Source organism: Roseibium sp. JB4-4 (assembly GCF_055693425.1).
The window spans coordinates 863370-921040 of record NZ_CM146333.1; the positions used below are offsets into that span (position 1 = coordinate 863370).

A 57671-nucleotide genomic window follows, 5' to 3' on the forward strand; every position below is an offset into this window, starting at 1 on the left:
GGCATTTCCTCAAGATAGCTGTTCCACCTGGATACGGTTTCGGTAAGCGTTTTTCCACGGCGGCTGCCTAGATGATAGGCCTGTGCGTATTGTCCAATTACCAGAACAAGTTCCAACTGAGGCATCGCCGCAAAAAGCTTATCATGCCAGGTTTTCCGGCACTCGCTGCGCGGCGGTAAATCGCCTCCCTTTGCGTCCAATCCTGGAAAACAGAACCCCATAGGAATAATGGCAAGTCGGTCCGCGTCATAAAACACATCCTCCCCGATCCCCATCCAGTTTCTGAGACGGTCTCCGGAGGGATCCGTGAATGGTCTGCCGCTTTTGTGAACCCTGGTTCCAGGTGCCTGACCACAAATACACAGCCTTGCAGAGGACGACACTTGAAGGACCGGACGCGGCGCGTGTGGCAGCGCAGATTTCTCTGGATTTTCAATGCATATACGGCATGCACGAATGTCAGCTGCAATGGACTTCAAGCTTTCAGAAATCTTCTTTTCAGACAATGAGTTGCACCTTGGCACAGCCGGTTAACACTTCTCTTACCACGCTCCTGAGGACGATCTTAAGGAATGGTGAGTCACTTTCAATAAACACGCAGTATCCAAATAACCAAATCAAAACCGTGCGGGCGGCAAATGGGCATCCTTGCGCCAGAAACAGGCGACGAAAAAGTCGCCATCAACCAGCAGCGGGCAAAACGCCGCCGCGAGCTGGCACGCACGATGAACAATGTGCGCAGCAAACTGGGCACACCAACCGGTCTGCACACAACTTTCGATCTTGAGCGGCAGCATCTTTTTGCCGATACCCGTATCAATGCCGCTTATGCGGTTCCGTTACTGGCACTCATTGTTGCCGCCATATCGGTTCTTTGGGTCGAACCTGTTTCGATTGGCGCATGGTTCGCAGTTGTCCTGTGCACCCATCTTTTGATGGTCGTAACCAGCCATTCATATGAAAGAGCACCGTCGGACCAGAAAGTACGGTCCATCTGGCGTCTCCGTTTCACCATCGGTGAACTCATTTATGGCTGCAGCTGGGCCCTGTTTTTCATATTGCCGCTGAAGAACGGTGCCGGCGAAGGTTTTGTCATTTTTCAGTTTGCGGCCCTTTTGATCGTTGTGGCCATGAACACGATGCAGGCCGCTACGCTGCCCAAGTGTCTGTTGGTCAGCACCATGCCAATCACGCTGGTGGTCACGATCAGCTTTCTGCAAAAAGTCGATCCGATCCACTATACGCTGGCTGCGATGGCGATCGGCGCTCAAGGGTTCTTTCTGATCCTCGGCAACCAGCTCCTGAAGAACGCCAATACAATGCTGGAATACCGCGCAGACAAGGATCATCTGATTGCGGAACTTGAAACAGCAAACGCAATGTCGGACGAAGCGCGGCGCCGAGCCGAGGCGGCCAACATGGCCAAGTCACGTTTCCTGGCAACGATGAGCCATGAGCTGCGCACACCGCTCAATGCGATCCTCGGATTTTCTGAAATCATGAAGGATGAAGTGTTGGGCGAGATGCACAACAAGACCTATCGGTCCTATTCAGAGGATATTCACGGGTCCGGTCAGCACCTACTCAACCTGATCAATGAAATTCTGGATCTGTCGCGCATCGAGGCCGGACGGCACGAATTGCACGAGGCTCCTTTGTTGCTCGATGATGTCGTTGAAGAATGCGGCACCATGATGAAGGTGCGGGCCAAAGCGAAATCGATCTCGATCTACCATGCACACGAACCAAACCTGCCAACTGTGTGGGCGGACGAACGTGCCTTGCGCCAGGTGGTTCTGAATCTATTGTCCAACGCCTTGAAGTTTACGCCGGTTGGCGGCGAGGTCAGGATTGTGGTCGGGCCGACTGCAGAAGGCGGCCAGTACGTTTCCATCAAGGACAGCGGCCCCGGTATTCCCGAAGATGAAATCCCCACTGTTCTGGAAGCATTCGGCCAAGGGTCTCATGCAATCAAGAGCGCGGAACCCGGTACAGGCCTGGGACTGTCGATCGTACAAGCTCTTATCGGCATGCATGACGGCAATTTTTCACTGAAATCGAGCCCTGGCAATGGCACCGAGGTGACAGTTACGCTGCCCCGCACACGTATCATGAACTATTCGCCGGAAGTGCAGTGGGGCCCTGGGAACAACAAGGACATTGGCGCCAAATCGGCCTGATCGATGCCGCACTCAAGCGTTTCAGATTTCCTCGTCGTCTGATTTTTCCGAAACGCCTGCATCCGCGAAAGTCGCCATGCCGGAATGCATTTCAGCAGCTGCCTTTGCAATACCTGCAGCCAGCGCTGCACCCGATCCTTCACCAAGCCGCATTCCAAAATCGAACAAGGCTTCCTTGCCCATATGCTCAAGGGTTTTGGCATGTGCCTGTTCTGCGGAAAGATGGGCGAACAGGCAATGGTCAAGCCCATCCGGGTCCATTGCATAAACAACGGCTGCTGCGGCAGTCGTGACAAATCCATCGACAATGACGGGAACCCTTTGCAATCGCGCAGCAATGATCAGCCCGGCCATCGCCGCAATCTCACGCCCACCAACCTTGCGCAGGACCTCCAACGGATCCCTTTCACCACCAAGGCGGGCAACGGCTTTCTCAACTGCGTCACGCTTGCGTTTCAGACCTTCGTCATCGACACCAGTGCCACGTCCGATCCAATCCTCTGCCTTGCCGCCAAAAAGACCATTGATGACCGCGGCAGCAACCGTCGTGTTGCCGATCCCCATTTCGCCAAGACAAATCAGGTCGATACCACCGGCCAGCGCTTCCATGCCGTAGGCCATAGTGGCTGCGCAATTGGCTTCATCGAGGGCATCTTCCTGCGTGATGCTGGGTGTTGGCATGTCGACAGCAAGGTCAAACACCTTCAATCCGACATCATACGCACGGCAGATCTGATTGATCGCGGCACCACCTGCTGCGAAGTTTTCGACCATTTGCCGGTTGACCGCGCTTGGAAACGCAGAAACGCCTTCATCTGCTACGCCATGCGCTGTTGCGAAGATCGCAACAAGTGGCCGCGTGACCTTGGGCGGCGCATTGCCGGACCACGCTGCCAGCCACTCTGCAATCTCTTCCAGCTGACCGAGCGAACCGGCGGGTTTAGTCAATTGCGCGTCCCGCTCCTTCACCTTGCGAACCGCTTCATCATCCGGCCCGGGCATGGATTTTACCAGGTTGCGGATGTCGTCAAAAGGAAGCGCGGTCTCGGAAAGGGACATGGATTTCAGGTTCCGGTTCTTCGGCCGGTACATGCCAGCCACTTGGTCTCGCTAAGGCGCTGATCTATAACGGCGCACACGCAAAACTCAAGCACAGGACCGGCCTGATGAGCCCTGAAACCGACCAACCTGCTGATTCAGGTGCAAAAACCGGAACCGACAAAACCTGGGATCAATTCAATCGGCTCAGAAGAAGTTTCCTGGCACTGATAGCCGACACTGCAGCCTGTGTTCGATTCTTCTCTCGTCTGCCCCTGGAAAAAGTCAACGTTCAAGACGATCCGGCTGCTGTACCGGACTTTGAAAAGATCAGCCGGGCCGCCCCCATTGCCGGTGTGGCCGTTGCCTTGCCGGCCGCCGGACTTGGCATGCTTCTGGGCTATACAGCTCTTCCGGTTCTTGCCATTGCGGCGCTGATTGCCACCATGCTGGCTGTCACAACAGGTGCCCTTCATGAAGACGGTCTCAGCGATGTTGCAGACGGTTTCTTTGGCGGCTCAACCCGCCAAAAACGGCTGGATATCATGAAGGACAGCCGCATCGGAGCCTTCGGGGCTTTGGCACTGGTACTATCAGTGATCTTGAGGATTGCGCTCCTTGCCGCTCTTTGGCAGCGTTTCGATCCGGCCGATGCTGCCCTGCTTTTCCTTGGTGGAGAAGCGGCCAGTCGCGCCTTTATTGTCTGGCAGTGGCAGCAACGCCCCCTCGCCCGCCCAGACGGCCTGGCGGCCCGGTTCGGAAAACCTGACAAAAACTGCGTCCGACAGGCGTTTTTGTTCACGGCTCCGTTCCTCCTGCCTGCAGTCTTCCTGCTCACGTTGCCGGGATTACTGCTTGCCTGCCTGATACCGGCAGCCCTGGCATTTGGCATCGGACACCTCGCCAACCAAAAGATTGGTGGTGTATCAGGCGATGTTCTGGGCGCAATTCAGCAAATTTGCGCACTTGGTTTTTTGCTTGGGATGCTTATGGTGCCCTGAGTTACCGAGTAAAGGCTGCCAAACAGATGACCGCCACTTTCCCGCGCGATCCGTTCTTCAAGCACCAGGCAGCATGCCTCAGGGCTTTCACGATTGTTTTTTTGTGTCTCGGTCTTGCTGCCTGCGGCGAGCGACCTGACCTTGGCGCCCTGGCGTTGAACGACGCACCGGCCCCGGGAGCGCGGGTCACCGACATCATGATTGTCACGACACGTGACAAGGATGCGACCCCCGACACCTATTTCGGCGGTGAACGCGGACAGGCCATCGGCTATGCGGAAGCGTCCATCTCCGTTCCTCCGGACCATGAACCGGGACAAATTGAATGGCCAAACAGTTTCCCGGGGGACCCTGAAAAGAACTTTGTGACACGAAAGGCCGGTTATATCGCCGACAAGGCTTCCTTCACGAACGAGATAAATCGTCGGCTGGCTGCCAAACCGCGCGACGAACGTGAAATATTTGTCTTCATTCACGGCTACAATACCCGCTTTCCCGAAGCCCTTTACCGGTTCACGCAGATCATTCACGATTCAGAGTTTTCAGGCGTTCCGGTTCTCTTCACATGGGCTTCAAGAGGTAAGGTTCAGGACTATGTCTATGACCTGAACAGCGCTGCGATTGCGCGGCAGGCCCTGGAGCAGACGCTTATCCAGCTGTCAAACACACGCGCAGAGAAGATCACAATTCTTGCGCATTCCATGGGCAATTGGCTGTTGATGGAAACGGCGGTGCAGGCATCTCCGAATGACAGGCGCAAAATGACACGCAAGATTGACGAGGTCATACTTGCAGCACCCGATATCGACATCGACCTCTTCAAGGCACAGCTGAAAAAACTCGGCCGCCCACCCAAACCATATATCGTCATTGTTTCTCGTGACGACCGGGCATTGCGCCTGTCACGGGCCATAGCCGGTGGCAAGGAACGTGTTGGTGCTTTTTCCGATGACAAGGAGCTGACCGAGCTTGGTGCCGTCGTCGTGGATCTAACGGAATTGGATGCCCAGGACGGGTCTCATCACTCGAAATTCGCTCAATTGGCTCAGTTTCAACCGCAATTGCGCAAAACTCTCGGGCAATCGAGCTTGACCAGGTCGGTAAACCGGGGAAACGCCGGGACAGTTGGCGATGATCTGGGCAATTTGGTCGGCAACACAATTGCGCTGCCCGTTCGCATCATTGCAGCCCCGTTCAACTATGCAGGCGGTGGAACTTGATGGATCACCGCAATTGAATGAGGCATGACGTCTTGGCAAAGCCATATTCCAGCGCCATATGCGCCACATGAATTCGCCATGTATAAAAATCTGCCAGATCGACCGAAACAGTGGCCTTTGTACGGGATGCTGGCGCTCACTCGACGAAATTGCCGGCTGGTCGAGCTATAGCGCAGAAATCCGATCCCAGATCATGTCCGGGCTGGATAGCCGCAAGGCCGCACACGAAACGCGTGGTGGCGGCATTTCCGGAGCGCGCTGATGGGTGGCCCGAAGCAACTGCGCGGCCTCATCGTCGCCGTCCTGATCGTGGTCGCTGGCATCGCCGTTTTCTACGCCGTATTCGGTGATCCGACGGACCCGGCCAACGCCAACTTCGATGACAGGGGCCCGCGTGTCGTGGCCTTGTCGGCACTGGCGTTTGTTTTCATCGCCAGCTTCATTTTCGGCCAACCGAAGGTGCGGGAAATCATCCAGGGAACACTGTTCTGGGGCGGTCTTTGCGCTCTTCTTGTGATCGGTTACACCTTTCGCACAGATCTTGTGCAGGCGGGCTACCGGGTGCTGGGGGCATTGTCGCCGGGTCTTGCCGTCAGCCAACCTGATGGATCTCTCTTGATTGTGCGTGATGCCGGGGGCCATTTTGTCCTTGATGGCCGTGTCAACGGTACACGGACCAGTTTCCTGCTGGATACTGGCGCCAGCGCAGTTGTTCTGAGCTATCAGGACGCCCTCCGCGCAGGCTTTGAGGATCGGGATCTTTCATTCACAGTCCCGGTTTCAACAGCCAATGGAAGAACTCTGGTCGCGCCCGTGCGGATAGAAAGCCTGACTATCGGCGATCATACCTTGCGCAATGTTCGTGCGTTCGTAGGAAGACAAGGCAATCTTGAAGCAAGCCTTTTTGGAATGACGGCACTGGACCGATTGAGAAGCTGGCGGATCGAAGGCGACCGTCTGATCATGACCCCTTGAACTTGCAGCAACGCTATTCGGCAGCCTCAACGTCATAGTCCGTCGGGCTGACGGCAGCGAGTGCCTTCTCGACAACGTCGAGCCCTGCCCCCGGCTTGATCGCCTCGACCGTCAGAATGCGCCGCCAGGACCGCGCGCCAGGCCGTCCGTGAAAGAGCCCCAACATGTGGCGGGTCATGCGCGCGAGTTTGACGCCCTTGCCGAGCTGGTCTTCAAGATAGGTCATATGCGCCCGCACAGCATCCCAGGGTGAGACATCACCCTCCTGGCTGCCATAGAGCCTGCGGTCGACTTCGCCGAGGAGCTGAGGCGTATGATAGGCAGCGCGCCCGAACATCAGGCCATCAAGATCTTCCAGAAAGGGCTCCGCCTGATCGAGCGATTGCAATCCGCCGTTCAGGCCGATGAACCTGTCCGGCATGCGCTCTTTCAATCGGATAACGCGGTCATAGTCGAGCGGCGGAATGTCCCGGTTTTCCTTGGGACTGAGGCCTTGAAGCCATGCCTTTCGGGCGTGCACCCAGAGTGCATCCGCACCGGCCGCAAAGACTTTGTCGGCCATGTCATCAAGCGCGCTCTCAGTGTCCTGTTCATCAACACCCAGCCGGCACTTGACGGTCACCGGAATATCGACCGCATCTTTCATCGCCGACACGCAACTGGCGACAAGATCCGGCTCCTGCATCAAGCAGGCGCCGAAGCGGCCGGACTGTACCCGGTCGGATGGACAACCGACATTGATATTGACTTCGTCATACCCGAAGTCGGCAACAATTTTCGACGCCTTTGCCATTTCATCCGGATCGGATCCGCCCAGTTGGCAGGCAATTGGGTGTTCAATCTCGGTGAACCCAATCAGGTGTTCCCGATCCCCGTGGATCACCGCACCCGTCGTCACCATTTCGGTATAGAGCAAACCACGCGCTGTCAGCTGCCGGTGAAACGCACGACAGTGCCGATCAGTCCATTCCATCATGGGTGCGACAGCAAACTTATACTCTTGATATTTCGTCATTTGTTCATTTTCTTAAAGCGAATACGCACACCTAAAATTGGACAAAACTGCGCACGTTTACCCCTCTTTGGATCTCTCTGTCCGTACAAAGTGTAAACGCTGGATAGCAAACTTGGCCAACTTTCAAAAGCTTTCATCTGGCAATTGGCAGGCCATAGTTCGTCGCAATGGTGTCTATAATTCAGATGCATATCGACGACGCAAAAATGCCGAACGGTGAGCCTTAGACACCAAGTGTCGCATCGACCGCGGCGAAAGCGTTCTTAGAAAGCATGTCCGCAATGCATCAACCTTCTCAGAACTTACACCTAGTCGTCCCAAGTATCCAAATATGGAGCATGCAATTTGGGTAATGACGAGTATGATTACCACGGCATCTCATTGAAGTTAAAGACATCCTTGGAAACAAATCCTTGCCTAAACGCAAGCCCCAAAACAAAAGAAACAATTCAACCTTTAATTACGTGTAAATCCTTTCTGCATAGTTTGAAGATAGCGATTTAAACGACGTATTTTCAGGTCTTCCCATATGTTGCGTAAAACAAGCTTACCGAGCCTTCTGTTTGATCGTGGGCTGAATAGTCTTGCCGAATTTATGCGCAAACGCGCAGTCCAAAAGCACCGCTTCACTCACATCTGCGTTCCAATGGACGATGTGATCGGCATGCGTCTGTTTAGTACTGGCAGTTTTGAACAGACCCAACTCGACGGTGTTCTGGACTATCTCGATGAGAACCCACCGGAAAAGGATGCCATTTTCCTCGATGTGGGTGGAAATATCGGTGTTTATTCTATTTTGCTGCGCGACTACTTCTCGAAAATCTACACGTTCGAACCCAATCCGGTTACGTATGATATTCTCAACGCCAATATTGTGTTGGCCAATGTTGCCAATGCCAAACCAGTCAACCTCGCCCTTTCCAACCAAAGTGGTGAAGTGCCATTCTATGTTCCTCAAAATGGCAATCTCGGCTGGGCCACCCTCAATGGTGATCACCATACGGTTCCCGTTGATCGAACAACGATCACTTGCATGCAGTTGGATGCATTTGTCGCAGACGAGGGCATCGACCCGCGTCGAATTGGTTTGATCAAGATCGATGTGGAAGGCCACGAGAAAAACGTCATTGATGGAGCAGAAAAAACTCTTGTCAATTCAGGTATTCCGTTGCTGTTTGAGGTATTGAACGATGTCAGCGGAATGCAACTGATCGCAGTTTTGGAAAAGCTGGGTTACCGGCAATTCAACGTGTTCCGGCGCAGTATAAAGTTGCCATTTACTGCAACGGTCGAACGGAAGAAACTGGACCTTTCCCAAACAGCCAAATCAGCTCTCGTCCTGGCGCTCTAGGTGCTTGATCCCCCCTTGTGCCCGAACAGCGGTGCTGTGCGTTGGCTGGCAGGTGATGCGAGCATCACCGAGAGGCGATCATCTAATCAAGGACAGGACCGGCAGCGTGCAACAGCGTATCGAAGACCTGTGTCCAGACTCCTTTCCCGAACCAATGGACAAAGCGATTGTACAAGGATTTCTTTGGTTCAAAGACAACCGGCGCATCGATCCAGCGACCGCTCGACTTCAGGACACGAATGATCCTGCTGATCACTCGCCGATCATCAATACGTGCCTTGCCCCGCGTATCAGTCGGCAAAAGCGGCTGCAACCGTGAAATCTGCTCATCGCTGCGCCAGAATAACCCATTGGACCTCTACAGACTCCTGTTCAGGAATTTGAATCAGATTTCAACTGATTGGCATACCCACTTTAAGGATCCGAAGCCTAGCCTGTCCCCTTAACAGCAGTCCATAATACTTAACTGACATCTCAAGATAATTTATCTACCGAATAATACCATGACTGCTAATTCGATGAGTTGCATGTACCAAGACTTGCGCAGCGCGGAAAGATGCGATCTGAGGTCTATCAGCGATGCAATACTTGGCCACGCCGCCACAAGCATTCCGAAACAGATGGCTAAGTTGTTTGGATTTCAAGCCATGAACCGGGCCTGAATATACAAGCAACAGGTACTGTGTCCTTGATCCGTTACTCCGGCCAAAGCGCCGTGCCGGGATGGAACTGCGACCAGGCGAACCAGAAGGCCTGGTGACTGCCGAGATCGGAGCCATCGGCGTCTTGTGCGCGGATGCCTCCGGCGTCCAGTTTGAGACGCACGTTTTCAAATGCGATTTCTTCTCCGCTTTGAAGCGCGGCCATCGCCTTGCTGCGCTGAAATGCAACCGGTTTGCCTGAAGCAGTCAACGCGCCGATGATGTCCTCATGAACGGGCAAGCGCGGATCAATGTCACCGATGGGGAAAATCGGCCCATTTGCGTCGCGGGTATTGCGGAAATCCGGATCACGGCCGAGGGCATAACGCTCTTTCAGCACTGTGGTCTCGGGATGCTCCTTTTTCCACCGGCCCCAGTCGGTCGTCACCACCGTTGCCTGGTCCAGTTGCAGGTTCTTTTCCGCAAGCGGGCCCGTCACCGCATGACCCAGAAATGTATCAAAGACTGAATAGGTGTTGAGGTCGTACATCACCTTGTTGGACCGGATCAGAAGACCTGAGGTGCGCAGGATCGGACGGTCAATGCCGTCCGGCAAGCGATCGGTGAAGTATGCCTGGGCCGCTCCGCACAAGGTGCAATAGGGAATGCCCAGATCACGGCCGCCGAGTGTGTCGTTGACCATTTCGCGCACTTCCATGATGCGGCGTGGGTAAGCACGGGACTCGCCGTTTACCGTGACTCCGAAAACAATGTCATCGTCCTTGAGCCAGGTTGCCTCTTGAGCACTGATCACTTCCGGGTTGTCGGCCGCCGGTATGCAGTTGCACAGCTCATCGGTTTTGTCGTGTGGCCGATTGTCAATCAGAACACCGCCCCAGGACACCATTCGCCAATCGATATCGCCCTCGATAAAGATCTTGTCCCAGCCCGGGATGACGCTTGTAAAAATCTCGCGCTTGACCTCCAGATACCCGGGAGGTGCAGGAATGTCCCAGGCAATGAGATGATCCGTCAGGACACCCCAGGCGTTTTGTCGGCGCAGATCCTTGCCCAAAAGATCCGAGGCCGCCGTTGAGAGAGCCACATTCAGCTGAGGCGATGTTATGAAACGCATCAGATCGCCAATGATCCAGGCAATGCGCGGGTCCTTCGACGCTGCGATTTCCGACAAGGCAACCACCTGGTCCCTACCCCAGGCTGATTGTGTGACACTGTCGACGAACGCCGATCGGATAGCTTTTTGAAGCTCTTCTGAAAGCGGGCCATCCGGCACCGCCGGGCGTTCGCCATAGGTCTCAATCACATAATCCGGCAGCTTGCCGGCGTCTTGTGCCCGCAAGTCTTCCATACAGAAGAGACACACCAGCACCGCCATGAAGGCTGCGAGTTTCAAACGGGACCGAAAGCTGATCGCCACTGCCATTCTGTCGCCTTTCCCAAGTTACCCACGCCTACAGCGCAACCGCATGCGATGGATCGTTCAACTCTTGAAACACGGTAGAGCTCTGTTGCAGTGACCTGCCAATCACAAACACATTAGGGAGCTGTGAGCTTCAACCGTTCTTCAGGCCTTGTGTTTGACTTCGTTGGAGTTTCAGCGGCCTGATCAAACCGAAGTGATTGGTGGCTGAAGTTTCTTGCGGCTATTCAGTTTCCATGCGCACGGCTCTTCTGATCGCTTTACTGACAATGCTTGTGTTGCCCGCTGGTGCTGGGGAACACGGAAGCTTTTCGGGACCTGGGGAACTGCAAAACAATGCGCGCGTGTGCCGCTAAAGCCTGGTGGAACCGTGCTCTCAGAGCCCTTTGAGATCGGATCTGAGTGGCTCAGGCAGGGCCAGTTGTGGTGCATGCTCAGCTGGGGGCCGGTTGAAAGGCGTGAAAATGGGCTCTTTTCAGCTGCCCATGCGCGTTGCGGAGAAGACAGCGTTCGACAATATTTTCTGGGCTTGAAACTGGATAAGGACGAACTCACACTCCGGTGGGATTTTCCGGTAAAAAATGGTCCATTGAACCGCTGCCCGGCGCCAAATTAAACAGGGTCTTTTCGCTAAGAGAAACGATGACTTGGCGAGCTCACCGCAGGCAGGCTTTCGTTGCTGGACCGGAACTCATATCCATCAAAGACAGGAGGAACGTCATACGTTCCCCTGGCAACAATTCGAAACACCAACTAATCCGTTAAACGCTCCAATGTGATTGAGTTTTCTACACGCAACCCGATGTCTTTCCTGATACTTTCAGAGATCACGTCGCAATCCTCGACGCCTCTGCCATATGAGATGACGACTTCTGCGTTTCCATCATCAGACGTTATCAAGTGTTGTGTCAGCAGGAACGGTAGCCGGAGGTCAAAGCCATTGTCTTTGACAAAATTCGCTTCCGGATTGTCAGCCAATGCCGCTTCCGCTTCTGCGGGAACGCACTGCTCCCTGATTGAAACTGCAACACCATCCATCTTCACCTGATCGAGATGCCCGTAGTCCAGGATGCCGGTTGGCTCCTCGAGCGTTTCAGCGTGGATCAGGACAATGTCCGAACCCTTTGAAAAGGCTGCAAAGGAAACCTTGAACATCCGTCCATTGCTCTCCTGGCGATGATGTAATTCCCCAAGCGGTTCAAAGCTTTCGATGATGCTGACCCGATAGGCTGCCTGATGTGTCGTCGTTACGGTATTGGAGTTGCGATCAATATAGTCGTGGAATGCAGCACTTGGCTGGGTTGAGAAGAAAAAGACGGCAAGGAGTGTCATCCCTCTTGGCAGCATGATTGTTCTCCGATTGCGACTGGGCTTATCATGACAGACAGATCTATTTCCTTGGCCTCACCTCTTGCAGCAACGATGTCCTCAAAGGCACCGAAGAATAGTCTACCAAGCGTCTCAGGCTGCGAGCGCTTCCAGAACTTTGACGTAGCTGTTAGCAAAGGCATGTGCAGTTTCACGCGTCTGCAAAGGTTCCGAGTAGCCGAAGGACAAACATACCCCGGCAGCCGTCGAGACAATGGCAACCAGCACTGGATGAATGCCATGGTTCTGCGATGGCATTAACAGAAGTTCGGAATAGCCCACCGCACGACTGGAAAGCTGTTCAAGGTCGCCCACATCGGTGACGCAAATCCCGCCAACAAAGGCATTGTTTGCTGCCGACATCTGGTCGACCGTTGCCAGAGTGACGGCAAGAGGCACTTCTGCATCCATCAACAGGGACGGTAGACGATGCTCCGTGAACTGGGTCTGCAGTGCACGAGCAATCTCAAGTGTATCTGCTTCACGATATTCCGGTCCCAGGAGCAGATTGATACCGGCTACATATTCCCCGACTGCATCATGCGAAATGGCCGGGAGGCTATCGTCGCGAACGTCCGTTGGGGCAACGATGCCGGTCCAACCCGTCCCCCCAGGCAAAACCGACGCCGCCTTGACTGCAGCTGCGCCAAAAGCCGAAGCAAGATGCAACCCGTTTTGTTTCAAGCGGGCATGAAGTGCACCCAAGGTCCTAGGTTCCAGGACACGTAAAAAGCCATGCGGTATGCGTCGACTGCTGACGGCGGGCTGGTTGACGGGCCAATTGGTTTCTTTCGGCCAGGACGAGAGTATGGACCGATCCCCGGAAAAACCTCTCGCGGCCAGTCCTTTCTCCACGGGCGCAGTCATCGGCAACGTTGCCGATTGCCAGGTTTCCGGTTCGTTCAGCAAGCGATCAAGGTCATTGAGAATGACCAGCGCCGAGCGTCCATCGATCCCCCCGTGATTGGTCACCAAAGCAATCCAGATAACCTCATCGCTTTGACCGGTCACCAGATAGGCACGCCAGGAAACGGTTGAAATGTCCAGGACCGGTTTGGCAATTTCGGAATAGAACGCTTCGACGTCAAACGCTTCTCCTGCGGTGTGGACCGCGATTTCGATTTGTTCAAATGGAACATCCACAACCCAGTCGCGGGAAGCTTTCCCCTCTATTCGAGCACGCATCATGGGGTGACGGTTGTGGATCCGTTTCAGCGCCGATCGAAGCTCCGAAACTGTTGGAGAGACGCCAAACTTCGCCATCGCTACCAGCTGTATTCCGCAATTGCTTCGACGTATCAGTTCAGAAAATAGTGTTTCTTGAGGTCCGAGGGATCGTTTCAATGGATACACCTAGTGTTGCAGGTCTCCACTGAAAGTTAGGTTGTGCTGACCGCTTTCACAATATCGCAGTCAGGTTCATTGCACGCTTGCAGGCCTTCACCAAACGCTCAAGTGGATTTGGCAAGTGGCAGAATTAAAGTCTAGCCTGATGCGCGTTTTTTCAGTCCTGGAACATCTGATGTGACAGAACCCGCTCCCCTAGGAGCGAGTTCTGAAGAAGGTCAGACGATCGCAAAATCGTCAGGTTGCAGAACAGTGCCGTCGGCAAAGACGAACTGCTCGAGATCCGCGCCTGCGTCATTGATGGTGATTTCGCCGGGGCTGCTGTCCCATGACAGGACCATGTTGTTGTCGCTGTCACGCGAAGCTTCGATGTCGGAGCGGTTGAGATCTTTGAAGACCAGCTTGTCCGCGCCATTTCCCGCCATTTCGATGATCTCCATTTTTCCGCCCTTGGATGTGACGACATATGTGTCGTTTCCTGAACCACCCATAAGCTTTTGCAAGCCCCCTGAGGACGCTCCAGGCTCCAATGTGTCGTTGCCCGAGCCACCGTTGAGCGTGTCGTTTCCGGCATTGCCCTTGAGAATATCGTTGCCGCCGCCACCATTCAGGAAATAGGCAACCTTGGCATCATCCCCGACAACGCGGTCATCCTTGTCTGCGCCCTGAAATCTCTCAAATCCGTATTTGGAGAGCGCTGCGGTGTTGAATTTCGATCCGGTCTCCACAACAAGCGTGTCAATTCCAGCGCCACCAATGTCTTTCGGCGCGCCATTGTCCCAGAACTTGTCGCCGCTGCCATAGTAGATGATGTCATTTCCGGCACCACCGGCAACATCGTCACGGCCTGCACCACCCCTGATGTAGTCATTGCCGGAATTTCCGCGAAGTATGTCGTCTCCAGCACCACCGACAAGCCGATAGTCGACATCACTCTCGTTGCCGATGACGCGATCATTCTTCTCTGCGCCAACGAACCTTTCAAAACCATACCAGGACAGGCCCGAAGTGTTGAAGACCGAGCCCTTGTTGACGATCAGCGTGTCGATGCCTGTACCGCCGATGTCCTTTGGAACGCCATTCGTCCAAAAGTCGTCGCCGTTTGAATAGTAGATCGTGTCGTTGCCGTTGGTTCCGACCGGCGGAGGAGTTGTGCCACCGCCTTCAGAGCCATCCTTTACGTCCAGTTTGACGTTCTTGCCCGAAACCGAGACCGTTTTTTCAATTGTTCCATCAATGCCGGTACCGGTAAATTTGGCCGTGTAGGAACCATCTGCCAGCGCAATACTGTATCCGCCGCCGGGATCAGTCGCTCGCGAGGCAACAGTCGCGCCAGAGGAATTGACGATCGTGACTGTAACGGAACCGAGCCCCTCACCCAGATCGTAGGACTTGTCGCTGTCAGCGTCGTCAAAGACAACGCCCGTCACGTAGTTTTTCTCTGTCCCTGCAAAGTTTTGCGTGGCGTAGCTTGTAGAATGGTCTGGCGAGTTCGGGTGGCCACCAATGGCATCACCAACGCCCAGCACTGAATAATTCGCGCTGAGAATGTTGGCTCTGTGGCCGGATGAATTCATCCAGCCTTCATGCATGTCTTCAATGATCTTCTGAGGCACATACTCGCCGGATATTGGCTTGGACTGGTTAAAGGGGTTATAGGCGATGTTTTCGCCCATTGGGTACTCCGTCCAACCCTCTGCCTTCATTCTGTCCCAGGGCTCTGACCCACCAGCGCCCGTATGATCGAGAACGCGGCCGGATGCCATCCAGTCGGAGTGTTTTTGCGCTGCCGAATTGAGCTGTGCTTCGGATGCAAGTGGCTCGAGGCCAGCTGCCAGTCGTTCCTTGTTCACGAGTTCCAAAATAAGCTGTTCGCTTGAACTCAATTTGTTCACCGGATTGTCGGCCATGATCTACCCTTTCCCATTTCACATAACGGGCCGCAGGCTCATGGCGAAATCTGGCAAAAGAACCGCAGGATTACGGAAGCTTTGGGCAATGCTGTGTCAGAAAAAAATCTCGCTCAGCGTGTACCTTGTGTTGTCAACGAAGGCTTGGGAGTGAGTTGGATTGACTGGCAGAGTTCTGCCTTTCAAAGATGTCCCGCTTTCGACAGTCAGATAAAAATATAACATGAAAACCGTTCAAACCAGCAATGAGATAAAACAGGTTGCATGGATCAAAGAAGTTCGATTTTTCTACTAATTCCCAATTATTTACAGGTTTCTTGCTGAATAGAAACAGGTCCGCTGTCTTCTCTGCTTATGATGAACAGACGCTTCAGGTGCAAAGTGGCCTTGTTGAGGTTCGTTGGGGGTGATTAGTTGCCTACTCAGTCTGAGGACAGCCCATGTCAACGGTCACAACACACTCCCAATCGCAGGTCACCACCGGCATCTTGATGATGAGCGTCGGGGTTGCAAGCCTTTGTGTCAGCGACGCAATCGCGAAGGCTCTCACGGCAGACTATTCCCCTATCCAGATCATTTTTATCCGGAATTTCATTGCACTTCCCTTCGCAACGCTCATCGCTTTGCGGCTGGGCGGCCGCTCCGCGCTCGTGTCTCACCGACCGATTGCTCATCTGTTGCGTGGTGTGCTCTGGCTTCTTGCCGCCGGGCTCTTTTTTACCAGTTTCATTTACCTTGGCCTTGCGGAAGCGACGACACTCATATTTGCAATGCCGGTATTTGTGACCGCTATTTCCGCATTGCTGCTCAAGGAGCAAGTTGGATGGCGCCGATGGTCAGCGGTTCTTGCCGGTTTTTTTGGGGTCCTGGTCGTCATCAGGCCGGGTTTCGGAACATTTCAAATGGCCTCGCTGCTGCCGCTCACAACCGCATTCTTCTATGCCTTGCTGATGTTGAGCGCCCGCTGGGTCGATCCGCGCGAAAGCGTCTGGACGCTGATGCTTTATCTGGTCGGTGCCGGTGCGCTGCTGAGTGCACTGCTCCTTCCTTTTGTATGGGTGCCTCCGCGTCTTGAGGATATCTGGCTGTTCCTGGGGATCGCTTTGTTCGGCACTGCCGGTATCACTTTGATGACACAAGCATTCCGGTTCGCACCGGCAGCGGTTGTTGCACCGTTTGACTACACGGCCCTTCTCTGGGCAACGCTGCTTGGATGGTTGCTCTGGGAGGAGATACCTGATGTTGCGACCTATGTTGGTGCTGTCATCATCATTGCCAGCGGCATCTATATCGTCTTGCGCGAGCGGCAAGCGGAAGCATAACCTGAACTGTTGCTGACGGAACTATCCGGGCACAAACAAACAGGGACGATCGATTGACCGTCCCTGTTTGTGTGTTCACTGCCAATATGGATCAGATAAAATCCGTGTCCGGAACTGATACCTGGACCGCGCTTGTGCCATGAGCAAGTGCAGTTGTCAGGTCAGACGCAACAGCATCACCTTCAGCACCCCCGAAGGAACCGAGAGTGTCGGCAGCTCCGTCAAGGAGGTTCATGATGTCTGCAGATGCAAACACATCTGAACCGATGGAAACGCTTTCGGCGCTTACAGAAACACCATCGTCCCAGTCCGGCTGATCGTAGATCGCCTTCAGGTCAAAGGCGAAACTGTCAGCTCCCTGAACAACTTTCAACCACTCAACGGCGGTCGTGTCATCGTCCATGCCATAGACAGTGGCAACCGTCTTGTCCTCAACATGGATTGCCAGTTTGTCGGCCGTTTTCGTGAAGCTGAACGTATCCTCTTCAAATCCCAGGAGTGTGAAGCTGCGCAATTCGATGACGTCATTGCCATCAGGTGCCTGGCTGATTTCATCGATTTGCGGAATGTCGACACCGAAGGATTCCAGGAAGGACTGGACACCATCGGTTGCGCGTTCGGCAATCTTTGCTTCGCCATCTGCCCAAATCGCATAGACATCGTCTCCAGCTTCACCTGAAAGGAAACCCGTGCCGCCAAGAACGTCATCGCCAGCACCGCCCAAGGTGACATTGGCTTTGACTTCATAAGAACCGAAGCCGTTAACACCAAATTCCGGGCTAAAGGCGGCAGCCACGTCGAGCACGCCTGAAACCGGTTCTGTGATGTCCTTTATAGCGCTTACCGTGCTTGTGAGTGCGGACCGGAAATCCTGAACCAGCGGCACATCAGAAAGCATGTCGTGGATCATGATCTTTGTGAAATCGACCACATCGAGAATAACGTCCGATCCAGAACCACCGGAATACAAGTTGCCGGCACTAATGGCTGCAATCTCGACAGGGTCGCCATCATTGACTTCTTCGTTCAACTCCAGGGAGTCAATCAGATCATCGAGGCTCTCGCCTGTGAGGATCAAATCGTCGCCGGCACCTCCCATTACCAGGGAGTTGGTATCGGCTGTCGCAAAGGCGATATCGTTGTCGTCGCCGCCATGGACTATCGTGCCGGGACCACCTGCGATCATCAAATCTGCTCCGTCGCCACCAAGCTGTGCGGTCACGACCAACTCGTCCGGCAAGGCACCGGTCACGCTGGCCTTGCGGTTGCCGTTCGCATCCTTGTCGTTGCTGAACTCGAGTGTCGCCGCAGCTTCGTCACCCAGGGAAACGCCAAGCATTATGTCGGTTCCTGCGCCGCCATACTGGAAGGAGACAGCCCCCTTAAATTGTGGTGCAATAACAGTGGCTGCTGCCACCATGACATCTGACCCGTCGCCACCGAACTGTGCCACGCCCTGACCGCCACCAACGATGATATCATTGCCAGCATCGGCATATTGAAGAACACCAACACCGCCGCCGATCATGACATCATTGCCTTGACCCATGACCTGCGTCGTCAGGGCGCCGGCGCCAAAGGCAAAATCCTTGCCGGATCCGCCGAATTGGAGATTGTTGGTACCACCGCCGATCAGAACGTTGGTGCCGCCACCTTCTGTTTCGAAATGTTCATCGAAATTCTCGATAACTTCAGCGAACTTGCCATCGTCAAATCCGAGATCTGAGGGGATCGCGCTCCACAAATGGTCTCCAAACTGAATGTTGTTCGCGCCGCCAGCCATCAAGAAGTCATGGCCGGAACCGCCGATCTGGATATTCGCACCGCCAACCGCAAACAGAGCATCATCGCCGGCACCCCCGTGTTGCAGGTTCAGGCCTGCTACACCGACAAGGATATCTTCGCCGTCACCGCCAAACTGTCCGACATTTGTTCCAAGACCGAACATCTTGTCATTGCCGCCATCGCCGAACTGCAGATTGCCGGCACCAGCTGCAGCCAAAAGGTCTTCACCTTCGCCACCAAACTGGATGTTCGCCGCACCGAGCGCTTTCAGCTTGTCATCACCGGCTCCACCAAACATTGTGTTGACGCCGCCAAGCGCGAACAAGTCATCTTCACCGGCACCGCCGTGAACGACATTCACACCACCGATCGCGGTAATTGTATCGTTGCCGTCATCACCGTGAAGAACGTTGACACCACCGGCAGCCTTGATTGTGTCGTTCCCGGTGCCGCCATTGGCAACGGTTGCGCCTCCCACGGCTTCGATCAAATCATTGCCGGCATCGCCATGAATGACATTGGAGACACCATATCCATAGATGGCGTCATCATCCGCTCCGCCATACATGACATTCGAAGCACCGCGACCTTCCATATGGTCTTCGCCATCTTCACCGTGCATGACATTGGATGCACCGCGACCATATACTTCATCGTTACCGTCACCGCCGCGCATGACATTGGAAAGGCCTTTGCCCTCCATGACGTCAGCACCGTCGCCGCCATGCATGACATTCGAGGCGCCATGACCTTCCATATGATCATTGCCAGCGTCACCATGCATCACATTGGAGGCGCCATAACCAAACATCTCATCGTCGTGATTGCCTCCGCGCATGATGTTCGATGCGCCTCGGCCTTCCATATGATCTTCGCCGTCATTTCCGTTCATGACATTGGAAGCGCCATAGCCAAACATGTCGTCGTTGCCGGTTCCACCGTGCATCACATTTGAAAGACCGTGGCCTTCAATGTGGTCATCGCCGCTGTCGCCGTGCATGATGTTCGAAGCGCCGTAACCGTACATGTCATCGTCGTGATTGCCTCCGCGCATTTCATTCGATGCACCGCGGCCTTCCATATGGTCTTCACCGTCATTTCCGTTCATGACATTGGAAGCGCCATAGCCAAACATGTCGTCGTTGCCGGTTTCGCCGTGCATCACATTTGAAAGACCATGGCCTTCCATGTGGTCATCGCCGCTGTCGCCGTGCATGACGTTCGAAGCACCGTAACCGTACATCTTGTCATCATGAGCGCCGCCATACATGACATTGGAAGCGCCACGGCCTTCCATATGGTCGTTGCCGTCCTCCCCTTTCATCACGTTGGAGGCTCCGTAACCCTTCATGGTGTCATTGCCGGTTCCGCCATACATCTTGTTAGAAGCGCCGTAACCGTAGAGGCCGTCGTGGCCAGAGCCGCCTTTCATGATGTTGGTTGCGCCATATCCATAAAGACGGTCGTTGTAGCTGCCCCCGTCCATATCGTTCCAGATGCCGCGGCCGTACATATAGTCCGTGCCGGATTCGCCGCGCATGACGTTCTTAGCGCCATAACCGTAGAGATAATCCGTACCGGTTCCGCCATACATGCCATTGTAGCCGCCATAGCCATAAAGCTTGTCGGTGCCGCTTCCGCCATAAAGGTAATTTGTTGCGCCGTAGGCCTTGATCTTGTCGGTTCCGGAACCGCCATAGAGATAATTCAGTGGCGCCCAGCCTTCGATGTAGTCATTGCCGGAACCGCCATAAAGCTTGTTGCGGATAGCTGAGTATCCATAAAGCTTGTCATTGCCGGAGCCGCCGTCCTTGTTGCCGTAAAGACCGTACAATTTGTATGTCTGATGAATGCTTTTTGAAGAAGAGCCCATTTTGAAAGTTCCTTAAAATAGAGAAATGAATGGATCACGCCGCAAAGGCGCGGGCTTTTACAGAACGGCCGTTTTGATCTAGTCCGGGATGCTGGACGATGCGCAGAACGCGGCCTTTTGCATCACGCCGGACCGAACGAAGCGCACGTTCGGGAAATACGGTCCGTTTCAGATCTCGCGCGGTCGCAAAACCGTCGCCAAAGGGCGCGATGAAATCGATCACCACCGGGTTGGAACCGTTGTTCCATTCCTCAGGGGCTGGGACGTGATTTTCGTGAAGAACAGCCCGTTCCGTTTTCTCGTCGAGCCAGGCCCAGGTTGCGAGCGCAACGGGCAATCCGCCGCGCCGCCAGATGCGAACCTGACCAAGCATGAGCGGCGGCAAGATGAGGCCACCGACTTCGGCAATGGTGCGGTCCTTGTGCAAGGCGCTTTCAGCCATTAGGGCTGTCGCCTCGCCAAGCATGGCGAACGTCACTTCCGGGGTAGGTTGCAATTGGGCCATTGTCTCAGCTCCTGACAGCGTTTCCGTTGTCAGAAAGCTAAGATCGGCGGGAACTACCCGGTATGGGGTAGATCCCCCATTCGTGCCCAACGCATTTGGATTTCGCGCCGACAAAGCTCAAGCGCACCACGATCACAAACGCCCCAGATGCTGGCGACTTCTTGTGCAGTTGCTGCACAATTCCACTGTCAGCCTGAGAACGCTGTTGGAATTCTCAGTGAAAAGAGTGTTCCACGCCCCGGTTCGGATGAAACATCAAGCAATAGTCCATTTTGCGAGGCCAGGTCCATGCATATGGCAAGACCCAGGCCATGGCCTTCGCTGTCCTTTCCCGATTTCCAGGCCTTTCTGAATTGTGTCAGTTCGGCCTCGCTCATGCCGGGGCCCGTGTCGATGACCTGCAGCAGTACGTTATCACCCCGACGTCTGACACCGGCAAGCACTTTGCCCTTTTCGGTATACTTGATTGCGTTCGACACCAGGTTCGAGGCAATGCGCATCAACGCCAAAGGCTGAACTGAAATCTGGACGCTGGATTCGACGATTACGAGGTTGAGGTCCTTTGAAGTGGCCTCATCCCGAAACATCTGACCAACGGTCTCAAGGATTAACGAAATTCCGTATGGTTGCGGATCGGACTGATCCCGATCGAGGTCGTTATCCGTGCTCTCATCCGCCATATCCGGGCGAGCGTCTTCAAGATGCTCCAAGGCAAGGTTCTGGATATAGTCGAAAGCCTCGTGCAAGCGCGCGCGCGTTGCACCTGTCTCGTCGCGCGTCATTGCCTCCACGGTCATACGAAGCGCGCTCAAGGGTTGCTTGATATCGTGTGACATTGTCGCCAATTGGAGCTGACGCTTCTCAGCCAACTCGCGAACACGCGAATAATTCTGCTCGGCTCTCAGAAGTTCCCTAGCGACATCCGCCTCCTTGCGCACCGCTTCAATTTCCCTGTTCAGCGCTCTTGCATGTTCGCGCCGCAATTCGACGAGCCCGGTGGAAAGACCCGCCATGACGCCAAATGCCAGTGTCGCGTAAACACCCTTGATGAACCAGGGAATGGAGATTTCCTCGATACCCATGCGGAAAATCGCCAGAACAATCACCAGGGTGAAACCCGTTATTGTAATGGCCGTGACCCAGCGAACCACCCGCTTGCGCGCACCGTTGAATGCATCCCACTGAAAAACGGCATAGACCTGAGCAAGCAGCATGCCGGCAAGGAGAACGTAGCTGAACGGGGCCATGAATTCGGCAGGCAGGAAGAAGACAAAAACAATCGCACCCAGTGCTCCGGCGCTCGCCCAGAACAACTGCATATGAAAACGCTGCCGGCTTGCATACCGCCGCAGAGACAGCCCTGCGCAAAAATAGCCCTGCGCGATCACCAGTAGCAGAAGGACAAGCCCGACCGACAAATGAATGTCAGGCAGATCGGGATAGAGCCAACGGAAAGGAAAATTATCCAGATAGGAGACAAATCCGAGCCCCAGCATCAAGAGCAGCGCATAGGAAAACTCCACGATGCTTTTCATCGCGATGCTGAAGGCGAAAAAGAATATCAGGCAAGAGCCGAGAAAGGCATAAAAGCCGGCTAGTTTCAGTCCACTCGCGAATGCATTTTCCTGATGTACGGCTGGCGGCTCCAAGGCGAAATCGACTTCTTCAATTGCGCCGTGAACCATTCGCGTGGCGACAATCGCTTCTTCGCCAGAACCGAGCACAATCGATGCGCTGCGAAGGCGAGACATGCTGTAATCGTCAGGATTGAACGCGCGGCGTATGTCGTGATTGAGAAGTTGTTCGACTGTACCATCCGACCTGATGAGGAATACGTCGAGTGCAATCAGGCCGTAGATATCGGACGCCAGGAACCATCCGGAATGGGTCTGAGCAGGGATAGGTTCAGGGCCCTTTATGGCAAGCAGTCCCCAGATCCCCTGATAAGGAACGACCTTCGCTGCAACTCCTTCGAAGCTGTCCGACAAACCGCTATCTTTGAATTGGGCTGCAAGCTCAGCAAGCGCCTGCTTCCTGTCTTCCGCAAAGCTCATGGATTCACCGACATTTTCGACAGGCCGGTTGTGTTTGAGTTGTAGTGTTTGCGGTGCAGCTGACGCTGCAACGGTTGCGAAAACAACACTCAAGCAGACAAGGAAATATGCTATGACTGCTCTCACGCCGTCCCCTTCACCTTTTTGGTCGAGCATACATTGTCGCAGTCCCGCTTTCATGCCGTAATTGCTGATGATCATGCAATTGTCCGCGCCGGATTGCGCAGCGCTTTGGAAACCCCGGGTACAGTCGAACCGGACGGCATAGAAGTCGTGGCTGAAGCCAGCGACGGACTGCAGGCAATTGCTGCCCTACGCCAGCACCGTCCTACGTTGCTCATTCTGGACGTCCAGATGCCCCATGCAGGCGGGTTGGAGGTTCTGGTGGAGGCAAGAAGATGGTCGCCGGAGACAAAGGTCGTCGTGTTGACCGGCGTTTCGTCCATCGGCAAGATTGGTGAATTGGTCGCCAGTGGCGTTGATGGTCTTTTCTCAAAAAGCGAAGACCATGATGAGCTGATCCGCAGACTGCCGAATATCTTGCGCGGGCATCGCCACATTGCAGCGCGTTTTGAAACCATGCTCGAAGATGCTTCGGATGTGCCGATACTGTCTGATCGCGAAAGACAGACTCTCAATCTGATTGTCTCCGGCCGGTCCAACAAGGAAATTGCTGAAACACTTGGCATCAGCGCTAAAACAGTCGACCGCCATCGCACCAATCTCATGAAGAAACTTGATGTACATTCTGTCGCGCAGCTGATTGCCTATGCCCTGCGCGAGGGCCTGATTGACCCTTCTGTCGAGCTGTAGTGAATTCAAAAACAAACTGAATTCTGTATCCTGGGTAAGCGATCCCACGCGTCAATATCGCGGGATCGCTGCCTTCAGGAACGAGTTAATCAAACTCTTTGAGTAAAGGTCGCAGCCTTGACTTCGATTGCGTAGTCCTTCGCGAGCGCAAGGAACGCATCATAGCTTTTTTGCACTTCGGCAAATTTCGGGTTGGCCGCGGCATTTTCAGCCATGACTTCCGAAACAGCCGGTTTAAGCGCTGCCATCACATCGTCTGGGAATGCGGCAAAGGTCACACCTTCGTCCTTCAGTTTCTTCATGGCGACAGCGTTGAAATAGTCAAACTGAGCCGTGGTTTCGACCGAGACAGCCTCTGCCGCGTTGGCAATCACTGCCTGCAGATGTGCCGGCAGACCGTCATAGGCATCTTTGTTGACCACGATTTCCAATGCAGCAGAGGGTTCGTGGAAAGCCGGAACGTAACAATACTTTGCAACCTTCTGCAGACCAAAGGCCTGATCGAGCATGGGCCCGACCCATTCTGCCGCATCAATTGCTCCCGACTGGAAAGACGGAAAGATTTCCGGAGGCGGCAAGAGCACCGCATTGACACCAAGCTTGCGCATGGCCTCACCGCCGAGACCGGCGATGCGCATGTTGAGACCTGCGAGATCGTCGAGGCTTTCCACCGGGTTCTTGAACCAGCCTGCGGCCTGTACGCCGGAACTGCCGGAATAGAACGGTTTCAGACCACGCTCAGAGTAGATGCTGTCCCAAAGATCCTGACCGCCGCCGTAACGCAGCCATGCAGTGGTTTCCACTGCGGTCATACCGAAAGGCACCGCGGAGAAGAAGTGCAAGGCGGAGTTTTTGGAGGCCGCATAATAAGGCGTTGAATGGCCGATTTCAGCGGTCCCCTGCTCCACCGCGTCCTCAACACCGAACGGCGGCACCAATTCGCCGCCGGAAAAAACCTTCAAGGTGAGCTGACCATCTGACATTGCAGCGACGCGTTCAGCGAAAGACGTCACATTGGTACCAACACCGGGGGCCTTTGCAGGAAAGGAGGTCGGCAGTTTCCACTCGACCTTGCCCTGCGCAATTGCCGGGGCGGCCAGCATGGTTGCGGGCGCAGCAACTGCGCCGACTTTCAGGAAATCGCGTCTTTTCATTTCAACTTCTCCTCAAAACAAAACAGCGGGCAACCAGGTGGCAAGCACCGGAAACGCAATGACCACGGCAAGCGCCAGCAATTGAATTGCGACAAACGGGATGACCGCAACGTAAATGTCGGACGTCCGGATTTCCGCCGGGGCCACAGATCGAAAGTAAAAGAGCGCAAAACCAAAGGGCGGCGTCAAGAAGGATGTTTGCAAGTTGAGCGCAATCAGCACTGCAAACCAAACCGGACTTATGTCCGATTGCAGGATGATCGGCCCAACGATTGGCACCACAATGAAGATGATTTCGACAAATTCCAGGATAAATCCCAGCAGAAAGATGACCAGAAGCGTCAAAACGAGCATTCCATAAGCGCCGCCAGGCAGCGCCTGCAAAACTTCGGCGACATGCTCATCTCCGTCAAAACCGCGAAAGACAAGCGACAAAATGCTGGCAGCGATCACAATGCCGAAGATCATCCCCGTAATCGACACCGTTTCGCGCAGCGCAGGTATCAGAACGTCTTTTTTCAGCAGCGAATTTGCAGCCGCCAACAAGAAACAGAAAGCCGTCATCGTCAAGGAGACGGAAACGATTGTCGCGCCCGACCAAACGATCTTGCCGCCGGCAAATTCAAGCCCGAAGACCCCTGCCCTGCGCAGAACCAAGAGCAATACAGCCAGTATCGCGCACGCAATCGCCAGACGTGCGCCAGAACCTCCCCGGCCCGAAGCGGCAATCAGGACAGCACCTGCCACCCCGACCGATGCTGCCTCAGTCGGTGTTGCAACACCGAGGAGAATGCTGCCCAGAACAGCGACGATCAATCCGAGGGTCGGAGCAATGCTCCCAATCAGCTCAAGAACCGAGACCTTGTTCTCGTCTGCATCCAACCGGTCCGCCGCAGGAGCACCGCGCAGGCGAAAAAGCACATAGGCGGCATAAAGCAGGACAAGCAGTAGTCCGGGCAACAACGCACCGGCGAACAGATCCCCGACCGTGACCGGATCCGGGGCAAAATTTCCGGCTTCCTGTTGTGCCTCGAAATAGGCGTTGGATATCTGGTCACCCAGCAAAATGAGGACGATTGAGGGTGGAATGATCTGGCCCAACGTGCCGCTGGCGCAGATCAGCCCGGCGCTCATGTGCTTGTTGATGCCTGACGAAAGAAGCGCCGGGAGCGTTATCGTTCCCAGCATGACGATGGTAGCGCCGATGATGCCCGTTGACGCCGCGATCAAGGCGCTCACCAAAATGACAGCAAGGGCAAGCGATCCCTGATTGCCGCCCAAAGCGTCTGTCAGGCTTTTGAGCATCTTCTCGGCCTGCCGCGATTTCTCCAACAAGAGGCCCATAAACACGAAAAGCGGCACGGCCAGCAGCAGAGGATTGGACATGACCCCGAAGACACGCTGCGGCGCAGCTTGAAAAAGACGAGATCGAAGTGGCCAAAACTTGCCGCGAGCAATGCAACAAGGGTGGGTGCTCCGGCGATTGCCAGAAGTACCGGGACACCGGAGAGAATGCAGCCGAAGACGGCCATGGCCATTACCAGCAACCAGACAACATCCATGCTCATTTGAAGGCCTGCCGGACAACACCGATCAGCCGTTGAAGGCAATGGAGGATCACCAGGGCCGGCAAGATCAGCAAACAGGTCTTGACCAGGAACAGTCCCGGGAGTCCACCTGTCTCCGGAGAGCCTTCCAGGATGACCCACGAGCTCTTCACGAGTGGAAATGCCGCCCAAAGCATGATGCCGAAAACCGGAAGCGCAAGAAGAAGATCTCCCAACCAGTCTATGCGTCGATTGATTGTGTCGTTCCATTTTTGACGAAAGACATCGACACGCACGTGATTTCCCCCGTCAAACGCGACGATCACAGACAGGGCCACCAGAGAGGCAAAGGCATAGTTGACAGCATCTTGTATCTCCAAAAAGCCGAAACCCAGGAGATAGCGCATTAGGACGATCAGCAATTGTCCCAGAAAAACAATCGCTGTGAGCACCATGCAAATCCATCGGACGGTATTGAAGATCCCTTGCATCAAAAGTCCGTTCCAACAACTTCCGTCCAACAGCGTACCCAATTGTCGCATCTGAAGCGGCGCCCAGACCGGGTGCAGATTAGTCGGCTGAATTGGTCATGTATAGAAGCATTTGACTTCGCAGCCACGATAACCCCCAGACGAAAATCGGCCCCCTTGCCATAAAGTTAGAGCACGCTGCCAATTCCTATTTTCCATAAACCGGCAGCTCCATAAACCACGCCCGGTTCAGGCTCATGCAGTTTCGTCAGAAACCGACGTCGCAGTTCGTCAATCGCCCGGCTGATTTTGTGTTCGACAATTAGCAGCAAGACCTTTGCACCGCACAAATTGCTTTGTCACTCGAGACCATGCGTGGGCATCCAGGGGATATGAACTCATGCAGTCAGAAAACTTTTCACCAATAATTCATATTCTTACCGGAGTTCATCATACCCAGTTTCCACAGCTTTGACCGCTGCTAATGCACCTTCATGCCTTGTCGCAACGCAGCAATTGCGATACCCGCCTTTGCTAGACGCTGGCAGGACCGCGTTGTCGCTTTCTCCTTCCTCCTCCTGGAGTGAAGTGGCTTCCTCCCTGCGGAAATCCGGCGTCTTCCGGTTTTTGAATTCATTCAGGAGTCCTTCAATGCTCGGCAAAAAAGTTCCCTTCGTTACTTTTCGCACCCGTGTCCGTGACGTTTCAATCGATGGTCCGAACCCCTTCCGTTGGGAAGACAAAACCAGCGATGACTATTTCAAGGGCAAAAGGGTTGTCCTGTTTTCACTGCCGGGAGCGTTCACGCCAACCTGCTCTACATTTCAGCTCCCGGATTTCGAGAAACTCTACGCCGACTTCCAAGCCGAAGGTGTCGACGAAATCTACTGTGTTTCAGTGAACGACGCGTTCGTTATGAATGCCTGGGCCAAGGCGCAGGGCGTGAACAGCGTCAAAGTCATTCCTGATGGATCGGGAGAGTTCACGCGCAAGATGGGCATGCTTGTCGCCAAAGACAATCTCGGCTTTGGAATGCGTTCGTGGCGTTATGGCGCTGTTGTCAATGATGGTGTTGTCGAACAATGGTTTGAAGAAGAAGGTTTCTCCGACAATTGTGAAAGCGACCCCTACGGCCTGTCTTCCCCGCAAAACATTCTTGAATCATTGCGCACTGACAAAGTCAAAGCCGCATAGATCGGAACTGGCTATTGTCTGCTTGTGGAAAGCCCCGGATTGAGAGATCCGGGGCTTTTCTTTGTCTATCGACTTGTGTCTTCCAGCCGCCGACGCTCGTCTTCACTGCGCAGTTCCAGCCACATGGCGTTCAGGATTGCCAGGCAACACGCTAACGGCATCCCAAGGATCCAGGCAAAATACCACATCAGTTCATCTCCTCAGTATGCCGTGTGATTGTCGCGCTCGATGGTTTCCTCATCCACCTTGCCCCACAGGACCTTGTAGACCCAGGCCGTGTAAACGAGAATTATCGGCAGGAAGATCAAGGTCACGACCAACATATTGAACAGCGTTCGATGCGTTGACGATGCGTCCCAGACCGTCAGGCTGGCTTCGGGCTGAACCGAAGACGGCAGAATGAAGGGGAACATGGACACGCCAACGGTGGAAATGATCCCGAAGACCGCGGACTTGGAAAACAAAAAAATCGTCATTTCGAGCCGGGTCTGCAGGAGCAACATTGTGCCCAGCATTCCAACAAACCCGAGCCCTGGTGCAAGCCAGAGGATGGGGTGAGCCGCATAATTGATCATCCATGCGCCACTTTCGGTGACAGCCTGTTTGGCCAGTGGGTTGGCCTGCATATTCGGGTCAACTTCCGAGGTAATCCTGAAGCCTTCGACATAGCCGCTGGCAACTAGATAACCACCGATCGCGAACAGAACGATACCCAGAGCAGATGCAAGCGTGCCGAACCGCCGAGCCCGTGCCGCGATATCGCCCGAGGCACGCATGACAAGCCAAACCGAACCGTGCATCACAAGCATTGCGACAGACAACAAACCACAAAGAAGCGAGAATGGTGAAAACAGGCCAAAGAACGACCCTTCATAAGTCATCCGCAGGTCGGAATCGAGACTGAAGGGAACACCGAGCAACACGTTGCCGACTGCAACGCCGAAGACCAGTGCGGGCACAAAGGAGCCGGTGAATAGTGCCCAATCCCAGGCAGTGCGCCAGGATGGATCCGGCCTTTTCGACCGGTATTTGAAGGCGACAGGCCTGAGGATCATGGCTGCAAGCACGATGAACATCGCCAGGTAAAAACCTGAGAAGCTGATCGCATAGAGTGGCGGCCAGGCCGCAAAGATCGCGCCACCTCCCAGAATGAACCAGACCTGATTGCCTTCCCAGGTCGGGCCGATGGTGTTGATGACAACACGCCGTTCAATGTCGGTTTCAGCTACAAACGGCAGCAGCGCTCCGACACCCATGTCAAAGCCATCAGTGACGGCAAAGCCGATCAGCAGAATACCGAGAAGCAGCCACCAGATCATTTTCAACACTGAGTAATCGATCAATTCGTAGAGGATCATCGTGTCTTACTCCGCAGGGACGGTGGCTGAAGATGGAACCGGCTGCATGGATGGCGGCGGGGCCACAGCTTCCTCCCCGTCTTCCGGTCCAATCTTGATGTATTTGATCATCAGGCTGACCTCGATCACCAGAAGTGTCGTGTAGAGGAGGACAAACCCCGCCAAAGTGAGAAGGACCTCGGTTACAGAGAGATTGGAAACAGCTGCGGACGTCGGCAGCATACTTTCGATGATCCAGGGTTGGCGGCCATATTCGGCTACAAACCAGCCCATTTCGCACGCGATCCAGGGTAGCGGGATCGACCATACGGCAACATGAAGCAGCCAGCGGCGTTTCTCACGCAACGTATCCAGTTTTCCGGAGGACGAATAGTAGAAGAACACGGTCGTCAGCAAGATGAAGAAAAAGCCGCAAGCAACCATTATCCGGAAGGCATAGAACATCGGCAGCACGTTCGGCACCGTCGACCAGGCAGCAGCGTCAACCTGCTCCGTTGTTGCCTCCATCGGATTGTCCGTGAAAGGAAGGAGCAAATAGGCATAACCAAGGGAGTTTGCGTTTTGACTGAAGGTTTCGCGCAGTTCTTCACTCGCCTCAACCGGGTTTTCCCGGATCTTCTGGAGCGCATCCCAGGCGATCGCTCCCTGCCGAATCCGGTCCTTGGACCGATCCACCAGATCGTTGATACCTGGAATGACAGTGTCGAGCGAACGCGTCGCAATCAGACCCATCACATAAGGCACTTCGATCGCGAAAATATTCTCCCGCTTTTCCATGTCAGGCCAGGCAATCACATTGAATGCTGCGGGAGCCGGCTCTGTTTCCCACATGGCCTCAATGGTTGCGAGTTTCATCTGCTGGTTCAGATTGGCCTCATAGCCGCTCTCGTCACCCAGGACGACGACCGACAATGCGGAGGCAAAGCCGAAGGCAGAGGCAATAGCCAATGAGCGTTTGGCGATCTGCAGGTGCCGTCCTTTGAGCATGTACCAGCATGAAATGCCGATCATGAACATGGCAGCGGTCACATAGCCGGCCGAAACCGTGTGAACGAACTTGGCTTGTGCAACGGGGTTGAACAGCACGTCGAAGAAACTGCTGACCTCCATGCGCATGGTATCTGGATTGAAGATCGCACCGACCGGATGTTGCATCCAGCCGTTGGCGATCAAGATCCAAAGCGCCGAAAAGTTCGTCCCAAAAGCGACTGCCCAGGTGGCGGCAAGGTGTTGGCGCTTGGAGAGCCTGTCCCAGCCAAAGAAGAACAGGCCGACGAATGTCGCCTCCATGAAGAAAGCCATCAGCCCTTCAATTGCGAGCGGTGCGCCGAAAACATCTCCAACATACTGACTGAAATAGGCCCAGTTCATTCCAAACTGGAATTCCATTGTCAGGCCGGTTGCAACACCAAGCACAAAATTGATTCCGAAGAGCGTTCCCCAGAACTTGACCATGCGTTTCCAGATCTCGCGCCCGGTCATGACATAGACCGTTTCCATAGTTGCGAGCAGGATGGATAGGCCAATCGTCAAAGGAACGAACAAGAAGTGGTAGAGCGCTGTCATGGCAAACTGAAGCCGGGACAGGTCAACGACGCTTAGTTCCATCGTATTCCCCCTTATCGGGCCTTAGCGGCCCGAGCACGAAGCTTAGGATGAAAACTCACGTCACAAGCCGGTGCGGCAAGGCTTCCCTGTCGAAGACGAATGAAATCGCGCCTGCCAATCCCGTCAAAGAACCGACTTGTCAAATGAGTCTTCACATGAAGCAATCGTGCCCCGGCCATCTTGCAAGGTCAATGCGACAGATCGTAAACAACAACCTGAAATAGCAGAAAAGCGGAAGATAATCCTTTGATTTTTGGAAAGAATTATCTCACCTCTTCGCCCGATGCGGCCTGAAGTGCACGCAGGTTGACAATGCGATCCGCCAAATCAAGTTCGCATTTTTTATGTGCAACAATCAGAACGGCTGCTGAGCCGCGGTGAGAATTGAAGCGATCCAGCACTTCCTTGGATGTCCCTTCGTCCAGTCCCTCGGTCATCTCGTCGAGAATGAACAAATCAGGGCGGGTCAGAAACGCCCGTGCCAGTGCGAGCCTTCGTTGCTCGCCGCCGGAAAGGCCAACACCTCCTTCGCCCAGAATTGCCTGAAGACCCTCGGCATTTCGGGACATACGTTCACCCAGTGCGGCCTTCTCAAGCGCAGCCCAAAGTTCCCCGTCGCTGGCAAGAGGCGCTGCGATACGCAAGTTTGCTGCAACCGTGTCATTGAAAAGATAGGCTCGCTGGGACAGAACTGTGACGGACTGGCGCAGCGTTTCTTCAGGAAGACTATCGAGCGAGCGGCCTGCCAGGCATATTCGCCCGCGGTCCGGTGTCACCAATCGTGAAGCAAGGGCAGCGACGGTGCTCTTGCCGCATCCGCTTCGGCCAGAGAGCGCGACTACCTCTCCCGCGCGTATTTGGAAGGAAACGTCATCAATGACGTTGCCCGTAGCACCCGGATACCGAAAGGAGACCTTTTCGAAGGCAATTGCGTCAGTACCAACCTCCAGCGCCGCGTCGATTTCCTGCACTTGGTCAACCGACTGAACCGCATTTCCTGCCCATACCCGATTGACGGTTCTCCTGGCAGCCAAAGCAATTCGCGGCAGACCGGCAAGGCCCGGGAGCATCATCGAGAAGATCTCCGGAAGCGCCATGACGACGAGAACCAGTCCAACGGCTGTCGCAATTCCGAATCCACCTGATGCTGCGCCTAGCACCGCGGCCATCAACACGGCCGCCAGGAACAGCTGTCCAATCAAGGTTGAAGCCGCTGAAAGCCAAGTTGAACGCTCTTCAAGAGCTTCATGCGCCTTGGCTTGACGATCGTCAGCGATGGATACTCCGCGCGCTGCCTCGTTCAAACCACCATAAATTGCAAGATCCCGCCGCCCTGCAATCAAGTCTGCAGCACGCAGTCCAATGGCATCAGAGGCAGCATCCTCCCGGCGCGCATTTTTGCGATCAGCCTTAGCAAAAGAAATCCAAGCGAGCACTGCCCAACTCGACAGAAAGACAGAACCGACCAGAAAGAGCTGAAACGAAAGCGTCCACCAGATGAGGGCCAACAACAGTGCCAAAATGGCGGCAACCAGCAATGGAACGACAAGACGCAAATAAACCGTATCCAGAGCGGCGATATCCAGAGTAAGCCTGTTGAGCACCAAACCTGAACGTTGACCGCGTTCGTTGCTATGAGCGATTGCTGAAAAGACACGATCTCGCAAACCGGTCAAAAACCGGAATGTCGCATCGTGTGTCAGAACGCGCTCGCCATATCTGCCCGCAGTTCTGATGATCGCAAGCGCGCGAATGATGGCACTTGGAACAAAGATGTTGAGGAACGCTCCGGTTGTTCCTGCGATTGCTGCTGCAGTGATGAACCAACCTGAGACCCCGAGCAGCAAAGCTCCCGCAAGAGCCGGCAACAGAGCGACCAGAATTCCGACAGCAAAATGAAACCGGCTGTATCTGTATTGCTCAAGGATTATCTGCCACACCGTTTTCATGTTGCGGCCAACTCAGCTCGATAGCACAACTTTGCAACATCAACCTTCCTGCCCGGCAAACGAAGCACCGTTGGATCATGCGTCGCGATCAGGCTGGTTCGTTCTTTAGAAAGTGTTGCCAGTCCGTTGATGACATCGGCCGCGGTTTGCGGGTCAAGTCCAGCCGTCGGCTCGTCGGCCAAGAGCAATACTGCATCCTTGCGCATTGCCGCCCTTGCAAGCGCAACGCGCCGAATTTCACCAACAGACAGGCCGAACCCATCCTCACCCAATTGAGTCGCCAAACCATGCGGCAGTCGCTTGACCAACTCTCCTGCTCCGGCCAGACGCAAGGCAGCATGGATTTCTTCGTCACTGACCCCCTCCCTGTTCCGGATGCCTTTGATCAGATTGGCCTTCAAGGAACCGTGGAACAGACGGGGTGACTGGCTTAGCCACATCACACTTTCGCGCAACGGAACCACGGCGTCTGCTAGGCGATGGTCCCCAATCCGGATTTCTCCCTTGGCGGGTTGATGAAAACCCAGAACGCAATCAAGCAAGGTCGTTTTCCCGCTTCCGCTGTCACCTGTGAGAAAAAGTGTCTCGCCTGCGAGGATTTCTAGGCTCAGATCCACGAATATCGGGTGGTCGGAGTGGTTCACCGAAACCTCAACAAAGCGAACAGTTGGCGGCGAAAAAAGAACGGGTCGGGTCGCCGCTTTTTCAATGACCTTGCCGAAGAACACGCAACATTTTCGCCAGTTTCATCGATAAGGTCAGCCAGCTTTTGCTGTGCCGCCAAGCCTGCGGCCCGGTCATGATACGCGACGGCAAATGCTCTGAGCGGCGCAAAAAACTCCGGCGCCAACAACAACACAAAAAGGCCCTGTGCATAGCTCAACGGAGCCCCCCATGTGCCTACTTGAAACTCGCCCAGTAAAGAAAACCCTACATAGACCGCACAAAACGCAATCCCGAGCGCTGAAAACAGCTCCAGAACCGTCGACGACAGAAAAGCGATTTTCAGGACGCGCATCGTGCCAAGTCGGAACGCATCCCCTGCCCGGCGAATATCTTCCCGCGTTCGATCAACAGCACCGAAAAGTCTGAGCGTTTCCATGCCTTTGATACGATCGAGCAAAGTACCACTCATCCGGGTTAGTTCTTCTTGCCTGTCGGCACTTGCCGCCTTTGCGCGAGAGCCTATCAGTGCCATGAAAATCGGAATCATCGGGCCGCTGACAATCAGGATCAATGCGGCCAACCAACTGAACCATAGCGTCACAAGAACGATTGCCACAGGCACGAATTTCAACCGCATCACCTGTGGAACATAGTTTTGGTAATAAGGTCCGAGCAGATCTACCTGTTCGCCAATATGAACCGCAAAGGCCCCTGAAGTGGGAAACGGCAATGCCGGTGAGCGTGAAACCGCAACGTTTAGCAATTCGTTCCGTGTCCGGCTCTTGATTTGGCGTGCGACGAAGCGAGACCTTTTTTGTGCTGTGACCTGAAGCAATACGCGGACAATCGCAACCAAGCCAACCAACAAAGCCATGAGCGTGAGATAACTGAAGGCAAGCTGAACCTCCCGCCCGTTTGCAACACTGAGAGAAGACAATGCTGAAGCGAGCGCACTCGCGATCAGACCTGCCTGCACAATCCAGAGCGCATCGGACAGCACCAGCAAAAGCCCGGCTCTCCGCAGGAGGTTGTTTTTCTGAGTTGTCGATTGTCCGATACCGGGTTTGATCTCCGAGTTTATTACAGCCTCCCCATCCAATGCCTTATTCATTGGCCATCATTTGACCGACCGATCTTAGGACTAGTGCAATTCTGGCTCAGGACAACATCTGCGCGCCGGTTTTGACCTCATAGGTAAAGGTACTTTTGACGGAATACCACATGCTCTTTCTCCAACTGCGGACATGGTTTTTTTCCAATCCTGAAACATCCTGACGCCAGGGTGTCAGGAGGCCTGTGTCATGTAGAGGCGTGTTGAACCTCCCTATCAGACGACGGAGACCTGAAATGTCAGAACCTTGCCTCGAACTCGTTGTTTTCAAAATCAAGGATCCCGAAAAGGCACGAGCAGCCAGACGCGTGGCACAAGACGTCGTGAAACAATATGACGGTTTCATTTCGTGGTCTGCCTACGAAGCTCATGATGAACAAAACCTCTTTGCAGATGTCGTCATGTGGCGCGACCTGGAAGCCGCCAAAGCGGCTGCAGAACAGATTGTCAAAGAGCCCGGTTTTGCCGCCATCATGGCGGAAATGGACGGACTGGTATCTATGGCTCACTTTCGCCTCGACCGTACGGTCGACACCCTGTCTGAAGCTGCCTGACGCCTGTTCGTGGCAAAGAAAAACCACCCCCGAAGCTCGGGGGTGGTCTGGTTCTGTCCGATATGGATACGCCTATTTCATGGTGGGAATAACAAACTCCGCACCATCCTTCAGACCTGACGGCCAGCGAGAGGTGACCGTTTTCGTGCGGGTGTAAAACTTGAACCCGTCCGGACCATGCTGGTTCAGATCGCCAAACCCGGATTTCTTCCAACCGCCAAACGTGTGGTAGGCAAGCGGCACCGGGATCGGCACGTTGATGCCAACCATGCCGATATTGATGCGTGATGCAAAATCGCGCGCGGTATCACCATCACGAGTGAAGATCGCGGTGCCGTTGCCGTATTCATGGCTGAGCGGCAGGTCGAGCGCTTCTTCATAAGATTCAGCACGCACAACAGAAAGAACCGGTCCGAAGATTTCGGTCTTGTAGATATCCATGTCCTTGGTAACATTGTCGAACAGGCAGCCGCCCATGAAGAAACCGTCTTCATAGCCCTGCATGGAGAAGCCGCGTCCATCAACGACGAGGTTTGCACCTTCCTTGACACCCTGATCCACCAGACCCTTGACACGCGTCAGAGCTTCCTTGGTGACAAGCGGACCAAAATCAACGTCGTCACCGGCGGTGTAGGGTCCAATCTTGAGCGCTTCGACCTTTGGCGCCAGTTTTTCGATCAAGGCGTTGGCAGTGCTTTCCCCGACCGGTACAGCAACCGAGACCGCCATGCAGCGCTCTCCTGCCGCACCGTAGCCAGCACCGACAAGTGCGTCGGCAGCCTGGTCGAGATCGGCGTCCGGCATTATGATCATGTGGTTTTTCGCTCCGCCGAAGCACTGGGCACGTTTGCCTGCTGCGGTTGCGCGTGAATAAACATATTGAGCGATAGGCGTGGACCCCACAAAGCCGACGGCCTGGATCGTCTCATCATCCAGGATTGCGTCAACGGCAGACTTATCGCCATTGACAACATTCAAAACGCCCTCAGGCAATCCTGCTTCAATCATCAGTTCGGCCAGCATGATCGGAACGGATGGGTCTCGTTCGGAAGGCTTCAATATGAAAGCATTGCCGCATGCGAGCGCAGGACAGAATTTCCACATTGGGATCATGGCGGGAAAGTTGAAAGGAGTGATACCGGCAACAACACCCAGCGGCTGACGCATGGAATACATGTCGATGCCCGGCCCTGCGCCTTCGGTAAATTCGCCTTTCAAGAGGTGGGGTGCACCAATGCAGAATTCCGCAACTTCGAGTCCGCGAATGACATCACCCTTTGCATCGGGTAAGGTCTTGCCATGTTCACGCGACAATGCTTCTGCGAGCTTGTCCATGTCACGATTGAGCAGATCGACAAATTTCATCATGACGCGAGCGCGGCGCTGCGGATTGGTCGCCGCCCATGCCGGTTGAGCTGCGGCAGCATTGGCTATCGCCGCGTCCATTTCGTCTTGGCTTGCGAGCGCCACCTGGGCCTGAACTTCACCGGTCGCGGGATTGTAGACATCCGCGTATCGGCCCGAGGTTCCTTCGACCCGCTTGCCGCCGATAAAATGACCGATCTTTTCCATTTGCGTTTCTCCCAAATTGGCCTGAATGGTGCCGGTGGCATTCCAAGGAACCGGCGCTTAGGTTTCTTTTGACTTTTATTTTTGCAACAAACAAGATCCAGTTTAGCGTATCTGTTGTGCGAAAATTATAGTTACGCCGTTCAGCCGTATTTTCTCGACCACACGTTAGAGAGGATAGGCCCATCGAACATTGATTGTCATCACGAAGCTCGTGCCGCCTTCAATACCCAAGCGTTCATCGGCACCGAGAGGAAAGTCGGCACGTTGCAAAGTTTTGTTTGCATCACTTCGCTGCCAGACCACAGAACCGGCAAGGACCTAGTGACACATGAATTGGGACGACATTCGCATATTCCTCAGCGTTGCCCGTACAGGTCAAATTCTCGCTGCCGCACGCCGGCTTGGATTGAACCACGCAACAGTGGCACGCCGACTGTCCGCTCTTGAAGAAAGTCTCGGTGTCCGCATGTTCGACCGTTCGACATCCGGCTGTGCACTGACCGATGCCGGCAGCCGCTTCTTTGAAAAAGCTGAACGGATGGAAGCTGAAGCTTTGTCAGCGCAGGCCGACATTGAAAACAACACTCCTGAGATCAACGGCACAGTCCGCATCGGGGCGCCGGACGGGTTCGGCGTTGCCTTTCTTGCTCCTCGCCTTGGCAAACTCACAGAAAAGCATCCCGGTCTGACCATTCAACTGGTTCCCGTGCCACGTTCATTTTCACTTTCAAGAAGAGAAGCTGATATCGCCGTTACGATTGACAGACCGGAAACCGGCCGTCTCGTCGCGAGCAAACTAGTCGACTACGCATTGGGCCTTTATGCGTCGCAGGCTTACGCAAAGATCAACAAACTCCCCTGCTCGCCTGCCGATTTGATCGCTCACGATTTAATCGGATATGTGGAAGACCTGCTCTACACACCGTCGCTTAACTACGGCTCTGAATTCTCCGGCGACTGGACATCTCGTTTTGAAATCGCTTCAGCGCTCGGGCAAACCGAAGCGGTTAAGGCAGGAGCGGGCATTGGTATACTGCACGACTTTATCGCACGTGCAGACCCTGGTTTGGTACCGGTTTTACCAGAACTGAAGCTCCGCCGAGCATACTGGATGGTCACTCACGAGAGTTCACGGCCATTGCGCCATATCGCAGCCGTCCAGAGTTTTTTGCGCGATCAGGTCGCCCGCGATAAAAATATTTTCGGATAGCCACGAGGCGGGTTGCGCGGCAAACCTTAGGTCCGCCAGCTTGCTGTTCCAGCAATCCAATCGCGTGCACGGGTTTCCGGATCCGGGCTTCTCGTAATATCGGTGATCACCGCTGCACTATCGGCACCCTTTTCAAAGACACCGGGCAAACGCTCAAGCGAAATGCCACCAATAGCTACCAATGGTAGACCACCGATCTGGCGCTTCCAGCCGGCAATTTTCTCTAAGCCCTGAGGTGCCCATTTCAACTCTTTCGTGGCAGTTGGAAAAACGGGACCCAGGGCGATGTAATCGGGCTTAACCGCAAGCGCAGTGTCGAGCTCTGCGCCGTCATGAGTGGACACCCCGAGACGCAATCCGGCATTGCGAATGGCAATAAGATCAGCAGCCGCCAGATCCTCCTGCCCGAGATGTACGAAGTCACAGCCCTCTTCGATCGCAAGTCGCCAATGGTCGTTGACGATCAATTGACATCCATGTTCGGCGCATACCGCCTTGGAGCGAGCAATTTCAGACCGCAGTAGGTCCTGGTCTTCGCACTTGATCCTGAGCTGAACAAGTTTCACGCCCAATGGAACCAAACGGGCGATCCAACTGGAACTGTCGACAATGAGATAAAATGGATCGAGCTTCATGGAAATTGCCTAAGTGACTGGGACTTTTTTCAATAGCGTCGAAGAGCTGGATTGAACAGACCTTTGCTTAGCGCCGATATGCAGATTGGGCCAGCAAACAGCAAGCTCACTCGGTTGTTTCAATTTTCTCCAAGAACGCGTTGGTTTCTGGCAACGAAGTCAATCTGATGACTTTCAGATGAGTAGGCGGTCGATTGTAGACAGCTTCCAGTTTGGCGCGCGCAGTTTTTCGAGTGCGCCAAATGTACTGCAAGAACTCTGCGGTTTGGGCGTTGAACTGTTCGGGGCAGCCTTCGGGCAGGTCCGGTCGGCTGCGGCCAAAATAGATGACAGAGCGCTTCAGTACCCTGAACAGTCTTAAGCCGACGGGCACATCCAGCCAGATGAATGTATCTGCGCGCGCCACCCGTTCCGAATACGTTCTGGAATGACCGCCTTCGAAGATCCATGTATCAGCCGCATGCACCTGATGAGACAGAACATCTTTCTCCTCTCGTGAGCGCTCTATCCATCCTGGTTTCCAATGAATGTGATCCATGTGGAAGACAGGAAGTCCGGTCTTTTCACCCAACAGCCGGGCAAGAGTACTTTTGCCCGAACCGGGTCCACCGACAATCATGACGCGTTTCATGCGTGCACCTGCTGAGCTCTGGAGAGCCAGTGGTTATACACATTGCGCCGGAGATTGAAACTGCGAAACAGACTGTTCAATGGACACTTTTGCCGTCGCAACCCTATCTAAGCCTCAGACAAATTTTCCAGACCTGAGGAGAGGAATATGAGCTGGTTGAACTGCCCTGACCCCATTCCCGGTGAAAGCGCAAGCTGCGATCCGATTGACACCATCATCGTTCCCCGGACATCGGACCTAGGCGGCTTCTCTGTTCGACGTGCCCTGCCTTCAGCCAAACGCCGCATGGTCGGCCCCTTTATCTTCTTCGATCAGATGGGGCCGGCAGAACTTCTTGTGGGTGGCGGTATTGATGTTCGTCCTCATCCGCATATCGGTTTGGCGACAGTGACTTACCTATTCGAAGGCGAAATGTATCATCGCGACAGCCTGGGGACGGAGATCGCCATTTCTCCGGGCGCATTGAATTGGATGAGCGCCGGCAAGGGTATCGTGCATTCAGAACGTGAGCGTCCGGAACGACTTCAGCAAAAGCGTCCTTTGTTTGGATTGCAAAGCTGGGTGGCCTTGCCAAAGAATTCAGAAGAAAGCGATCCCGACTTTCAGCACTTTGGCAGCACCGAACAGCCGGAGTTCGCGGATAAGGGAGCTTCTGTAAAGCTGATTGCAGGAGAGCTCTATGGTCACAAGGCACCTGTAAAGACCGCATCAGACATGTTCTACGCCGACATTTCGTTGGAACCGGGTGCCAAAATTCCGCTCGATGCCGGATGGGAAGAACGCGGAATTTATACTGTCGCCGGGCAGATTTCGATCACCGGTCAAACCTTCGACCCGGCACAGCTTCTGGTTTTCAAAGCTGGTGACCATCTCGTAGTTGAAAACAACTCGAATGTCCCTGCCCGATTTGTCGTTCTTGGTGGAGAGCCCATGGATGGACGCCGCTACATCTGGTGGAACTTCGTCTCGTCGTCCAAGGAAAGAATTGAACTGGCAAAAGAAGATTGGCGGCTTGGGCGTTTCGACACAGTGCCGGGCGATGCGGAAGAATTCATTCCGCTTCCGGATCGTCCGGGCCCCTGACGCTCCAACCGCTTTCCAATGGCGGAGCCTGCTCAAAGCGATCGGCGGGCCGGATCAGATCCGGCTCACCGAAATTCATAATTATGTTCAGACGCTGATCGGCCATGGGATCGCCTGTGAGGTTCGGGTCTTCCGGCGCGACAGAAAGCTGAACTCCGCGATGTGTCGTCTCTATCTGGCCGAAGTCTGCTATCGCTTGCCTGAAAGCGCGGGGCACGGTCCATCCGTAGCGACTGGACAGAGCATCAATCACCAACCAGACCGCATCCAGACCTATTTGCTTCTGTTTTGGATCTTCGACTACGAGTTTGAGGCGCAGATAGTCGATCTGCTCCTCGGAGGGGCCTCGCAACAGGAAAAATAGTGTCGTTGATCCGAAATCCACGCTGGGTGTGGTCAAGGGAACGAGGTCGGATGCGCATTGCCATCGCCCCCACTGAAACGGAGCTTTTTTCCAGCCTGGATTTTCTAGGCCCAGCGTCTTCAATTCCGCACAGAGGGCATCCGGCTTGCCGAGAAAACTTCTTTTCAATTCCGCGGCTAGTTCTGGAGATCTGTTGAGCAAAACAGACCTCATGTCTGGGTCAAACGGCTGGAGCGGATCGCCGAACGCTAGCGCATGTTCATTCAGTTCAATGACCTGGCGATCGCTGGAACTCAAAAACAGCGCGCCGACCGCGAACCCGGCGGTTAAAACGGCCAACGTCCCCCAGACATAGTAAGGCGTAACAAAAGGTCGATGTGTTTGCCTTGATCCCTGTTTGCGATTCTGAGCAGATTTTTCTTTTTCAAAAAGATTACTGGCAGGTTCAGCCCATCGCGGTCCCGTCGCACCTTGAAACCCACCTCGTCCCGATGCGTTTTTTGGTCGGACCTTTTGGCGGATCGCCTGGCTACTCAAAAGTTGCCTTATCTTGTTTCCAAAGCCAGACATTCAATCCCGCGCGTGTCATCCACTACAAAACCGGCACAAAACCGAGCTTTTATTGAACCAAAGCCTTGAAAACAAAACCTGATCCCTGTCATTTAGGATCCAACTTCAAGATTTTGCATTCGCAATCTCCACGCTGGACCGGCAATCCAACCATCAAACCGATGCAACGAGACAAAATGCAGTCCCTTTCAGACGAAGAGCATGAACCGCGTCATGAGACATTTGCAACCAACAAGCCACTCAAATGACTGGAATTGACAAATGGAACTTCCAGCGATGTCAGTGCACGCATCAATTCCGGTTTTTTGGTGACGCATTCCACCAATGCATATCGGAAACAGCTAAGCCGGTGTTCAAGCATAAGAGCAACGGCAAATAGAAAAATGAAATGAAAGTTGGCTAAATGGCCGCTTTCGAACTACCGAAACGGACGGATTGACATGCGGCTTGGGATCGACTGGGGTGGCACAAAAATCGAAATCATCGCCCTTTCCAATGAAGGCGACGAGATATTCCGCAAGCGTGTCGACACACCTCGCGATGACTATCAGGGGTGCCTTGACGCTGTAAAATTTTTGGTTGATGCAGCCGAGGGTGAAACCGGCCAGACGGGCACTCTTGGTCTTGGCATACCTGGTTCCCTCTCTCCAAAGACGGGTCTGGTAAAGAACGCCAACTCTACCTGGATGAACGGCATGCCGCTGGACAAGGATCTTGAGCGCCATCTCGGACGAAAAGTCCGCATTCAGAACGACGCCAATTGCCTCGCAGTTTCCGAGGCAACCGATGGCGCCGGCGCTGGAGCACATGTTGTGCACGCCATTATCATCGGAACAGGTTGTGGCTCTGGTATCGCCATTGACCGAACAGCCCATCGCGGCGCAAACGGTATTGGAGGTGAATGGGGTGGCATCACGGTTCCCTGGCTGAAACCAGACGAGTTCCCGGGGCCGGATAGCTGGATCGGGCATAAGGGCGTTATAGACCGCTGGTGTTCGGGAACCGGTTTTCAACTCGATTACAAGGAAAAATCCGGGAAAGGCCTCAAGGGTCACGAAATCATGGATTTGAAGCGCCAGGGTGACGAGACCGCGTGCGTTGTCTATGCCGACTATGTCAGTCGCCTGGCGCGGAGCCTTGCCATGTCCGCCAATTTACTGGATCCGGATGTATTTGTTCTCGGAGGTGGCATGTCCAATATCAGCGAACTCTATGAGGATCTGCCGCCGGCGATCGCGCCCTACATCTTTTCCGACACTTTCGACACTCCAATCCGCAAAGCGGTTCACGGAGACAGTTCAGGTGTTCGGGGTGCCGCCTGGTTGTGGGGTTGAGGCCGCCAGAACCGCAGCAACTGCATGATCTTGGATTTTGTCGGCCGTAGTTCCTTTTCGATGGCTTCCTGTACGTTCTTGGAACTGTCGCTGAAGTGTTTCTCGATGAGATCCTGGTCGATCTTACTACCGACTTTGAACAGGTAGCCATCACTGCTGTTGTGTTTGACGAGTTCACAGCCGAGACCCGCCATCAAACCTATAAAGGAATCGTGCGTGAAATAGTATTTGTGCGCGATGTGGAAGTGCTGCAACCATTGGCGCGCGCGCTGCCGGTCGATGATGGGCGTCGCAACGTATAGCAGACCACCGGGCCTACAGCAGTCCTGAATGATTTCCTTCATCTCAGCAACCGGGTCGATCATATGTTCAATCACGTGTGAGACAACTACGAGATCGTATTGGTTCGCCTTGTCATACGGAAGAATGCCATTGTCATAGGCAAATTGGCTATACTTTCCCTCTACCTCATGCAGTGAAACCACCTTGCCCTTTTCAAGGAAACCGACAGTGCGGCCGCCTGCCCCGCCACCAAAATCGAGGACAGTTTCGAATTCCGGCATCAGGTCTGCAAAAAAGGGTACAATGGTTCTGTCGTTCTGATCATTGAAAAGCTGCTCGGGCCTCTTGTCGCTGCGCTTCACGTCTCCATAAACCTGGCCATAGTAATAAGCCGCTGTTTCGCGTGTGAAATAGGGGTTCGCGCGCAACGTACCGCATCTGGAGCAAGCCACGATCGGCAGGAAATTTCGATGCCTGGAAACAGTCGAGATCACTATGGATTCACTGCTGCCACAGATGCATTTCGTGAACTCGAATGTATGCTTTTCGATGTCGGGGAATTCGTTGAATTCTTCCCGGAACTTGTAGTTCGTCTTGTTGATATCAAAAAGCATTTACCGCGGCTCTTGGCTGGTGGAAGGGGGCTGCTGGTATCTGAGGATAGAAGCGCCTGTCAACCTAGATGGCGCTTCTATCCTGCTTTGACAATTGCGGCCACAACGCAACAGTTGTGGCTTTTCAGTGTCTGTTTCGACCAATTGTGACAAGCACAATCCCAACTCCAACGGCGACTACAGCAGCCAGCTTTTCGGCGTTCGGAATTTCTCCAAAGACGAGAAATCCAAGACCGAGTCCTACAACGGCTGCAACAGATCCGATCTGGCTGAGATAGACAGGTCCTGCGGTCTGCTGTAGCCGGAAATAAAGCCCGTATTGAAGCGAAAAGATGGCGGCCTGGGCTGCCAGTAGCACACCTGCATTTTCACTCCAGCTTCCAGGTGCAAATGGAACGCCGAAAAAGAGGTTGAAAACCGCCAGCGCAACAAAACCGACCGCCATCATGCCGAGCGCAAGGTCGACCGGTTTGGCCCCGGCAGGCCACTTCAGCGTTCTGTAAATGTTACCGGTTGCCAGAAAGATCGGAATGGTCAACGCAAATAGAGACCAAAAGGACGCTTCGACAGTCAGATTTTTGCCAGACACTGCCAGAAGAATACCACCAGCCAAACCAAACAGAACACCGGTCCCCCTCAGCTTCTGGAATTTTTCAATCCGCAGAACTACGGCGAATGCGTAAGTCAGTACGAGAGGAAAGGCAAAACTCAGGGATACAAAACCAGCGCCTACCTTGGGTGCCGCCACCACCGCGATCATGTTCGGAATGATGAACAATATCCCGCTTACAAGGAGATATGGCGCCAACTGAGAGAACGCAGCACCATTTCCTGCGTGCTCAGAACCTGGCCTGTCGGTTGCAAACACTCTGGTCAACGTGAAAAGACCGATGGCTCCACCAAGAATCGACCATTGCAGTAGTGCCAAAGGATGCCAACCAAACTCTGGTGCCGCCTTTGCAATGATTGTCGAAACTGCAAGAAAGCTTCCGACGATCAATAGCAGCACGAGAGGTTGCTCGGGACTTTTGATCCGCAAGCGTCCAAAAGGCCATTCGTTTTCTTCGACATTTGGCTCGGCCGAGATCGGCTCAGGTCTCAGTACCTTTTTCATCTGGAATTCCATTCTTGTTCACTTGCTGCAGACACGTCTGCTGCACGAACAAGAAGTAGCATTTTTTATCTTTATTTCAAGATACTTGATTTCAAGATTCTTGGCGTTTGTTGACTTCACCCTGATAACACTGGAGAATTTCAACCTGACGATACGGCCCAACGCACTGCCTATGAGTTTTGTTCACTCGAGCGCCGATATCAAAATAGTCCGCCAGACAAGGTTCTTCTGATGACGTCTCAATCCGACACACCGTCAAAATCGAGTTCTCACTTGTTTGGCGATCCTGCAGATCTCTTGGTCGACAGGGCAGAGCGTGCCCAAAAACAATGGCAGAAGGAGATGCCTGAAGTCGCAGACCGCTTGTCACCGATGGTGCTGCTTGGCAGACTCAGCGAATCCGCGCAGCTCATGAGCCAAAACTATCTCGCGCCCGCCTATGCAGATATTGGCCTCAAAACCGGCGAGTTTGACGTTCTGGCAACCCTGGTGCGCTCCGGCCCGCCATACAAACTGACACCAACGGAACTCTACCGCACCACCATGATGAGCTCTGGCGGCATGACCGCTCGAATAGACAAGTTGGAAAAAGGGGGCCTAGTTGAAAGGTGCCCTCACCCGGAAGACAGGCGCGCTCTTACGGTCTGTCTGACGGAAAAAGGCCTCAACTTGATCAAAGGCAAGATACCCGACTATGTCGACATGCAAACTCAGGCTGTAGATGGTCTGACGAAACAAGAGCAGCAACAGCTTTCGGGGTTGCTTGAAAAACTCATTCGGACCGCAAACGAAAAGAAAGCGCCCTGACCTGTCTTTCAGCGACACAAACTCACAGAGCAATAAATCGTTCTGTCAGTTAGATGAGCAACTACAATTGAATTCAAGAACCGTTGAATTGCAATTCTGACTCCAATCACCGACTTTCATGATCTTCAATTCCCGGATGAATGGAAACGAAAATGGTAAAATGGCTCGCCGGTATTCTGACCTCAATGTTACTGGTCTTCCCAGCAACAGCACAGGAAGAAATTCAGATTCGTGATATCGAAAAGGGAACTGGCGAAGAGGCAAATGTCGGAGAGACGGTGGTGGTACACTACACCGGTTGGCTCATGGACGGTACAAAGTTCGATTCCAGTCTCGACCGAGGCACCCCCTTTTCCTTCACCCTAGGCGAACGGCGAGTGATCCCTGGATGGGAAAAGGGTGTGGAAGGTATGCAGGTCGGCGGCAAGCGAGAGCTGATCATTCCACCCGAAATGGGCTATGGCGCACAAGGTGCTGGTGGTGTCATTCCGCCAAATGCGACTTTGAAATTTGAAATCGAACTGCTTGAAGTCAAAGCCAAGAAATTTTCCGATCTCAACAATGAAGATCTGAAAGGCAAACTGGCCGCTGGAACCACGGTCATTGATATCCGCAGGCCAGAGGAGTGGCAGCAAACGGGCGTCATTCCCGGAAGTCATTTGCTGACGTTTTTCGATGCAAGTGGCAACGTGAACCCGGCTTTTGGAGCAGAGCTTCAAAAACTGGTTGCCGGACCTTCGGAGGAAGTCGTTTTCATTTGCCGCACTGGCCGGCGCAGTCAGGTGCTGTCTGAATATCTGAGTGGTCAAGCCGGCTTTACAAAGGTCGCCAATGTAAAAGACGGCATCTTGAGCTGGATCGATCAAGGCGGTGAAGTTACGCAGGCCTCCATGCCGGACAATTGCTGGCTCTGCTGACTGACCTAAAGTGCTCTTCTGTCAGTGATCGATTAGAAACATTCGTTGTTGAACACTGCCGACCTTTGACGAACAATCATTCTTGTTCATACGCTGACCCAGATCATAGGTCTGATGCCAGCTCAAGGCTGAGGCGATTGTGCTGATTGATGATGGGCACCATGTCCATGGTGACGATTGCACCGTCTTCCACCACAATTCTACCATTGACAACCGTAGTTTTTGCCGACTGCGGAGCACAGAAGACGACTGCTGCAACCGGGTCATGCAGAGCACCGGCAAAATGTAAGGAATTCAAATCCAGAGTGAAGAAATCCGCGCATTTCCCAACCTCCAACGAGCCGATATCATTCCTCCCCAGAACGGAAGCGCCACCAATGGTCGCAAGTTCGAGTGCTTCGCGCGCAGTCATCCACTCATTCTCACGCAGGGGATGCGCAACCGGTAACAGAGCGTGCTTGCGCGGCCCTTCCGGTGGCATCAGGCCCAGCTGCAGCCGCGCCAGAAGCATGGCCTGGCGAACTTCCATCAACATATTGGATCCGTCATTACTTGCAGATCCGTCGACCCCAAGCCCAACCCGGACCCCGGCGGCCATGTACTTCTTGACAGGCGCTATTCCGGAAGCAAGGCGCATATTGGAACAAGGGCAATGAGCAGCTCCACACCCTGTCGTCGCAAATAGCCGTATTTCATCATCGTCCACGTGAATGGCATGCGCGAACCAGACATCCGGTCCGGTCCAATCAAGTCCCTCCATCCATTCCACGGGACGTTTGCCGAAGCGTTCGAGCGTGTAACGCTCTTCATCCAGCGTCTCACAAAGGTGAGTGTGCAACATCACGCCTTTGTCTCTGGCAAGGCGGGCACTTTCGCGCAATAGATTTTCAGAAACGGAAAATGGTGAACACGGAGCCACAACAATGCGTGTCATCGCACCATGTGACGCATCATGATACCTGTCGATTACCCGAACCGTGTCGGCAAGGATTTCGTCTTCATTCTCAACGCAATCATCTGGCGGAAGTCCGCCCTGGCTCTCCCCCAGCGACATAGACCCTCGACTGGCATGGAAACGCACACCAAGATCGTTGGCTGCTTCAATCTGGTAGTCAACTTTGTTGCCGCTTTGAAAAAGATAGGTGTGGTCGAACACAGTCGTGCACCCCGACAAAGCCAACTCCGCCAGGCCGACCAACGTACTGGTGCGTGAAGCCTCCGGATCTGTTTTCGCCCAAATCCGGTAATGCGCCTGAAGCCAGGGAAACAAATTGTTGTTTTGAGCCGCTGGAAGATTGCGCGTCAGCGTCTGGTTGAGATGATGATGTGTATTCACAAAACCGGGCAAGACGATTTGACCGGTCGCATCAATAACCTTGTCCGCTGTTTCTGGAAGGTCTTCGGTCGGACCGACAGCTTTCAGAATGCCATCTTCTGCATACAGGCCAGCGCCCTTAATTTCACGGCGCTCTGCGTCCATTGTGACGAGCATGTCGGCATTTTTCAAAAGCAGTGTTCGGACCATGAAGAGCGACCGGATCGAATCGTTGTTGTCGTACAATTACGTACAGCTTATTTGTCCAGCCGGTCTAAAGCTATTGATGAAATTGCGACGGTCACACGCTTTTCGAGGTGCTTCCTACTCCTCAAGCGGAGGCATGCGGTTCCAGGCATCCAGCGCGGCTATCTTGTAGGCTTCGGCAAGGGTTGGATAGTTGAAAGTGTTTTCAACGAAATATTCCAAAGTACCGCGCAGGTTCAGCACTGCCTGGCCAATGTGTACAAGCTCGGTTGCACCTTCCCCGACGATGTGACAACCAAGCAATCGCCGGGTCTTGAGCGAGAAAATCAACTTCAACATACCGGTATCCAGGCCCATGATGTGCCCGCGAGACGTTTCCCTGAACCGTGCTACCCCGCACTCATAAGCAATGCCACGCTCTCGTATTTCTTCCTCAGTCATGCCCACTGTCGAGATTTCCGGGACAGCATAAATGCCATAGGGGAAGTATTCCGGTGGATCGTAGGCGGTTTCGCCCAGTGCGTGACAGGCGGCAATGCGCCCCTGCTCCATGGACGTTGACGCAAGGCTCGGAAAGCCGATGACATCGCCGGCAGCAAAGATATGCGGTACCGATGTCTGAAATGTCATCGGGTCGACTTTCAGTCGGCCTCTGTGGTCGGTTTCTAGTCCACACGTATCGAGAGACAATGCCGGTGTCGCTCCCATTCGGCCGGCTGCAAACAAAATGACATTAGATCGTATGCTGCGGCCACCTTCCAAGGTGATCTCACAGTCCGCAGTGCCGTGCTTTTCAATCTTTTGAACAGTCGCCCCAAAGCGCAACGCGATACCGCGGTCACGTAGCTGATGCGTGAAGTCGGCGACGAGTTCCTTGTCCAGGAAATCGAGCATTGTGTCCCGGGGTTCCACAAGGGTGACATGCACATCCAGGGCCGAGAAAATCGACGCGTATTCAACACCGATCACACCTGCACCGATAACTGCTATCGATCTCGGCAGCTCATTCAGTTCAAGAATTTCGTCACTATCGAGCACATACTCACCGTCGAAGGGCACGTAGTCCGGTCGAAATGGCTTGGTACCTACCGCGATGATGAATTTTTCGGCCTCAAAGGTGTGGACTTCTCCGGCCTCGCCCGTGACCTCGATTGTGTGCGGCCCGAGGAAGCGTGCCTCACCGCCGATCGTATCGACTTTGTTGCGGGCAAACTGATGCTCCAGAACTTCAACTTCATGATCGAGCGTGATGTGAAGTCTGGCCCGGAGATCATCGGCAGTCAGATCCTCTTTCACACGGTAGGAGCGACCGTAAAAGCCGCGTTCCCTCCAACCTGTCAGATTGAGCACAGTTTCTCGCAAGGTCTTGGAGGGAATTGTGCCCGTATGCACAGAGACGCCGCCGACCCTGCGACCGCGTTCGACGACCATAACGTCGCGGCCAAATTTTGCCGCCTGGATCGCCGCCCTGCGTCCAGCAGGTCCGCTGCCGATCACGATAAGATCATACTTGTCCATTGTGCCCCTCATTGCCGCTTCCCACCACACATTGCAGCGCAACAACGGCATCTGCAAGAATGCGTCAAGATCGGATAGCGGAAAGTCGTGAATTGAGTGTTCGTTACGTTACGGTTCGCTTTGTTGCCGATCTATTTGTCAGTTGAGCAAAATTGAAGAATTTGGGCCCTGGCTGGTTGACGATCCGGACCAGCTCTTTGTCAGATTGCGACAATACACACATGCAAACGGCTACGTTTCAGAGCAAGCTTGTTTTCATCATACCGGCGGGGCAACAAAGCCGTTGCCAACCTCTGCACCTTCCGCTATGGCTGTCTGCATGTTGATGAACCTGAAAGCAGCTTGGTGGTGGCGCGGCGCAAAATAGGCGGCCGACGATCACTCATGCTCTGAACGGATCATATTTTCACCAAGGCCGCCGCGGGACACCGCTGGCGGCCTTGGTGCATTAATGGGCTGCCGGAAGTTTCAGGCAGCCACCAACACGGGAACAGACCAATGCCGGCGCTGGCAGATCAAACCTATGAAACCAAAGGCGGGATCACGATCCTGCGCACCTCCCGTCCTTCTGACTATGAGACAGGCACTTCGGACTGGATTGACAGGTTGGATTCTGAGTTGGGAGCTGTCCTGGCCTCGTCCTATGAATATCCGGGCAGATACACCCGTTGGGACATGGCTCTGGTCAACCCGCCGTTGGTGATGGAAGCTGCCGACCGTAAAGTCGAAATCCGAACGCTCAACGAGCGCGGTATGGTTATTCTTCCTGCCATTCGCGATCTTCTGAAATCTCATCCGGACGTTGACACTTTCGAGGCCAGCGACACCAAGATCGAGCTGACTGTCAAGACGCCGGATCGCTTGTTCAACGAAGAAGAAAGATCCCGCCAGCCATCGACATTCTCGATTGTTCGGGAGTTGAAAAATCTCTTTGCCTGCGATGACGACCAGCTCGGTTTGTATGGCGCTTTCGGCTATGACGTTGCCTTTCAGTTCGAGCCGATCGACCTGAAACTGCAACGGCCCGATGACCAGCGTGACGTGGTTCTTTTTTTGCCTGACGAAATCCTGATCGTCGATCACCACGGCAAGCGGGCTTATGTTCTGGAATATGATTTCGTCGTGAACGGACGCAGCACCAAGGGCTTGGAACGTACCGGTGAAAAGCGCCAGTATACACCGGCAAACATAGACCCTGGACGCGGCGATCACGAACCGGGCGAGTATTCGAAACTTGTTGAGAAGGCCAAGGACTATTTCCGGCGCGGCGACCTGTTTGAAACAGTGCCCGGCCAGACATTTTATGAACCCTGCGCCAATCCGCCATCAGCCGTTTCAAGACGTTTGGCGCAGATAAACCCGTCGCCTTATTCCTTTTTCTTCAATCTCGGCAACAACGAGTATCTGGTCGGTGCTTCACCGGAAATGTACGTGCGTGTAACCGGTGGGCGCCGCGTGGAGACCTGCCCGATCTCCGGCACGATCAGACGCGGGAAAAACGCAATTGAAGACGAGGCGCAGATCCGCAAACTTCTGAATTCCGAAAAGGACGAAGCGGAACTCACAATGTGTTCCGATGTCGACCGGAACGACAAGAGCCGAGTGTGTGTGCCTGGATCCGTCAAGGTGATCGGTCGCCGTCAGATCGAAATGTACTCGCGGCTCATTCATACGGTGGACCACATTGAAGGCATTCTTCGCGAAGACATGGATGCCCTTGATGCGTTCCTGTCTCATACCTGGGCTGTTACCGTCACCGGGGCACCAAAACGGTGGGCCATGCAGTTTATCGAGGACCACGAAAAGTCCTCACGTGCCTGGTATGGCGGCGCGATCGGAGCGGTTCTCTTCAACGGTGATATGAACACCGGCCTGACGCTGCGCACAGTGCGCATCAAGGACGGCATGGCCCAGATTCGTGCCGGAGCGACCCTGCTCTATGACAGTGTCCCTGAAGATGAAGAAGCCGAGACGGAACTGAAGGCGGAAGCCATGCGCGCTGCGGTCAGGGAAGCAGGCCTTGCTTCCAAATCGGCAGAAAAACCAGAAGAAGCAAAACCCGGCAAGGGCATGAAAATCCTGCTCGTCGACCACGAGGACAGTTTCGTACATACTTTGGCGAACTATTTCCGCCAGACAGGTGCTGACGTTGTTACCTACCGGACCCCGGTTGCGGACCATGTTTTCCATGACGTGGCACCGGATCTGGTTGTTCTTTCTCCCGGCCCCGGAAACCCCAAAGACTTTGACTGCGCAGCAACCATCGGCCGTGCTCGTTCACGTGCCCTGCCAATCTTTGGCGTCTGCCTTGGTCTACAGGCACTTTCAGAATACTTCGGTGCAGAACTCGGGCAGTTGGAAACACCGATGCACGGCAAACCTTCGCCTGTCAGCTTTTCCGGCAACTCGCTGTTGTTTGATGGTCTGGAGGCCCCGGTCACAGTCGGGCGTTACCATTCACTTTTCGCCAACCGCCACACACTGCCTACCGATCTACGCGTGACAGCAGAAACGGAGGACGGGGTGGTCATGGCTGTTGAGCACCAAAAAGAACCTATCGCGGCGGTACAGTTCCACCCTGAATCTATTATGTCTCTTGACCAGGATGCAGGGCACAAGATTATTGAGAATGTCGTCAATCGGCTGGTGTCTGCAAAAGCGCAGGACGTCGCGGCGGCATCTTGATGCTCATCACGGCGGTTCTAGACCAATCGCCGTGTGCTGCTTGCCACTGCATATAAAAGAGGTTTCCTTTGCAAATCCTGCTCGCAGCGCTCGCACTTGTCGCCATCATTGCTTACTGGATCTTTCGAACCGGCCAGACCACACACACCCCGGGTGCAGTCCTTGAGGCGCCTCAGGACGTCAAGGCGGCAGCCAATCGGTTTGGATACAAAGCGCTCCTGAACCAACACCCCACAGAAAGCGTTGACGATCCGCGTGTGACGGGCGCTGCGTTGCTGATATTGGTTGCGGAAATCGATGGCGGCATTTCCAGGGCGGAAAAAAGAGCATCGAGGAACAGTTACGGAAAGTCTTTGAACTCTCTGAAGCGGATTCCAAAGAGCTGTATGTTTTTGCCAAATGGATGGCCAGCCAGAGCAGCAATCAGGATGACATGATCCGCAGACTGATCATACGAACCGTAAAGCTTGGCGGACGAGATACAATTCCAGACATGATGCAGATGGTGAACGCGGTCGGGCGCGCCGACACAGGAACTTTGACCGATGACACACAGCAGGTGATCGAGCGGTTGAAGCAACTCCTGAACTGACAAGGAAGCATCTAGGTTCATCAGCTCAAAGGAAGAGTTTGGCGAAGGCGTTTTTCGATTGATAGGAGACCAGCCAATTCAATGTTTAATCCCTTAAAACATAAGCTATAATTGGGAACAGACACGGTTGGCCGCTAAAGTCATTCTCTTTGCATTCAGTCACGCGCTGACCTTCAATGGAAGATGCCACTAGCGTCAGAAACTGCGAGAACGGGCACCAGGGAGTAAACATGTTCGAGACCTTCCGCCGGATAGTTTCACAATTCCTGCGGTCATCTCTGATGCCAATCTGTGCCGTAGTTTTGGCCAGCGGATCTACCGTCGTCGCAAGTGCACAAGAAACCGGGAACGCGGAGAACCAGGGTGTTCAAAACCATATTCTCGGAATTGGCATATGCCCGCCCTGGAACCCCCAGTCGCCGGAAATGTGCAAAAACAGCCTGGACAAAGTTATTTCCGCACTCGCGCCCCGGCTTGATGCAAGTCCCGGGCGGACGCATTTGCTCGTCAACGAAGGAGCAAGCGCATCGGCCCTGAAGTTGAAAGCAACCGAACTTTCCAACAATCTCGGCCCGGATGACCGCCTGATCATCTACGCGAACCTTCCCTTGAGCAGCGCAGAGGTGGCAGACACGGACACGGCCGTCGGCCATGTCTTGGAACTCTGGGCTGATCAGTCCCCCGAAACTGCCAGCGAAGCCATTGCTGAAGGCGTCTGGATGTCCGCGCCGGCCTTTGCCGCAATGATACACGCCATTCGCGCCGGTGAAGTTGTTCTGATCCTCGACACCAACAATTCCTATGCAGTTAATCTGGATCTGCTGGATGAACATTCAGTCGATCATGACAATCGACCGGAAGCCCTCGTCACATCATCCGGCCGGGGTCAGATGGCCAATTATAGCGCCGACCGCACGATTTCCCTGTTCGCCAAGCACTTGTCCCTGGCTCTGGGCGAAACCGAGGGAACACTCCTGGATGTGATGACCGCCGCCTCTCAAGGTACGAGACAAGCGGCAATTCCGATTTGCGCTTCCTTGAAGGAGCATCAGGGCACAGACAGCGATCACTCACCCGATTGTACACAAGTACCTGAAGTCCACGATCCGGACAGCCTGCTGAGCCAAACGCTCTTGGCCCCACTGCCGGAGAGCTGACCGTGCAACACTGAAATGCACGGTTCGCGAGAAATTAAACCTCGAAGGAGTTCTCTGAAGACGCCACCTAACCGGCAGGAGTGATATGCTGGCCGCAAAGGCTTTGCGCTGCCATTTCAATCGGCTTCACGAGCCGGGCTTCCGCCGTTCGTTCACGCGGCTCACCTTGTAGCCGCGCGCCCAGCCATGCCCAGTCGTCTTCTTCCACGCGAGCCTGGTCCACAACGCGTTCCGGCTCGATCGGTTCCAGCTTGTCAGCCATTTTCTCAGCGATGGCAAAGCGAAAGGCATACCCCGGTGTCAATCCCATGCGCAGGTCCGACACAACAACTTTGCCGTCGACCAGATCAGCTTTGTAAAAGCCTCTACTGAACCACTTCAGTTTGTTGAATGCGGGTGTTTCCTCAAGGCAGGCCACGAGTTCCGGGTGACGCGGATGCGCATAGATTTCCGGATCTCCATCCCCATCAAAAAGGGAAACATAGAGGTTTTGGTATTGATCGTCCCTGAGGCCAATAACCTTCCAGAGAAGAATGTTGAACGGCGCGGCAATGGCATAAATCGTATCAGGAGGAGTGCCCACTTCGGCAAACAACTGCCCGGCTTTGCCTTCAACATATTTCTGGACGACCATCGAGAGCCCCAGATATCCCGTCGAAAAGATCAGGGCTGCAGCTACGCCGTTTCGAAAACGTGTTGTCCAGGACTTCTTGAAAAGCGCCCAAATCACAATGGCGAGCAACGGAAGCGAATATGTTGGATCGATGATGAACACAGAACCAACCCCAACAGGATCGGGGTAAAGCGGCCAGAAAATTCTGGTTCCGTAGACGGTCATCGCATCGATGACCGCGTGGGTCGACAAGCACAGAAAAACAGTGGCCCAAACAAGCCAGCGGTTTTCTCTCAATCCCTTGAACAATCGCAGCAGGACTTCCCCGATCAATGGCGCAGCAAGTGCGTGAACAAAAATCGAATGCGTCCAGCCGCGATGATAAACAAAGCTGTCGATTGGATCGTCAAAGGGGATGAAAACATCCAGATCCGGCAACGTACCCAGCACGCCTCCAATGAGCACCGCCCTGCGCGGCCCCACCTTGCTCCCCAGACAAGCAGTAGAAACGACCGCGCCAAGAGCAAATTGTGTCAGAGAATCCATGAAAGCAACCGGTGGGTAAGAAACGAAAAAGCTAGCCGTCTATGTGAGGCACACAACGGCAGAAGACAATGGTCAGAAATTGAAAAAGGCGGAAGTTTTCCGTCTCTTTCCAGCTGATGTGTCGTATCAATCCACTTCTCGGATGGCACCTTTGGCGGCGCTCGTCGTCATTTTAGCGTAAGCCTTGAGCGCTTTGGTGATCTTGCGCTTGCGCTTTTCAAGAGGTCTCCAGACTTCCTCACCTTTGGCATTCATGGCAGCACGACGACCCGCAAGTTCTTCGTCTGTGAGGTCAACTCGCAAGACGCGGTTCGGAATGTCGATGACAATTGTGTCGCCTTCTTCCACAAGGCCTATTGCCCCGCCCTCAGCAGCTTCCGGCGACATATGACCGATTGAGAGGCCTGATGTACCACCCGAAAAACGCCCATCCGTGATCAGCGCACACTCCTTGCCAAGCCCTTTCGACTTCAAATAGCTGGTCGGATAAAGCATTTCCTGCATGCCAGGGCCACCGCGCGGACCTTCATAGCGGATCAAAACGACGTCGCCGGCTTTAATCTTGTTGGTGAGAATTGCGGAAACGGCGCTGTCCTGGCTTTCAAAAATACGGGCCGGGCCAACAAATTTCAGGATGCTATCGTCCACACCAGCTGTTTTCACAACGCAGCCGTCTTCAGCAATATTGCCGTAAAGCACGGCAAGTCCGCCATCCGTGCTGTAGGCATGATCCAGCTCGCGAATGACCCCTGACTGTCGATCAAGGTCGAGATCGTCCCAACGACGTTCCTGGCTGAAGGCTGTCTGGGTCGGCACACCGCCTGGGGCAGCTTTGTAAAACTCATGCACGCTTTCAGAGTTCGTCTGGCAGATGTCCCACCTGGCGAGCGCCTTTTTCATGCTTGAAGAGTGAACCGTCGGAATCTCCGAGTGCAGCAATCCTGCCCGATCGAGCTCGCCCAGGATCCCCATTATGCCCCCTGCCCGATGGACATCTTCCATATGGATGTTTTCAACCGCCGGCGCGACCTTGCAGAGCACCGGTACCTTTCTGGACAAGCGATCGATATCGTCCATGGTGAAGCCGATTTCACCTTCATATGATGCCGCCAACAGGTGCAGAATGGTGTTGGTGGATCCCCCCATTGATATGTCGAGACTCATCGCGTTTTCAAAGGCCTGGAAATTGGCGATGTTGCGCGGAAGCACGCTCTCGTCGTCCTGTTCGTAGTACCTTTTGGCAAGATCAACAATCAAATGTCCGGCCTCGACAAAAAGGCGCTCCCGATCTGCATGCGTGGCAAGGGTTGAACCGTTCCCGGGCAGTGACAACCCCAACGCTTCCGTCAGACAATTCATGGAGTTGGCGGTGAACATTCCCGAACACGAACCACAGGTTGGACAGGCATTTTGTTCCATAGACAAAACGTCCGCGTCGGACATGTTTTCGTCTGCCGATGCAACCATTGCATCAATGAGGTCGATCGCCTTCTCAACCCCGTTTTCGAGCACAACCTTGCCGGCCTCCATGGGCCCGCCAGAAACAAAAACAGCAGGAATGTTCAGCCGCATGACGGCATTCAACATTCCTGGTGTGATCTTGTCGCAATTGGAAATGCAGACGATCGCGTCCGCGCAGTGACCGTTGACCATGTATTCAATGGCATCGGAAATCACTTCTCGTGAAGGAAGCGAATAGAGCATGCCGTCATGCCCCATGGCGATGCCGTCATCAACTGCAATCGTATTGAATTCCTTGGCAACGCCACCCGCCTTTTCCACTTCACGGGCCACCAACTGGCCAAGATCCTTCAAATGAACATGACCCGGCACAAATTGAGTGAACGAATTGGCGATCGCGATGATCGGCTTGCCGAAATCGTCGTCCTTCATCCCTGTAGCGCGCCAAAGGCCACGTGCGCCGGCCATGTTGCGGCCATGGGTTGAGGTTCTTGAACGATAGGGAGGCATGTCACTTATCCGTCTTGATTGCGGGCATCTTTACCGCCTCAGCGGCTGAAACCCGCTACATCGGATCCAGATTAATGCCCATTTGTCGTTGACCGGAGGTGTGACAGGTTTTCAAAATCCGTAAAAGGACAGATCCTCAAAAAAGAGTACGCTCCGGTACGGTTGATGAATTCTATTTCATCATTGCGCACAATCGACACATGATTGCATGAAAGATCCATCCCATTCAGGGCTTGCATCCGGTCGTGACAAGCGCAATGTCTTTTTGCCGGGTTCAAAAATCTAAAAAATCACGTTGTCCGCGTTTTTCTGAGCGTTCGGGCTTTGGTTTTCCTGGGCATATGCACCTGAGACACGCGGGATTTCGCTGGAGGAAATCGACCAATCGATTGCAGAAAAGTAGGCTTCAGAGTTTGCGGAATGAAGCAGGCGTCTGACCAACGACACGCTTAAAAGCACGGGCAAATGCTGCCTCGGATTCGTA

Annotated in this window: 49 protein-coding genes and 1 pseudogene (2 of these 50 cut by a window edge); 19 read left to right on the forward strand and 31 right to left on the reverse strand. The window is 54.1% G+C overall.

Features of this window, described 5'->3' with window-relative positions:
• On the reverse strand, nt 1-506 hold the 5' portion of the coding sequence (locus ACZ1HV_RS03930; RefSeq protein ID WP_298814142.1) for a uracil-DNA glycosylase family protein. It extends 139 nt beyond the left edge of the window; the window shows 506 of its 645 coding nt (coding positions 1-506); its start codon is at nt 504-506; the stop codon falls past the left edge of the window.
• Nucleotides 507-638: 132 nt separating this feature from the next.
• On the opposite strand from ACZ1HV_RS03930, the gene ACZ1HV_RS03935 reads away from it, so the two are divergent.
• Nucleotides 639-2180, forward strand: a complete 1542-nt coding sequence (locus ACZ1HV_RS03935) for a sensor histidine kinase (protein ID WP_298814144.1) — start codon at nt 639-641, stop codon at nt 2178-2180.
• A 21-nt stretch (nt 2181-2201) separates the two neighbouring features.
• Here ACZ1HV_RS03935 and cobT read toward each other — a convergent pair whose 3' ends face one another.
• Entirely contained in the window at nt 2202-3239 is a 1038-nt protein-coding gene (gene cobT / locus ACZ1HV_RS03940; protein WP_298815057.1) for a nicotinate-nucleotide--dimethylbenzimidazole phosphoribosyltransferase, read from the reverse strand.
• 107 nt (nt 3240-3346) lie between these two features.
• Between cobT and ACZ1HV_RS03945 the strand changes: the two genes are divergently transcribed.
• The 4 genes from ACZ1HV_RS03945 (at nt 3347) to ACZ1HV_RS03960 (ending at nt 6414) form a co-directional block, all read left to right on the forward strand.
• The gene (locus tag ACZ1HV_RS03945; protein ID WP_472717379.1) at nt 3347-4219 is read left to right on the forward strand and encodes an adenosylcobinamide-GDP ribazoletransferase; all 873 of its coding nucleotides are present in this window, start codon (nt 3347-3349) and stop codon (nt 4217-4219) included.
• A gap of 26 nt (nt 4220-4245) precedes the next feature.
• Nucleotides 4246-5439: an alpha/beta hydrolase gene (locus ACZ1HV_RS03950; RefSeq protein ID WP_298814148.1), complete on the forward strand. Its 1194-nt coding sequence runs from the start codon at nt 4246-4248 to the stop codon at nt 5437-5439.
• 67 nt (nt 5440-5506) lie between these two features.
• Nucleotides 5507-5701: a DUF1289 domain-containing protein gene (locus ACZ1HV_RS03955; RefSeq protein WP_298814150.1), complete on the forward strand. Its 195-nt coding sequence runs from the start codon at nt 5507-5509 to the stop codon at nt 5699-5701.
• A complete protein-coding gene (locus ACZ1HV_RS03960) occupies nt 5701-6414 on the forward strand; it encodes a retropepsin-like aspartic protease family protein (protein WP_298814151.1) in 714 nt (237 codons plus the stop codon). The genes ACZ1HV_RS03955 and ACZ1HV_RS03960 overlap by 1 nt, the downstream gene beginning before the upstream one ends.
• Before the next feature lie 13 nt (nt 6415-6427).
• Here ACZ1HV_RS03960 and dusA read toward each other — a convergent pair whose 3' ends face one another.
• Nucleotides 6428-7429: a tRNA dihydrouridine(20/20a) synthase DusA gene (gene dusA / locus ACZ1HV_RS03965; RefSeq protein WP_472717380.1), complete on the reverse strand. Its 1002-nt coding sequence runs from the start codon at nt 7427-7429 to the stop codon at nt 6428-6430.
• Nucleotides 7430-7958: 529 nt separating this feature from the next.
• On the opposite strand from dusA, the gene ACZ1HV_RS03970 reads away from it, so the two are divergent.
• Entirely contained in the window at nt 7959-8780 is an 822-nt protein-coding gene (locus ACZ1HV_RS03970) for an FkbM family methyltransferase (RefSeq protein ID WP_472717381.1), read from the forward strand.
• Between the two features lie 94 nt (nt 8781-8874).
• Here ACZ1HV_RS03970 and ACZ1HV_RS03975 read toward each other — a convergent pair.
• The 5 genes and pseudogenes from ACZ1HV_RS03975 to ACZ1HV_RS03995 all read right to left on the reverse strand — a co-directional run.
• Nucleotides 8875-9102 (reverse strand): annotated as a pseudogene (locus ACZ1HV_RS03975) (transposase); the annotation flags it as partial.
• A gap of 374 nt (nt 9103-9476) precedes the next feature.
• Nucleotides 9477-10865, reverse strand: a complete 1389-nt coding sequence (locus ACZ1HV_RS03980) for a DUF3179 domain-containing (seleno)protein (protein WP_472717382.1) — start codon at nt 10863-10865, stop codon at nt 9477-9479.
• A gap of 750 nt (nt 10866-11615) precedes the next feature.
• Nucleotides 11616-12209, reverse strand: coding sequence for a hypothetical protein (locus ACZ1HV_RS03985; RefSeq protein WP_472717383.1), 594 nt, complete (start codon nt 12207-12209; stop codon nt 11616-11618).
• A gap of 114 nt (nt 12210-12323) precedes the next feature.
• Nucleotides 12324-13493, reverse strand: a complete 1170-nt coding sequence (locus ACZ1HV_RS03990) for a hypothetical protein (protein WP_472717384.1) — start codon at nt 13491-13493, stop codon at nt 12324-12326.
• A gap of 302 nt (nt 13494-13795) precedes the next feature.
• Nucleotides 13796-15487 (reverse strand): CAP domain-containing protein, encoded by a 1692-nt coding sequence (locus tag ACZ1HV_RS03995; RefSeq protein WP_472717385.1) that lies wholly within the window; start codon nt 15485-15487, stop codon nt 13796-13798.
• 440 nt (nt 15488-15927) lie between these two features.
• Here ACZ1HV_RS03995 and ACZ1HV_RS04000 point away from each other — a divergent pair, with 440 nt between their 5' ends.
• Complete coding sequence (locus ACZ1HV_RS04000) at nt 15928-16809, forward strand: DMT family transporter (protein ID WP_298814199.1); 882 nt, start codon at nt 15928-15930, stop codon at nt 16807-16809.
• A 91-nt stretch (nt 16810-16900) separates the two neighbouring features.
• Here ACZ1HV_RS04000 and ACZ1HV_RS04005 read toward each other — a convergent pair whose 3' ends face one another.
• The 3 genes from ACZ1HV_RS04005 to ACZ1HV_RS04015 all read right to left on the reverse strand — a co-directional run bounded on the left by ACZ1HV_RS04005 (nt 16901) and on the right by ACZ1HV_RS04015 (nt 23152).
• Nucleotides 16901-20467 carry a hypothetical protein gene (locus tag ACZ1HV_RS04005; RefSeq protein WP_472717386.1) on the reverse strand — a complete coding sequence of 1189 codons (3567 nt, stop codon included), beginning with the start codon at nt 20465-20467 and terminating at the stop codon, nt 16901-16903.
• A 34-nt stretch (nt 20468-20501) separates the two neighbouring features.
• The gene (locus tag ACZ1HV_RS04010; protein WP_472717387.1) at nt 20502-20972 is read right to left on the reverse strand and encodes a toxin-activating lysine-acyltransferase; all 471 of its coding nucleotides are present in this window, start codon (nt 20970-20972) and stop codon (nt 20502-20504) included.
• Nucleotides 20973-21160: 188 nt separating this feature from the next.
• A complete protein-coding gene (locus ACZ1HV_RS04015; protein ID WP_472717388.1) occupies nt 21161-23152 on the reverse strand; it encodes a sensor histidine kinase in 1992 nt (663 codons plus the stop codon).
• Nucleotides 23153-23185: 33 nt separating this feature from the next.
• On the opposite strand from ACZ1HV_RS04015, the gene ACZ1HV_RS04020 reads away from it, so the two are divergent.
• Complete coding sequence (locus ACZ1HV_RS04020) at nt 23186-23839, forward strand: response regulator (RefSeq protein WP_298814206.1); 654 nt, start codon at nt 23186-23188, stop codon at nt 23837-23839.
• Between the two features lie 89 nt (nt 23840-23928).
• On the opposite strand, the gene ACZ1HV_RS04025 is transcribed toward ACZ1HV_RS04020, so the two are convergent.
• The 3 genes from ACZ1HV_RS04025 to ACZ1HV_RS04035 form a co-directional block, all read right to left on the reverse strand.
• A complete protein-coding gene (locus ACZ1HV_RS04025) occupies nt 23929-24993 on the reverse strand; it encodes a TRAP transporter substrate-binding protein (protein WP_298814208.1) in 1065 nt (354 codons plus the stop codon).
• Nucleotides 24994-25005: 12 nt separating this feature from the next.
• Complete coding sequence (locus ACZ1HV_RS04030) at nt 25006-26379, reverse strand: TRAP transporter large permease (protein WP_472717389.1); 1374 nt, start codon at nt 26377-26379, stop codon at nt 25006-25008.
• Between the two features lie 178 nt (nt 26380-26557).
• On the reverse strand, nt 26558-26995 hold the full coding sequence (locus ACZ1HV_RS04035; RefSeq protein WP_298814212.1) for a TRAP transporter small permease subunit: 438 nt from the start codon (nt 26993-26995) through the stop codon (nt 26558-26560).
• Between the two features lie 666 nt (nt 26996-27661).
• On the opposite strand from ACZ1HV_RS04035, the gene ACZ1HV_RS04040 reads away from it, so the two are divergent.
• The gene (locus tag ACZ1HV_RS04040) at nt 27662-28204 is read left to right on the forward strand and encodes a peroxiredoxin (RefSeq protein ID WP_298814214.1); all 543 of its coding nucleotides are present in this window, start codon (nt 27662-27664) and stop codon (nt 28202-28204) included.
• Between the two features lie 65 nt (nt 28205-28269).
• On the opposite strand, the gene cydX is transcribed toward ACZ1HV_RS04040, so the two are convergent.
• The 6 genes from cydX to ACZ1HV_RS04070 all read right to left on the reverse strand — a co-directional run bounded on the left by cydX (nt 28270) and on the right by ACZ1HV_RS04070 (nt 34896).
• A complete protein-coding gene (gene cydX / locus ACZ1HV_RS04045; protein WP_298814216.1) occupies nt 28270-28392 on the reverse strand; it encodes a cytochrome bd-I oxidase subunit CydX in 123 nt (40 codons plus the stop codon).
• A 12-nt stretch (nt 28393-28404) separates the two neighbouring features.
• A complete protein-coding gene (gene cydB / locus ACZ1HV_RS04050) occupies nt 28405-29562 on the reverse strand; it encodes a cytochrome d ubiquinol oxidase subunit II (protein WP_298814218.1) in 1158 nt (385 codons plus the stop codon).
• Between the two features lie 6 nt (nt 29563-29568).
• Nucleotides 29569-31170: a cytochrome ubiquinol oxidase subunit I gene (locus ACZ1HV_RS04055; protein WP_472717390.1), complete on the reverse strand. Its 1602-nt coding sequence runs from the start codon at nt 31168-31170 to the stop codon at nt 29569-29571.
• A gap of 263 nt (nt 31171-31433) precedes the next feature.
• On the reverse strand, nt 31434-33119 hold the full coding sequence (cydC, locus tag ACZ1HV_RS04060) for a thiol reductant ABC exporter subunit CydC (RefSeq protein WP_472717391.1): 1686 nt from the start codon (nt 33117-33119) through the stop codon (nt 31434-31436).
• The gene (locus ACZ1HV_RS04065) at nt 33116-33763 is read right to left on the reverse strand and encodes an ATP-binding cassette domain-containing protein (RefSeq protein ID WP_472717392.1); all 648 of its coding nucleotides are present in this window, start codon (nt 33761-33763) and stop codon (nt 33116-33118) included. The genes cydC and ACZ1HV_RS04065 overlap by 4 nt, the downstream gene beginning before the upstream one ends.
• Nucleotides 33760-34896, reverse strand: coding sequence for an ABC transporter transmembrane domain-containing protein (locus ACZ1HV_RS04070; RefSeq protein WP_472717393.1), 1137 nt, complete (start codon nt 34894-34896; stop codon nt 33760-33762). The genes ACZ1HV_RS04065 and ACZ1HV_RS04070 overlap by 4 nt, the downstream gene beginning before the upstream one ends.
• 236 nt (nt 34897-35132) lie before the next feature.
• Here ACZ1HV_RS04070 and ACZ1HV_RS04075 point away from each other — a divergent pair, with 236 nt between their 5' ends.
• Complete coding sequence (locus tag ACZ1HV_RS04075) at nt 35133-35450, forward strand: hypothetical protein (protein WP_298957730.1); 318 nt, start codon at nt 35133-35135, stop codon at nt 35448-35450.
• A gap of 72 nt (nt 35451-35522) precedes the next feature.
• Here the strand turns inward: ACZ1HV_RS04075 and ACZ1HV_RS04080 are convergent, their stop codons facing one another.
• On the reverse strand, nt 35523-37022 hold the full coding sequence (locus ACZ1HV_RS04080) for a CoA-acylating methylmalonate-semialdehyde dehydrogenase (protein WP_298814228.1): 1500 nt from the start codon (nt 37020-37022) through the stop codon (nt 35523-35525).
• A 328-nt stretch (nt 37023-37350) separates the two neighbouring features.
• Between ACZ1HV_RS04080 and ACZ1HV_RS04085 the strand changes: the two genes are divergently transcribed.
• Nucleotides 37351-38232, forward strand: coding sequence for a LysR family transcriptional regulator (locus ACZ1HV_RS04085; RefSeq protein ID WP_298957734.1), 882 nt, complete (start codon nt 37351-37353; stop codon nt 38230-38232).
• 26 nt (nt 38233-38258) lie between these two features.
• On the opposite strand, the gene ACZ1HV_RS04090 is transcribed toward ACZ1HV_RS04085, so the two are convergent.
• Together ACZ1HV_RS04090 and ACZ1HV_RS04095 are read right to left on the reverse strand one after the other, a co-directional pair.
• Nucleotides 38259-38867, reverse strand: a complete 609-nt coding sequence (locus ACZ1HV_RS04090; protein ID WP_298957736.1) for a thiamine phosphate synthase — start codon at nt 38865-38867, stop codon at nt 38259-38261.
• A gap of 106 nt (nt 38868-38973) precedes the next feature.
• A complete protein-coding gene (locus ACZ1HV_RS04095) occupies nt 38974-39498 on the reverse strand; it encodes an AAA family ATPase (RefSeq protein ID WP_472717394.1) in 525 nt (174 codons plus the stop codon).
• Between the two features lie 147 nt (nt 39499-39645).
• On the opposite strand from ACZ1HV_RS04095, the gene ACZ1HV_RS04100 reads away from it, so the two are divergent.
• The gene (locus tag ACZ1HV_RS04100) at nt 39646-40581 is read left to right on the forward strand and encodes a pirin family protein (RefSeq protein ID WP_472717395.1); all 936 of its coding nucleotides are present in this window, start codon (nt 39646-39648) and stop codon (nt 40579-40581) included.
• On the opposite strand, the gene ACZ1HV_RS04105 is transcribed toward ACZ1HV_RS04100, so the two are convergent.
• Nucleotides 40550-41284, reverse strand: coding sequence for a DUF6030 family protein (locus ACZ1HV_RS04105; protein ID WP_472717396.1), 735 nt, complete (start codon nt 41282-41284; stop codon nt 40550-40552). The genes ACZ1HV_RS04100 and ACZ1HV_RS04105 overlap by 32 nt on opposite strands.
• A 671-nt stretch (nt 41285-41955) precedes the next feature.
• Between ACZ1HV_RS04105 and ACZ1HV_RS04110 the strand changes: the two genes are divergently transcribed.
• A complete protein-coding gene (locus tag ACZ1HV_RS04110; protein WP_472718397.1) occupies nt 41956-42849 on the forward strand; it encodes an ROK family protein in 894 nt (297 codons plus the stop codon).
• On the opposite strand, the gene ACZ1HV_RS04115 is transcribed toward ACZ1HV_RS04110, so the two are convergent.
• Both ACZ1HV_RS04115 and ACZ1HV_RS04120 read right to left on the reverse strand, forming a co-directional pair.
• A complete protein-coding gene (locus ACZ1HV_RS04115; RefSeq protein ID WP_472717397.1) occupies nt 42801-43745 on the reverse strand; it encodes a class I SAM-dependent methyltransferase in 945 nt (314 codons plus the stop codon). The genes ACZ1HV_RS04110 and ACZ1HV_RS04115 overlap by 49 nt on opposite strands.
• Before the next feature lie 124 nt (nt 43746-43869).
• Nucleotides 43870-44859, reverse strand: coding sequence for a DMT family transporter (locus ACZ1HV_RS04120; protein WP_472717398.1), 990 nt, complete (start codon nt 44857-44859; stop codon nt 43870-43872).
• A 231-nt stretch (nt 44860-45090) separates the two neighbouring features.
• On the opposite strand from ACZ1HV_RS04120, the gene ACZ1HV_RS04125 reads away from it, so the two are divergent.
• Nucleotides 45091-45666, forward strand: coding sequence for a MarR family winged helix-turn-helix transcriptional regulator (locus ACZ1HV_RS04125; RefSeq protein WP_472717399.1), 576 nt, complete (start codon nt 45091-45093; stop codon nt 45664-45666).
• Between the two features lie 152 nt (nt 45667-45818).
• Nucleotides 45819-46583 (forward strand): FKBP-type peptidyl-prolyl cis-trans isomerase, encoded by a 765-nt coding sequence (locus ACZ1HV_RS04130; RefSeq protein ID WP_472717400.1) that lies wholly within the window; start codon nt 45819-45821, stop codon nt 46581-46583.
• A gap of 103 nt (nt 46584-46686) precedes the next feature.
• On the opposite strand, the gene ACZ1HV_RS04135 is transcribed toward ACZ1HV_RS04130, so the two are convergent.
• Nucleotides 46687-48108, reverse strand: a complete 1422-nt coding sequence (locus ACZ1HV_RS04135) for an 8-oxoguanine deaminase (RefSeq protein WP_472717401.1) — start codon at nt 48106-48108, stop codon at nt 46687-46689.
• A 114-nt stretch (nt 48109-48222) separates the two neighbouring features.
• Nucleotides 48223-49623 carry a Si-specific NAD(P)(+) transhydrogenase gene (gene sthA / locus ACZ1HV_RS04140; protein ID WP_298814245.1) on the reverse strand — a complete coding sequence of 467 codons (1401 nt, stop codon included), beginning with the start codon at nt 49621-49623 and terminating at the stop codon, nt 48223-48225.
• A gap of 498 nt (nt 49624-50121) precedes the next feature.
• Here sthA and ACZ1HV_RS04145 point away from each other — a divergent pair, with 498 nt between their 5' ends.
• From ACZ1HV_RS04145 to ACZ1HV_RS04160, 4 genes are all read left to right on the forward strand, one after another.
• On the forward strand, nt 50122-52308 hold the full coding sequence (locus ACZ1HV_RS04145) for an anthranilate synthase component I (protein ID WP_472717402.1): 2187 nt from the start codon (nt 50122-50124) through the stop codon (nt 52306-52308).
• 68 nt (nt 52309-52376) lie between these two features.
• Nucleotides 52377-52745, forward strand: a complete 369-nt coding sequence (locus ACZ1HV_RS04150) for a hypothetical protein (RefSeq protein ID WP_472717403.1) — start codon at nt 52377-52379, stop codon at nt 52743-52745.
• On the forward strand, nt 52742-52900 hold the full coding sequence (locus ACZ1HV_RS04155; RefSeq protein ID WP_472717404.1) for a hypothetical protein: 159 nt from the start codon (nt 52742-52744) through the stop codon (nt 52898-52900). The genes ACZ1HV_RS04150 and ACZ1HV_RS04155 overlap by 4 nt, the downstream gene beginning before the upstream one ends.
• A 230-nt stretch (nt 52901-53130) precedes the next feature.
• Entirely contained in the window at nt 53131-54057 is a 927-nt protein-coding gene (locus ACZ1HV_RS04160) for a hypothetical protein (RefSeq protein WP_472717405.1), read from the forward strand.
• Between the two features lie 67 nt (nt 54058-54124).
• Here ACZ1HV_RS04160 and ACZ1HV_RS04165 read toward each other — a convergent pair whose 3' ends face one another.
• The 3 genes from ACZ1HV_RS04165 to ACZ1HV_RS04175 all read right to left on the reverse strand — a co-directional run.
• Complete coding sequence (locus ACZ1HV_RS04165) at nt 54125-55216, reverse strand: metal-dependent hydrolase (protein WP_472717406.1); 1092 nt, start codon at nt 55214-55216, stop codon at nt 54125-54127.
• Between the two features lie 126 nt (nt 55217-55342).
• Entirely contained in the window at nt 55343-57187 is a 1845-nt protein-coding gene (gene ilvD, locus ACZ1HV_RS04170) for a dihydroxy-acid dehydratase (RefSeq protein WP_472717407.1), read from the reverse strand.
• Nucleotides 57188-57593: 406 nt separating this feature from the next.
• Nucleotides 57594-57671: the 3' end of an AraC family transcriptional regulator gene (locus ACZ1HV_RS04175; RefSeq protein WP_298814252.1), read on the reverse strand. 894 nt of this gene lie beyond the right edge of the window; only the last 78 of its 972 coding nucleotides appear in the window; the start codon falls outside the window, past its right edge — the gene reads right to left on this strand; its stop codon occupies nt 57594-57596.

Excerpts from the sequence above, each read along its gene's own strand:
- cydX (WP_298814216.1), bottom strand. The coding sequence starts at position 28,392 with ATGTGGTATTTTGCCTGGATCCTTGGGATGCCGTTAGCGTGTTGCCTG.
- ACZ1HV_RS04165 (WP_472717406.1), bottom strand. The coding sequence starts at position 55,216 with ATGGATTCTCTGACACAATTTGCTCTTGGCGCGGTCGTTTCTACTGCT.
- ACZ1HV_RS04160 (WP_472717405.1), top strand. The coding sequence starts at position 53,131 with ATGTTCGAGACCTTCCGCCGGATAGTTTCACAATTCCTGCGGTCATCT.
- ACZ1HV_RS03945 (WP_472717379.1), top strand. The coding sequence starts at position 3,347 with ATGAGCCCTGAAACCGACCAACCTGCTGATTCAGGTGCAAAAACCGGA.
- ACZ1HV_RS04095 (WP_472717394.1), bottom strand. The coding sequence starts at position 39,498 with ATGAAACGCGTCATGATTGTCGGTGGACCCGGTTCGGGCAAAAGTACT.
- ACZ1HV_RS04025 (WP_298814208.1), bottom strand. The coding sequence starts at position 24,993 with ATGAAAAGACGCGATTTCCTGAAAGTCGGCGCAGTTGCTGCGCCCGCA.
- ACZ1HV_RS04145 (WP_472717402.1), top strand. The coding sequence starts at position 50,122 with ATGCCGGCGCTGGCAGATCAAACCTATGAAACCAAAGGCGGGATCACG.
- ACZ1HV_RS04030 (WP_472717389.1), bottom strand. The coding sequence starts at position 26,379 with ATGTCCAATCCTCTGCTGCTGGCCGTGCCGCTTTTCGTGTTTATGGGC.
- ACZ1HV_RS04040 (WP_298814214.1), top strand. The coding sequence starts at position 27,662 with ATGCTCGGCAAAAAAGTTCCCTTCGTTACTTTTCGCACCCGTGTCCGT.
- ACZ1HV_RS04070 (WP_472717393.1), bottom strand. The coding sequence starts at position 34,896 with ATGAATAAGGCATTGGATGGGGAGGCTGTAATAAACTCGGAGATCAAA.
- cydC (WP_472717391.1), bottom strand. The coding sequence starts at position 33,119 with ATGAAAACGGTGTGGCAGATAATCCTTGAGCAATACAGATACAGCCGG.
- ACZ1HV_RS03955 (WP_298814150.1), top strand. The coding sequence starts at position 5,507 with ATGAATTCGCCATGTATAAAAATCTGCCAGATCGACCGAAACAGTGGC.
- ACZ1HV_RS04085 (WP_298957734.1), top strand. The coding sequence starts at position 37,351 with ATGAATTGGGACGACATTCGCATATTCCTCAGCGTTGCCCGTACAGGT.
- ACZ1HV_RS03935 (WP_298814144.1), top strand. The coding sequence starts at position 639 with ATGGGCATCCTTGCGCCAGAAACAGGCGACGAAAAAGTCGCCATCAAC.
- cydB (WP_298814218.1), bottom strand. The coding sequence starts at position 29,562 with ATGATCCTCTACGAATTGATCGATTACTCAGTGTTGAAAATGATCTGG.
- ACZ1HV_RS04110 (WP_472718397.1), top strand. The coding sequence starts at position 41,956 with ATGCGGCTTGGGATCGACTGGGGTGGCACAAAAATCGAAATCATCGCC.
- ACZ1HV_RS03980 (WP_472717382.1), bottom strand. The coding sequence starts at position 10,865 with ATGGCAGTGGCGATCAGCTTTCGGTCCCGTTTGAAACTCGCAGCCTTC.
- ilvD (WP_472717407.1), bottom strand. The coding sequence starts at position 57,187 with ATGCCTCCCTATCGTTCAAGAACCTCAACCCATGGCCGCAACATGGCC.
- ACZ1HV_RS04010 (WP_472717387.1), bottom strand. The coding sequence starts at position 20,972 with ATGGCCCAATTGCAACCTACCCCGGAAGTGACGTTCGCCATGCTTGGC.
- ACZ1HV_RS04000 (WP_298814199.1), top strand. The coding sequence starts at position 15,928 with ATGTCAACGGTCACAACACACTCCCAATCGCAGGTCACCACCGGCATC.
- ACZ1HV_RS03950 (WP_298814148.1), top strand. The coding sequence starts at position 4,246 with ATGACCGCCACTTTCCCGCGCGATCCGTTCTTCAAGCACCAGGCAGCA.
- cobT (WP_298815057.1), bottom strand. The coding sequence starts at position 3,239 with ATGTCCCTTTCCGAGACCGCGCTTCCTTTTGACGACATCCGCAACCTG.
- ACZ1HV_RS03970 (WP_472717381.1), top strand. The coding sequence starts at position 7,959 with ATGTTGCGTAAAACAAGCTTACCGAGCCTTCTGTTTGATCGTGGGCTG.
- ACZ1HV_RS03985 (WP_472717383.1), bottom strand. The coding sequence starts at position 12,209 with ATGCTGCCAAGAGGGATGACACTCCTTGCCGTCTTTTTCTTCTCAACC.
- ACZ1HV_RS04055 (WP_472717390.1), bottom strand. The coding sequence starts at position 31,170 with ATGGAACTAAGCGTCGTTGACCTGTCCCGGCTTCAGTTTGCCATGACA.
- ACZ1HV_RS04125 (WP_472717399.1), top strand. The coding sequence starts at position 45,091 with ATGACGTCTCAATCCGACACACCGTCAAAATCGAGTTCTCACTTGTTT.
- ACZ1HV_RS04135 (WP_472717401.1), bottom strand. The coding sequence starts at position 48,108 with ATGGTCCGAACACTGCTTTTGAAAAATGCCGACATGCTCGTCACAATG.
- ACZ1HV_RS04120 (WP_472717398.1), bottom strand. The coding sequence starts at position 44,859 with ATGAAAAAGGTACTGAGACCTGAGCCGATCTCGGCCGAGCCAAATGTC.
- ACZ1HV_RS04080 (WP_298814228.1), bottom strand. The coding sequence starts at position 37,022 with ATGGAAAAGATCGGTCATTTTATCGGCGGCAAGCGGGTCGAAGGAACC.
- ACZ1HV_RS04075 (WP_298957730.1), top strand. The coding sequence starts at position 35,133 with ATGTCAGAACCTTGCCTCGAACTCGTTGTTTTCAAAATCAAGGATCCC.
- ACZ1HV_RS03960 (WP_298814151.1), top strand. The coding sequence starts at position 5,701 with ATGGGTGGCCCGAAGCAACTGCGCGGCCTCATCGTCGCCGTCCTGATC.
- ACZ1HV_RS04005 (WP_472717386.1), bottom strand. The coding sequence starts at position 20,467 with ATGGGCTCTTCTTCAAAAAGCATTCATCAGACATACAAATTGTACGGT.
- ACZ1HV_RS04100 (WP_472717395.1), top strand. The coding sequence starts at position 39,646 with ATGAGCTGGTTGAACTGCCCTGACCCCATTCCCGGTGAAAGCGCAAGC.
- sthA (WP_298814245.1), bottom strand. The coding sequence starts at position 49,623 with ATGGACAAGTATGATCTTATCGTGATCGGCAGCGGACCTGCTGGACGC.
- dusA (WP_472717380.1), bottom strand. The coding sequence starts at position 7,429 with ATGACGAAATATCAAGAGTATAAGTTTGCTGTCGCACCCATGATGGAA.
- ACZ1HV_RS03990 (WP_472717384.1), bottom strand. The coding sequence starts at position 13,493 with ATGGCGAAGTTTGGCGTCTCTCCAACAGTTTCGGAGCTTCGATCGGCG.
- ACZ1HV_RS04115 (WP_472717397.1), bottom strand. The coding sequence starts at position 43,745 with ATGCTTTTTGATATCAACAAGACGAACTACAAGTTCCGGGAAGAATTC.
- ACZ1HV_RS04090 (WP_298957736.1), bottom strand. The coding sequence starts at position 38,867 with ATGAAGCTCGATCCATTTTATCTCATTGTCGACAGTTCCAGTTGGATC.
- ACZ1HV_RS04130 (WP_472717400.1), top strand. The coding sequence starts at position 45,819 with ATGGTAAAATGGCTCGCCGGTATTCTGACCTCAATGTTACTGGTCTTC.
- ACZ1HV_RS04155 (WP_472717404.1), top strand. The coding sequence starts at position 52,742 with ATGATCCGCAGACTGATCATACGAACCGTAAAGCTTGGCGGACGAGAT.
- ACZ1HV_RS03995 (WP_472717385.1), bottom strand. The coding sequence starts at position 15,487 with ATGGCCGACAATCCGGTGAACAAATTGAGTTCAAGCGAACAGCTTATT.
- ACZ1HV_RS04035 (WP_298814212.1), bottom strand. The coding sequence starts at position 26,995 with ATGGTGCTCACAGCGATTGTTTTTCTGGGACAATTGCTGATCGTCCTA.